45 protein-coding genes and 1 pseudogene (1 of these 46 only partly in view) are annotated in these 50,338 nt (G+C 70.6%); 13 read left to right on the top strand and 33 right to left on the bottom strand.

Annotation, left to right across the window (positions count from 1 at the left end; all coding sequences use genetic code 11):
• The 17 genes from ACTOWL_RS01725 to ACTOWL_RS01645 form a co-directional block, all read right to left on the bottom strand.
• The coding region (locus ACTOWL_RS01725; protein ID WP_441319457.1) for an energy-coupling factor ABC transporter ATP-binding protein at positions 1–645 on the bottom strand (645 nt) is incomplete at its 3' end.
• Positions 646–661: 16 nt separating this feature from the next.
• Positions 662–1,237: a hypothetical protein gene (locus tag ACTOWL_RS01720; RefSeq protein ID WP_380307885.1), complete on the bottom strand. Its 576-nt coding sequence runs from the start codon at positions 1,235–1,237 to the stop codon at positions 662–664.
• A 121-nt stretch (positions 1,238–1,358) separates the two neighbouring features.
• The gene (locus ACTOWL_RS01715; protein WP_441319456.1) at positions 1,359–2,384 is read right to left on the bottom strand and encodes an ABC transporter ATP-binding protein; all 1,026 of its coding nucleotides are present in this window, start codon (positions 2,382–2,384) and stop codon (positions 1,359–1,361) included.
• A complete protein-coding gene (locus ACTOWL_RS01710; RefSeq protein ID WP_441319455.1) occupies positions 2,381–3,397 on the bottom strand; it encodes an ABC transporter ATP-binding protein in 1,017 nt (338 codons plus the stop codon). Before ACTOWL_RS01710 ends, ACTOWL_RS01715 begins: the two co-directional genes overlap by 4 nt.
• Complete coding sequence (locus ACTOWL_RS01705; RefSeq protein ID WP_441319454.1) at positions 3,397–4,278, bottom strand: ABC transporter permease; 882 nt, start codon at positions 4,276–4,278, stop codon at positions 3,397–3,399. The genes ACTOWL_RS01710 and ACTOWL_RS01705 overlap by 1 nt, the downstream gene beginning before the upstream one ends.
• Before the next feature lie 7 nt (positions 4,279–4,285).
• Entirely contained in the window at positions 4,286–5,236 is a 951-nt protein-coding gene (locus tag ACTOWL_RS01700; protein ID WP_441319453.1) for an ABC transporter permease, read from the bottom strand.
• Between the two features lie 173 nt (positions 5,237–5,409).
• Entirely contained in the window at positions 5,410–7,083 is a 1,674-nt protein-coding gene (locus ACTOWL_RS01695; protein ID WP_441319452.1) for a peptide ABC transporter substrate-binding protein, read from the bottom strand.
• Positions 7,084–7,195: 112 nt separating this feature from the next.
• Complete coding sequence (locus ACTOWL_RS01690; protein ID WP_441319451.1) at positions 7,196–8,524, bottom strand: NAD(P)/FAD-dependent oxidoreductase; 1,329 nt, start codon at positions 8,522–8,524, stop codon at positions 7,196–7,198.
• Between the two features lie 37 nt (positions 8,525–8,561).
• On the bottom strand, positions 8,562–9,254 hold the full coding sequence (locus tag ACTOWL_RS01685; RefSeq protein WP_441319450.1) for an SDR family NAD(P)-dependent oxidoreductase: 693 nt from the start codon (positions 9,252–9,254) through the stop codon (positions 8,562–8,564).
• Between the two features lie 24 nt (positions 9,255–9,278).
• Positions 9,279–9,809, bottom strand: a complete 531-nt coding sequence (locus ACTOWL_RS01680) for a MarR family winged helix-turn-helix transcriptional regulator (protein ID WP_441319449.1) — start codon at positions 9,807–9,809, stop codon at positions 9,279–9,281.
• 48 nt (positions 9,810–9,857) lie between these two features.
• Positions 9,858–11,174, bottom strand: a complete 1,317-nt coding sequence (locus tag ACTOWL_RS01675; RefSeq protein ID WP_441319448.1) for an NAD(P)/FAD-dependent oxidoreductase — start codon at positions 11,172–11,174, stop codon at positions 9,858–9,860.
• A 169-nt stretch (positions 11,175–11,343) separates the two neighbouring features.
• Positions 11,344–12,399 (bottom strand): ABC transporter ATP-binding protein, encoded by a 1,056-nt coding sequence (locus ACTOWL_RS01670; RefSeq protein WP_441319447.1) that lies wholly within the window; start codon positions 12,397–12,399, stop codon positions 11,344–11,346.
• Positions 12,375–14,192, bottom strand: a complete 1,818-nt coding sequence (locus ACTOWL_RS01665; protein WP_441319446.1) for a dipeptide/oligopeptide/nickel ABC transporter permease/ATP-binding protein — start codon at positions 14,190–14,192, stop codon at positions 12,375–12,377. The genes ACTOWL_RS01670 and ACTOWL_RS01665 overlap by 25 nt, the downstream gene beginning before the upstream one ends.
• Positions 14,189–15,139: an ABC transporter permease gene (locus ACTOWL_RS01660; RefSeq protein ID WP_441319445.1), complete on the bottom strand. Its 951-nt coding sequence runs from the start codon at positions 15,137–15,139 to the stop codon at positions 14,189–14,191. Before ACTOWL_RS01660 ends, ACTOWL_RS01665 begins: the two co-directional genes overlap by 4 nt.
• Before the next feature lie 11 nt (positions 15,140–15,150).
• Complete coding sequence (locus ACTOWL_RS01655; protein WP_441319444.1) at positions 15,151–16,671, bottom strand: ABC transporter substrate-binding protein; 1,521 nt, start codon at positions 16,669–16,671, stop codon at positions 15,151–15,153.
• A gap of 28 nt (positions 16,672–16,699) precedes the next feature.
• Positions 16,700–18,355 (bottom strand): hydantoinase B/oxoprolinase family protein, encoded by a 1,656-nt coding sequence (locus tag ACTOWL_RS01650; protein WP_441319443.1) that lies wholly within the window; start codon positions 18,353–18,355, stop codon positions 16,700–16,702.
• Positions 18,352–20,403: a hydantoinase/oxoprolinase family protein gene (locus ACTOWL_RS01645; protein ID WP_441319442.1), complete on the bottom strand. Its 2,052-nt coding sequence runs from the start codon at positions 20,401–20,403 to the stop codon at positions 18,352–18,354. The genes ACTOWL_RS01650 and ACTOWL_RS01645 overlap by 4 nt, the downstream gene beginning before the upstream one ends.
• 220 nt (positions 20,404–20,623) lie before the next feature.
• Here ACTOWL_RS01645 and ACTOWL_RS01640 point away from each other — a divergent pair, with 220 nt between their 5' ends.
• On the top strand, positions 20,624–21,526 hold the full coding sequence (locus tag ACTOWL_RS01640) for a LysR family transcriptional regulator (protein WP_441319441.1): 903 nt from the start codon (positions 20,624–20,626) through the stop codon (positions 21,524–21,526).
• 14 nt (positions 21,527–21,540) lie between these two features.
• Here the strand turns inward: ACTOWL_RS01640 and ACTOWL_RS01635 are convergent, their stop codons facing one another.
• The 10 genes from ACTOWL_RS01635 to ACTOWL_RS01590 form a co-directional block, all read right to left on the bottom strand.
• Entirely contained in the window at positions 21,541–23,313 is a 1,773-nt protein-coding gene (locus ACTOWL_RS01635; protein ID WP_441319440.1) for an adenine deaminase, read from the bottom strand.
• Positions 23,310–24,245, bottom strand: a complete 936-nt coding sequence (locus ACTOWL_RS01630) for a nucleoside hydrolase (RefSeq protein WP_441319439.1) — start codon at positions 24,243–24,245, stop codon at positions 23,310–23,312. Before ACTOWL_RS01630 ends, ACTOWL_RS01635 begins: the two co-directional genes overlap by 4 nt.
• Entirely contained in the window at positions 24,242–25,264 is a 1,023-nt protein-coding gene (locus tag ACTOWL_RS01625) for an ABC transporter ATP-binding protein (RefSeq protein WP_441319438.1), read from the bottom strand. The genes ACTOWL_RS01630 and ACTOWL_RS01625 overlap by 4 nt, the downstream gene beginning before the upstream one ends.
• Positions 25,257–26,030, bottom strand: a complete 774-nt coding sequence (locus tag ACTOWL_RS01620) for an ABC transporter permease (protein WP_441319437.1) — start codon at positions 26,028–26,030, stop codon at positions 25,257–25,259. Before ACTOWL_RS01620 ends, ACTOWL_RS01625 begins: the two co-directional genes overlap by 8 nt.
• On the bottom strand, positions 26,030–26,860 hold the full coding sequence (locus ACTOWL_RS01615) for an ABC transporter permease (RefSeq protein ID WP_441319436.1): 831 nt from the start codon (positions 26,858–26,860) through the stop codon (positions 26,030–26,032). The genes ACTOWL_RS01620 and ACTOWL_RS01615 overlap by 1 nt, the downstream gene beginning before the upstream one ends.
• A gap of 7 nt (positions 26,861–26,867) precedes the next feature.
• A complete protein-coding gene (locus ACTOWL_RS01610) occupies positions 26,868–27,893 on the bottom strand; it encodes an ABC transporter substrate-binding protein (RefSeq protein WP_441319435.1) in 1,026 nt (341 codons plus the stop codon).
• Positions 27,890–28,867, bottom strand: coding sequence for a LacI family DNA-binding transcriptional regulator (locus ACTOWL_RS01605; RefSeq protein WP_441319434.1), 978 nt, complete (start codon positions 28,865–28,867; stop codon positions 27,890–27,892). Before ACTOWL_RS01605 ends, ACTOWL_RS01610 begins: the two co-directional genes overlap by 4 nt.
• A gap of 116 nt (positions 28,868–28,983) precedes the next feature.
• Positions 28,984–32,103, bottom strand: coding sequence for an efflux RND transporter permease subunit (locus tag ACTOWL_RS01600; RefSeq protein ID WP_441319433.1), 3,120 nt, complete (start codon positions 32,101–32,103; stop codon positions 28,984–28,986).
• A complete protein-coding gene (locus ACTOWL_RS01595; RefSeq protein ID WP_441319432.1) occupies positions 32,100–33,206 on the bottom strand; it encodes an efflux RND transporter periplasmic adaptor subunit in 1,107 nt (368 codons plus the stop codon). The genes ACTOWL_RS01600 and ACTOWL_RS01595 overlap by 4 nt, the downstream gene beginning before the upstream one ends.
• 113 nt (positions 33,207–33,319) lie before the next feature.
• Complete coding sequence (locus tag ACTOWL_RS01590; RefSeq protein WP_441319431.1) at positions 33,320–33,835, bottom strand: MarR family winged helix-turn-helix transcriptional regulator; 516 nt, start codon at positions 33,833–33,835, stop codon at positions 33,320–33,322.
• Positions 33,836–33,909: 74 nt separating this feature from the next.
• On the opposite strand from ACTOWL_RS01590, the gene ACTOWL_RS01585 reads away from it, so the two are divergent.
• The 3 genes and pseudogenes from ACTOWL_RS01585 (at position 33,910) to ACTOWL_RS01575 (ending at position 35,773) form a co-directional block, all read left to right on the top strand.
• On the top strand, positions 33,910–34,548 hold the full coding sequence (locus ACTOWL_RS01585) for an ArsR/SmtB family transcription factor (protein ID WP_441319430.1): 639 nt from the start codon (positions 33,910–33,912) through the stop codon (positions 34,546–34,548).
• A pseudogene (locus ACTOWL_RS01580) lies at positions 34,545–35,207 on the top strand (MFS transporter); the annotation flags it as partial. The gene ACTOWL_RS01585 and the pseudogene ACTOWL_RS01580, both read left to right, overlap by 4 nt.
• A 68-nt stretch (positions 35,208–35,275) precedes the next feature.
• Positions 35,276–35,773 (top strand): MFS transporter, encoded by a 498-nt coding sequence (locus ACTOWL_RS01575; protein ID WP_441319429.1) that lies wholly within the window; start codon positions 35,276–35,278, stop codon positions 35,771–35,773.
• Here the strand turns inward: ACTOWL_RS01575 and ACTOWL_RS01570 are convergent.
• Positions 35,765–36,670, bottom strand: coding sequence for a LysR substrate-binding domain-containing protein (locus ACTOWL_RS01570; protein WP_441319428.1), 906 nt, complete (start codon positions 36,668–36,670; stop codon positions 35,765–35,767). The genes ACTOWL_RS01575 and ACTOWL_RS01570 overlap by 9 nt on opposite strands.
• A gap of 162 nt (positions 36,671–36,832) precedes the next feature.
• Here ACTOWL_RS01570 and ACTOWL_RS01565 point away from each other — a divergent pair, with 162 nt between their 5' ends.
• The 8 genes from ACTOWL_RS01565 to ACTOWL_RS01530 are packed head-to-tail and all read left to right on the top strand — an operon-like array spanning position 36,833 to position 45,776.
• Positions 36,833–37,753: an ABC transporter permease gene (locus ACTOWL_RS01565; protein WP_441319427.1), complete on the top strand. Its 921-nt coding sequence runs from the start codon at positions 36,833–36,835 to the stop codon at positions 37,751–37,753.
• Between the two features lie 10 nt (positions 37,754–37,763).
• On the top strand, positions 37,764–38,600 hold the full coding sequence (locus tag ACTOWL_RS01560) for an ABC transporter permease (RefSeq protein WP_441319426.1): 837 nt from the start codon (positions 37,764–37,766) through the stop codon (positions 38,598–38,600).
• 32 nt (positions 38,601–38,632) lie between these two features.
• The gene (locus tag ACTOWL_RS01555) at positions 38,633–40,210 is read left to right on the top strand and encodes an ABC transporter substrate-binding protein (RefSeq protein ID WP_441319425.1); all 1,578 of its coding nucleotides are present in this window, start codon (positions 38,633–38,635) and stop codon (positions 40,208–40,210) included.
• A gap of 5 nt (positions 40,211–40,215) precedes the next feature.
• Positions 40,216–41,028: a creatininase family protein gene (locus ACTOWL_RS01550; protein ID WP_441319424.1), complete on the top strand. Its 813-nt coding sequence runs from the start codon at positions 40,216–40,218 to the stop codon at positions 41,026–41,028.
• Positions 41,025–42,665, top strand: a complete 1,641-nt coding sequence (locus ACTOWL_RS01545) for an ABC transporter ATP-binding protein (RefSeq protein WP_441319423.1) — start codon at positions 41,025–41,027, stop codon at positions 42,663–42,665. Before ACTOWL_RS01550 ends, ACTOWL_RS01545 begins: the two co-directional genes overlap by 4 nt.
• Positions 42,652–43,335 carry an RraA family protein gene (locus ACTOWL_RS01540; protein WP_441319422.1) on the top strand — a complete coding sequence of 228 codons (684 nt, stop codon included), beginning with the start codon at positions 42,652–42,654 and terminating at the stop codon, positions 43,333–43,335. Before ACTOWL_RS01545 ends, ACTOWL_RS01540 begins: the two co-directional genes overlap by 14 nt.
• Complete coding sequence (locus ACTOWL_RS01535) at positions 43,328–44,884, top strand: gamma-glutamyltransferase (protein ID WP_441319421.1); 1,557 nt, start codon at positions 43,328–43,330, stop codon at positions 44,882–44,884. The genes ACTOWL_RS01540 and ACTOWL_RS01535 overlap by 8 nt, the downstream gene beginning before the upstream one ends.
• A gap of 10 nt (positions 44,885–44,894) precedes the next feature.
• Positions 44,895–45,776: an N-formylglutamate amidohydrolase gene (locus ACTOWL_RS01530; RefSeq protein WP_441319420.1), complete on the top strand. Its 882-nt coding sequence runs from the start codon at positions 44,895–44,897 to the stop codon at positions 45,774–45,776.
• Positions 45,777–45,841: 65 nt separating this feature from the next.
• Here ACTOWL_RS01530 and ACTOWL_RS01525 read toward each other — a convergent pair whose 3' ends face one another.
• Positions 45,842–46,492, bottom strand: coding sequence for a M23 family metallopeptidase (locus ACTOWL_RS01525; RefSeq protein ID WP_441319419.1), 651 nt, complete (start codon positions 46,490–46,492; stop codon positions 45,842–45,844).
• A 191-nt stretch (positions 46,493–46,683) separates the two neighbouring features.
• The gene (locus ACTOWL_RS01520) at positions 46,684–47,310 is read right to left on the bottom strand and encodes a helix-turn-helix domain-containing protein (protein ID WP_441319418.1); all 627 of its coding nucleotides are present in this window, start codon (positions 47,308–47,310) and stop codon (positions 46,684–46,686) included.
• 120 nt (positions 47,311–47,430) lie between these two features.
• Here ACTOWL_RS01520 and ACTOWL_RS01515 point away from each other — a divergent pair, with 120 nt between their 5' ends.
• Entirely contained in the window at positions 47,431–48,009 is a 579-nt protein-coding gene (locus tag ACTOWL_RS01515; protein WP_441319417.1) for a PIN domain-containing protein, read from the top strand.
• Positions 48,010–48,253: 244 nt separating this feature from the next.
• Here ACTOWL_RS01515 and ACTOWL_RS01510 read toward each other — a convergent pair whose 3' ends face one another.
• The 3 genes in view from ACTOWL_RS01510 to ACTOWL_RS01500 are tightly spaced (at most 34 nt apart) and all read right to left on the bottom strand, a layout consistent with a single transcriptional unit that may run on beyond the window.
• Positions 48,254–49,282, bottom strand: coding sequence for a substrate-binding domain-containing protein (locus ACTOWL_RS01510; RefSeq protein WP_441319416.1), 1,029 nt, complete (start codon positions 49,280–49,282; stop codon positions 48,254–48,256).
• A gap of 34 nt (positions 49,283–49,316) precedes the next feature.
• A complete protein-coding gene (locus ACTOWL_RS01505; protein ID WP_441319415.1) occupies positions 49,317–50,330 on the bottom strand; it encodes a succinylglutamate desuccinylase/aspartoacylase family protein in 1,014 nt (337 codons plus the stop codon).
• A 1-nt stretch (position 50,331) separates the two neighbouring features.
• Positions 50,332–50,338, bottom strand: partial view of an alanine racemase gene (locus ACTOWL_RS01500; RefSeq protein WP_441319414.1) — the end only. It continues 1,307 nt past the right edge of the window; 7 of the gene's 1,314 nt are visible here — the last part of the coding sequence; its start codon lies off the right edge, out of view; its stop codon occupies positions 50,332–50,334.

The following is a 50,338-nucleotide window of genomic DNA, read 5'->3' as shown; positions in this document are numbered from 1 at the left end:
CTTCTGCAGCAGCACGGCGTCCGCGACCGCGGCCAGGGCGCCGGCATCCTGCTCCGCCGCCAGCAGCATGGGCAGATCCCCGCCCAGCCGGGCGAGAAGCCCGGCCAGGCGCTGCCGCGCCGCCGGGTCGAGGCCGGTGGTCGGCTCGTCCAGCACCAGCAGCTCCGGCCCCGTCGCCAGCGCGGCGGCCAGGGCCACCATGCGCCGCTCACCGCCGGACAGGGTCAGCACCCGGCGGCCGAGCAGCGCCTCGAGCGACAGGGCCGAGACCAGCTGCAGCACCCGGTCCCGCACCCGCAGGCGCGGCAGGGCGCGGCTTTCGAGCGGGAAGGCGATCAAATCCTCGACCCCGAGATCCCAGAGCTGGTCGTCGAGGTTCTGGAACACGATGCCGACGCGGCGGAACAGCTCGGTCCGCGGCAGGCCGCCCAGCTCGGCGCCGCCGAGGCGGACGGAGCCGGCCAGGTGCGGCGGCCGGGACAGCTTCGGGATCACCCCGGCGGCCGCGGCCAGCAGGGTCGACTTGCCGGAGCCGTTGGCGCCGCACAGCAGCAGGCGCCCGCCGGGTTCGATCCGGAACGAGGTGGGCAGGATGGCGGGCTTCGCCGGGGCGAAGCCCACGCTCAGCGCTTTGATCTCGAGCACGGTCCGGCGCCGGCCCTCAGAACCGGGTGATGCCGGCGGTCAGGCCCGACCCGGCCAGGATCTTCAGCGCCGGCTTCACCAGCAGCGGGGTGCCGATGATCATCGGCACGATGTCCGACAGGCCGAGATACAGCAGCCCCCACCAGAACGGGAAGATGCCGAGGAAGGCCAGGCTGGCGGCCACCGCGGCCACCATCGCCAGCCCGACGACCAGGCAGGTGGCGGCGATCTTCGCCAGGCCGGCGGTGTCGATCGGCTTGCGGGCCGGATCGAACAGCAGGCCGGGCACGGCGCCGGTCAGCCCGACCATGATGCCGTCGACGATCAGCGTGTGGGCCGGGATGAAGGTGCCGGCCAGCAGCGACCAGACCAGCGACCCGACATAGCCGCAGATGAAGCCGCTGCGAAAGCCGAACAGGATGCCGACCAGAGGCGGCAGGAAGGCGAAGATGCGCCACTGGATGACGCCGGGCACCAGCTGGATCGGGTTGGCGTAGCACCACAGCACCCCGGTGGCGACGCCGGCGACCAGCGCCAGCACGATGGGGAACAGAATGTTGCGTTCGGTCTTGACGGTGGTGATGTCGGTCATGGCGGGACCTCGCTTTCGTCTCAAATTCGAAGCAAGGCCTGTGCCAGCCGCGGCAGGGCCGGAAACGGCCGGATTCGCCCTCCCCGCCAGCGTGCGGCAGGGCAGTCTGCACAGAATGTGGTCAGCCCGCCCAGGCGACGGCCGGCGCCAGCGGCGAGGCCAGGGCCAGCTCCGGCCGGATGCAGGCGCTGAGATGGCCGTCGCCGACCGCCTGCAGCGGCGGGGCGGCCTCGGCGCAGGCCGGCAGGGCGTAGCGGCAGCGGGTGCGGAAGGCGCAGCCGGAGGGCGGCGACAGCGGGCTGGGCAGCTCGCCCTTCAGCAGAATGCGCTGGCGGCGCAGCGTCGGATCCGGGATCGGCGCGGCCGACAGCAGCGCCTCGGTGTAGGGGTGGCGCGGCGTCTCGAACAGCGCCCGGGCCGGCGCGATCTCGATGATCCGGCCGAGATACATCACCGCCACCCGGTCGCAGATCTGGCCGACCACCGCCAGGTCGTGGCTGATGAAGACGATGGTCAGGTCCAGCCGCCGCTTCACCTCCATCAGCAGGTTGATGATCTGGGCCTGGACCGAGACGTCGAGGGCGGAGACCGGCTCGTCCGCCACCAGCAGCCGCGGCTCGGTCACCAGCGCCCGGGCGATGCCGATGCGCTGGCGCTGGCCGCCGGAGAATTCATGCGGGAAGCGCTCGGCATGGCTGGCGGACAGGCCGACCGTCTCCAGCGCCGCTGCCACCCGGGCCGCGCGCTCCGCCGCCGGCGGCGCGTCTTTCTGCACCCGCAGCGGCATGGCGACGATGCGGCCGACGGTCATGCGCGGGTTCAGCGACGCTGCCGGGTCCTGGAACACGAATTGCAGCCGCGGCCGGATCGGCTTGAGCTGCCGGCGGCCGAGATCGGTGATGTCGGTGCCCTCGAACAGCACCCGCCCGCCGGTCGGCCGCATCAGCCGCAACAGGGTGCGGCCCAGCGTGCTCTTGCCCGAGCCGGATTCGCCGACCAGGCCTAGCACCTCGCCCTGGCGCACGGTGAAGGAGACGCGGTCGACCGCGCGCACCTGCAGCCGCTCGCGCCCGAACAGCGAGCCGCCGACCGCGAAGGACTTGCTGAGCTCCTGCAGCTCGAGGATCGGCGGCGGTGTCGTCGTCATGCGCCAGCCGCCTCGATCTCGCGCCAGCGCAGGCAGCGCACCACCCGGCCATCGGCCTCCTCCAGCGCCGGCACCGCGGCATCGCAGGCACCGGGCCGGGCGTGGTCGCAGCGCGGGTGGAAGGAGCAGCCGGGCGGCAGCCGGCCGGGGTCCGGGACGCTGCCGGGGATGGCCGGCAGCACGCCACCGCCGAAATCCAGCCGGTCGATCCGCGGCACCGAGCGCAGCAGCCCCTGGGTGTAAGGCATGCGCGGCCGCTGCAGCAGCCCGACGGCGTCGCCGCGCTCGACGATGCGGCCGGCATACATGACCATGACGCTGTCCGCGATCTCGGCCACCACGCCGAGATTGTGGGTGACGAAGATGATCGCCATGCCGGTTTTCGCCTGCAGCGATTTCAGGAGGTCGATGATCCCGGCCTGGACGGTGACGTCCAGCGCCGTGGTCGGCTCGTCGGCGATCAGCAGGCTGGGGTCGCAGGCCAGCGCCATGGCGATCATCACCCGCTGGCGCATGCCGCCCGACAGGTGGTGCGGATAGGCGGAAAGGCGCCGCCGCGGCTCCGGGATGCCGACCAGCTCCAGCAGCTCCTCCGCCCTTGCCAGCGCCTGCTTGCGGCCGAGGCCGCGGTGGTAGGTCACCGCCTCCGCGATCTGGTCGCCGATCCGGTGCACCGGGTTCAACGAGGTCATCGGCTCCTGGAAGATCATCGAGATCTCGTCGCCGCGCACCGCCCGCATCGCCTCGGGGGCCAGCTGCAGCAGGTCGCGGGCCTGGCCGTCGCGCCCGGCGAAGCGGACCGAGCCGGCGATGGTGCAGCGCGGCACCGGCGGCAGCAGCCGCAGCACCGCCAGGCTGGTAACGCTCTTGCCCGAACCGGATTCGCCGACCAGCGCCAGGGTCTCGCCGCGGCGGACGGAGAAGGACACGTCGTTGACCACCGTCAGCGCCCCGGCTTCGCCGCGGAAGGTCACGGCCAGGTCGCGAACCTCGAGGATCGGGGCGTCCGTCATCACGATTCCAGCCGGGCGTCGAGCGCGTCGCGCAGCCCGTCGCCGATGAAGTTGAAGCTGGTCACCGCCAGGGTGATGGCGATGCCCGGGACCAGGGCCAGCCAGGGCGCCGAGGTCAGGTATTGCTGGGCGTTGTTCAGCATGTTGCCCCAGCTCGCCGTCGGCGGCTGGATGCCGTAGCCGAGGAAGCTGATATAGGCCTCCATCAGGATGGCGCGGGCCACCGTCAGGGTGGCGGCGACCACGATCGGGCCGACGGCGTTGCGCAGCAGCTCGTCGACCATGATGCGGACGTCCGACGCGCCCATCATCTCCGCCGCCAAAGTGAAGTCGCGCTCGCGCAGGGTGCGGATCTGGCTTTCGACCACCCGCGCCACCTCCATCCAGCTGGTCGCGGCGATGATCAGGGTGATGGTGATCGGGTCCGGCTTCAGCAGCGCCGCCAGGGTCAGCAGCAGGAACACGGCGGGGAAGCACAGCATGGCGTCGACCAGCCGCATCAGCACGGCGCCGACCGCCCTTCCGTAATAGCCCGCCACCACCCCGACCGCCGACCCCACGATCGTGCTGATCACCATCGCGGCGAAGGCGACGGAGAGCGAGATCCGCCCGGCCATCAGCAGCCGGGCGCAGAGGTCGCGGCCGAGCGGGTCGGTGCCGAACAGGTGCCAGCCGGTCAAAGGCGGGGAAAAGCGGGCGCGCATGTCGATGCGCAGATCGTCGAAGGGCAGCAGCCACGGCCCGGCGACGCAGGCCAGCACCAGCAGCAGGATGCAGGCGACGCCGATCATCGCCAGCTTGTGCCGGCGGAAGCGGCGCCAGCCGCGGTTGCCGGTGCGGCGGGCGATGGCGGCGTTCGGGTCGGCAGCGGCCAGGGTCATGATCCCCTCAATCCAGCCGGATGCGCGGGTCGGCGACCGCGCAGAGGATGTCGGCCAGCAGGTTGCCGAGCAGCACCAGCAGGGCCGAGACCATCAGGATCCCCATCACCACCGGATAGTCGCGGTAGCCGAGGGAATCGAGGAACAGCCGGCCCATGCCCGGCCAGGTGAACACCGTCTCGGTCACCAGCGCGCCGCCCAGCAGCGTCGGCAGCTCCAGCCCCGCCAAAGTGATCATCGGCAGCAGGGCGTTGCGCAGCGCGTGGCGGATCAGCACCCGCTTCTCCGGCAGGCCCTTGGCCCGGGCGGTGCGGATGTAGTCCTGGTTGATCACGTCGATCATCGAGGCGCGCATGTAGCGGCTCCAGACCGCCACCTCGACCAGCGCCAGCACCAGGGCCGGCGCGATCAGATGGTGCAGGAAGTCGAGCAGGGATTCGTCGCCGACCGTGTACATGCTGCCGGCCGGCAGCCATTGCAGCCGGACCGAGAACACGTAGATCACGACCAGGCCGAACCAGAAGGTCGGGATCGACAGGGCGACCATGGCCCCGACCGTCGCCAGCATGTCGGCGAAGGAATAGCGCCGCACCGCCCCCATGACGCCGATCCAGACCCCGAGCAGCACCGCGATCAGGATCGCCGTCGCCATCAGCTCGAGCGTGGCGAAGAGATGCGAGCCGATGACGTCCAGCACCGGCGCCTGGTCGCGGTAGGACCGCCCCCAGTCGCCGGTCAGCAGCCGGCTGGCCCATTCCCAGTATTGCACCGGCAGCGAACGGTCGAGGCCCATGTCATGGGCGATCTCGGCCAGCCGCGCCTGGGTCATGCCCGGGACCAGGGCGAATTGCGACAGCGGGCCGCCCGGGGTCAGGTGCAGGATGGCGAAGCCGATCATCGACACGAGCCAGAGCAGCAGCAGGCTCTGCAGCGCGCGGCCGAACAGGAATTGCGCCATGGTATCCTCCGTCCCCGGGCGGCCGCCTCAGAGACCATTTGGAAATGCTACTGGTGCGGCCGTCTGACGGCGGCTTCTGCGCTTCCGGTGCTCACGGACTTTAACGTCCGCTGCGCGCCGGTTCTCGAACCCACCGCCAGCCGATTCACACCAGCGCATTTCCAAACGGTCTCTCAGCTGGCCCAGTACCAGGTGTGGGCGTTCCAGCAATTCTCCTGGACGTTGACGTTGGGGGTGAAGCCGGTCAGGCCCTTCTTCACGCCCTGGACCATGGCGTATTGGAAGATCGGCAGGTAGGGCAGGTCCTTGCGCGTGAACTCCTGCATCTTGAAATAGGCCGCCTTGCGCTTGGCCGGGTCGACCGTCGACGCGCCCTCGGCCAGCAGCTTGTCGACATCGGCGCTCTCGTATTGCGTCGTGTTCTGGCCGCCGCCGCCCTTGGCGCCGATCGAGCGGCTGGAGAAATAGTCGGTCGCATCCGGGTCGGGCCCGACCATGAAGTAGATCCCGACCATCGCCGTCTCGAACTTCGACTGCATCCAGTAGTCGCCCCACATCACCGCCGGAGGCAGGTTGTTGATGGTCATCTTGACGCCGATGTCGAGCCAGTTCTGCTGCAGCAGCTGCTGCGCCTGCTCGCGCACATGGTTGCCGGCGGTGGTCGAGTTGACGAATTCGAGGCGCACGCCGTTCTTCTCGCGGATGCCGTCGCCGCCGGGGACCCAGCCGGCCGCGTCCAGGATCTGCTTGGCCTTGTCGGGATCATAGGCCTGCTTCGGCAGGTCCGGGTTGAACGCCCAGGACTGCTTCGGCAGGAAGGATTCGGATGGCGACGGCAGGCCGTAATAGATGCTGTCGATGATGCTCTGCTTGTCCATCGCGGTGTACAGCGCCTCGCGCACCGCCGGGTCCTGGAAGATCGGCAGCCCGCGGTTCAGCGCGATGTTCTCGATGAAGGCCTGCGGCACCGGCGAGACCTCGCGGTCGGCCAGGCCCTTGGCCTCCTCGTAATGGTCGGCGGTGATGCCCTGCAGGCCGATATAGTCGATGTCGCCGGTGGTGAACTGGGTGAACAGGACGGTCAAATCGGGGATATACTTGATCACCAGCCGCTCGAGATACGGCCCGTCCAGGTGGTAGTCCTCATGCGCGGCGAGGGTGATGTGGTCGCCCGGCACCCGCTCGACCCATTTGAACGGGCCGGTGCCGACCGGCTTGGTGGCGAAGACGGACGCGTTCGGGTCGGCCTCTTTCTCCAGCAGATGCTTCGGCACGATGAAGGTCCAGGACAGGATCGACGGATAGGGCGCGTAGGGCTTCTCCAGCTTCCAGGTCAGCTCGGTCGGGCTGACCACCGTCAGGTCGCGCACCAGCTCGTGCCCGGCCCGGCGGGCGGCGCGGAACTTCGGGTTGTTGTTCAGCTCGATCGAGAACTTGACGTCCTCGGCCGTGAACGGCGTGCCGTCATGCCATTTGACGTTGTCGCGCAGCTTGATCCGCCAGGTCAGGCCGTCGGCCGAGACGCCGCCATTCTCCAGCGTCGGCACCTCGGCCGCCAGATCGGGGATGAAGTTGCCCTGCGGGTCGACCTGCCACAGCGGGCTGAACAGGTTGAAATAGACGCCCTCATCGACCTCGATGTGCAGCATCAGCGGGTTGAACACCGTCGGCTCCTGCGACAGGCCGATCACGGCCTGGCCGGTGGGCTTGGCCGGCGGCCCGGCGGCGCGGGCGGCCTTGACCCAGCCCTGGCCGGGGCCGAGCCAGACCGCCGTGCCGGCGGCGAGCCCCGCGGCCAGCAGGCGGCGACGCGAAGTCTGGGCGAACGGCAGATCCTTGTCGGTCATGGTGAAGCTCCCTTGTTTCGTGGCCTCCAAAACCCGGCGGGGGCGGGTCTGCGCCCGTCTCCCCGCCCGGCCGTCCTACACCCCGGCCGAGGGCCGGGGCTTCGATCCGTCCCTAGACCCCGGCCATCGGCCGGGGTCTCGATCCGTCAGTGAAGCGCGAGAAGCGAAAATCCTTGGGGTCGACGATCGGGCGGGCGCCGGTCGCCAGGTCGGCGGCCAGATGCCCGGCGCCGGGGCCGATGCCGAAGCCGTGGCCGGAGAAGCCGGTCGCCACCACCAGGCCCGGCACCTCGGCGACCGTCGAGATCACCGGCACGGCGTCGGGCGTGACATCGATCAGCCCGGCCCATTCCTGCACCACCTTGGCCCCGGCGAAGGCCGGGAACTGCCGGGCCAGGGCGTCCATGGCCTTGCGGTTGGCGGCGCGGTCGGGCTCCGGGTCCAGCACCCGGGTCTTCTCATAGGGCGAGACCTGGTCCAGCGGCACCGGCGCCGCCTCGCGCCACTCCTGCAGGAAGCGATTGTCCAGGCGGATCTTCAGCCCCGACCATTCCATCCGCAGCGCCGGCAGGAAGTCGTTGAAGAAGCGGACGCTGTCCGGCACCAGCCCGGCGATGTTGGAGTTGCCGTTGGCGATGGTGTAGCCGCCGTCCTGGCGCTTGCGCAGCGCGAACTCCTTCGACCACATCGCCGTCTCCGGCGTGCCCTCCAGCGGCGCGGTGCGCTGCACGCTGGCCCGGACCTTGAGCTGCGGCAGGGTCAGGCCGAGATCCTTGAGGAAGCGCCGCGACCAGGCACCGCCGGCCACGATCACGCTGTTGCAGGCGATGCGGCCGCGCTCCGTCACCACCCCTGTGATGCGGCCACCTTCCCGGTCGACGCCGCGGACGGCGCAGTCGGTCAGGATCGCGGCGCCGGCCCGGCGCGCGGCGCGGGCGATGGCGGGGGCGGCGCGCTGCGGCTCCGCCCGCCCGTCGGAGGCGGAGTACAGCGCCGCCTTCCAGCGGCCGCCGGCACCCGGCATCAGCCGGTCGAACTCGGCCGGGGTGATCAGCCGGGCGTCGAGCTGGTAGGGCCGGGCATGCTCCAGCCAGGCCTCGTATTCGGCGATCTCCTTGTCGGTCTCGATCGCGAACAGGATGCCGCTCTGGCGGAAGCCGGTCTCGGCCTCCACCGTCTGGTTCATGCCCTCCCACAGCCGCATGCTCTCGATCACCAGCGGGATCTCCCGCGGATCGCGCCGGGTCTTGCGGCACCAGCCCCAGTTGCGGCTGGACTGCTCGCCGGCGATGTGGCCCTTCTCGCACAACGCCACCGAGACGCCGCGCTGCGCCAGGGCCAGGGCGGCGCTGGTGCCGATGATGCCGCCGCCGACGATGACCACGTCGGCCTGCTGCGGCAGCACGGCATCCGGCTCGACGCTGTCGACCTGCAGCCCCATCAGCGGCCTCCCCGCGCGACGATGACACACATCGGGCTCACCAGCTGTCCTCCAGGGTCGAATTGATCGGGATCTCGGCGATGCTCGCCGTGTCGGGCAGGTCCAGCAGGAAGGCGACGATGCGCGCCACGTCCTGCGGCTGGGTCATCGCCTCGGGCGGCCGGTTGGCGAGGCCCGCGGCCATGTCGGTGGCGACGAAGCCGGGACAGATCGCGGTGGCGCGCACGCCCTCGTCCCAGCCGGCATGGCGGATGGCATGGGTCAGGGCCAGCGCCGCGAATTTGCTGACGGCGTAAAGGCCGGAGGTCGCCGACTTCACCCGCTTGCCCGACAGCGAGGCGATGGTAACGACGCGGCCATGGCCGGAGGCGACGAGATGCGGCCAGGCGGCCCGCACCAGCCGCAGCGGCGACTTGACGTTGACCTGGATCAGGTCGTCGAGGTCGGCGTCATCCGCCGCGATCACCGTCTTCGGGATCATGATGCCGGCATTGGCGATGATCGCGTCGATCCGGCCGAACCGCTCGGCCGTGGCCTCGGCCCACAGCCGCTCCGAGCCCGGGTCGCGGGCGTCGAAGCGGTGGACCAGGGCGCCGTCCGGCGGCGTCACCCGCGCCGGGTCGCGCACGCCGAGGCTGAGCCGCCAGCCGGCGCGGGCCAGGGCGATCGCGATCTCGGCGCCGATGCCGCGGCCGGCTCCGGAGATCATGGCGACGCGGGCGTCAGTCATGGTGGTGCCTCCTGCCCCGGCGGGTCACTCGCCCGTCGGTGCCTGCTCGACATAGCCAACATAGACCTTGCGCAGGAGGCGCAGCAGATCGGCCTGCTCCTCCCCGCTCAGGATCGAGAAGAAATCGGCGGATTGGCGGCGGGCGACGGCGCGCACCTCGTCCGCCAGGCGGCGGCCCCTGCCGGTCAGGTACAGCTCGCGCGCCCGCCGCTCCTCCGGCGCGATCTTCTGCTCGACCAGCCCGGCCTGCTGCATCTGGTCGAGCAGCCGGCCCATGGCCGAACGGTCCTTGAGGATGAAATGCGCCAGCACCGAGGGCCGGATGCCCGGGTTGCGGCCGACCAGCAGCAGCGTCGAGATCTTGCCCGTGCCGCCGGCCACCTCCAGCGCTTCCATCTGCCCGTCCAGGTCGCGGCTGACCAGCAGGTTGACCGTGCGGACATAGAAGCTGAGCAGGTCGGTGAAGATGTCGAAGTCGATCTCCGAGAAGTCGATCGTCTTCGGCACCTGCGGGTTGCGCCGCGGCCGGGATCGGCCATCGCTGGTGGCGGGCATAGCCGTCCTTGGTTTCGCTGAGATGGGTCAAATCCAGGATCCGCATGGTCAGAAGGGCGGCGGGTCGAGGCCGTCGCGCCGCGCGGCGCGCTGGTCGCGGATGCGCGACCAGGCCAGCATGGCACGCGGCATGAAGCGCATATAGGCGGGCGCGCGTTGCAGCCTCTCGACCGGCAGGGCGAGGTCCTGCGGCGGCGTTCCGGTCGCCCAGTCCGCCAGCACCGTGCCCATCATCGTGCCGGTCGGCACGCCGCGGCCGGAATAGCCGAGCGAGGCGACAACGCCGGGCGCCAGGCCGTACAGCCGCGGGAAGGTGCGAGGCTGCATGTCGAGCGCGCCGGTCCAGCGGTACTGGAAGTCGATGTCGCCGAGCTGCGGCAGCAGCCATTGCAGCTTCCGCCGCATCAGCGCCGTGGTGTAGGCGGGATCGGTGCCGCGCCGCCCCTCGACGAACAGCGAGGTCACCAGCCGCCCGTCCTTGTCGTATTTCCAGATCGAGATGTCGCGCCGGCTGTCGACCACGGTGTTGTTCTCCGGCGCGATGGTGCGGCGGACGTTGTCGCCCAGCGGCTGGGTCGCCAGCACGGCGACGCCGAGCCGGGCGAAGCTCTGCTCCAGCCCCGGCCAGTAGCCGTCGGTGTAGGCGCCGGTGCCGCACACCACCTTGTCAGCCAGGACGGCGCCGGTCGGCGTCTCGACCCGCCAGCGCCCGCCCTGCGGCCGGATCGCGGTGACCGGCGAGCGGGTGAAGACCTGGGCGCCGCGGGACATGGCCGCCCGCGCCAGCCCACGGGCATAGCCGAGCGGGTTGAGATGCCCGCCCTCCGGATGGAACCAGCCGCCGCAGAAACGCGGCGACCCGGTCAGGCGCCGGGCCTCGTCGCGGTCCAGCATCCGGGTGGCCTTGCCGATTTCGGCATAGAGGCGCTGCCGCCGCTCCAGCTTCGCCAGGGCGGAACTGGCATGGGCCGCGTGGATATAGCCGGTCTGCACCGCCTCGCAGTCGATGCCGTGGCGGCGGATGATGTCGAACACCAGGTTGGCGGCGTTGGTCTGCCGCTCGATCAGCCGCGCGGCGAACGGCTCGCCCAGGATCCGCCGCACCGCCGGGAATTCGTGGACATGGAAGGTCGGGGTGCAGTGGCCGGCGTTGCGGCCCGACCCGCCATGGCCGATCTGCTCCGCCTCCAGCACCACCGCGCCGATGCCGCGCTCGCCGAGATGCAGCGCGGTCGACAGGCCGGTGTAGCCGGCGCCGATCACGCAGACCGGGGCGTCGATGGTGCCGTCCAGCGCCGTCGTCTCCGGCGCCGGGGCGGCCGTCGCGTACCACAGCGACGGCTCAAGCGGTGTCTTGTGTATCATGTCCTCCTCATCCCGGAAGAACTGACACAATTCCGATCAAAGAACACAGAATGCCTATCGCAGGCACATCATGCCTTCTTTTTCATCAGACCTTGGCCCGACAGTATGCGACCAAGCAAGTCCGGCTCTGAGACCGGTCTCAGGATCGATCGCTTCTTGGCAACTGAGGTTATGATTGTGATCGTCCACTATGGACGGAGTCAAGTGACATGTGACGAATCTGCGCGACCGCCGGCGGCTGCGTGACGTCATCGCGGATGCAGGCGAAGCGGTGGCCGGGCGCGGCGTCGCGCAGCCGTGGCACCGCCTCGGCGCAGGCCGGCAAGACATGCGGGCAGCGGGTGCGGAAGACGCAGCCGGAGGGCGGGTCGTGCGGGCTCGGCGGCTCGCCGGCCAGGCGGATGCGCTGCGGCCGCCCCTCGGCCGCGAGGCGCGGCGCCGCCGACAGCAGGGCCCGGGTGTAGGGGTGGCGGGGGGCGGTGAAGATCGTCGCCACCGGCCCCTCCTCCATCACCCGGCCGAGATACAGCACCACCACCCGGTCGCACAGGTGCCGCACCACCGGCAGGTCATGGCTGATGAACAGCATGGTCAGGCCGAGCTCGGCCCGCAGCGACGCGAGCAGCGCCATGACCTGGGCCTGGACCGAGACGTCGAGGGCCGAGACCGGCTCGTCCGCCACCAGGAAGTCCGGCTCGGTGGAAAGCGCCCGGGCGATGGCGATGCGCTGGCGCTGGCCGCCGCTGAAGGCGTGCGGATAGCGCTCGGCATGCTCCGGCTGCAGCCCGACCTGGACCAGCAGGTCGCGCACCCGCCGCCGGCGCTGCGCCCCATCGGCCAGTCGGTGGATGCGCAGCCCGTCGGCGATCTGCGGGCCGACCCGGCGCCGCGGGTCGAGGCTGGAGAACGGGTCCTGGAACACCAGCTGCATGCGCCGCCGCAACCGCCGCAGCGACTCCCGGCCGAGGCCGGAGAGATCGGTGCCGTCGAACAGCACGCGCCCGGCGCTGAGCGGCTGCAGCCCGAGCAGCAGCCGGCCGATCGTGCTCTTGCCCGAGCCGCTTTCGCCGACCAGCCCGACCGTCTCGCCGCGCGCCAGCGCCAGGCTGACCTCGGTCACCGCCTGGACCGGCCGGCCCAGGCCGAACACGCCGCGCCCGCCGAAGCGGCGGCCGATGCCCTCGGCGACGACCAACGGCGTCACAGCTCCCTCCAGCGCAGGCATCGCGTCCTCCGGTCCGCCGCGGCTTCGACGAGAAGCGGCCGCGCCGCCTCGCAGGCGCTGGCGCGCATCGGGCAGCGCTGGGCGAAGGCGCAGCCGGGCGGCAGCGCGTCCGGTGCCGGCACCACGCCGGGGATGCCGCGCGGCGGCGGCCCGTCCTCGCGCGGCGCGCTGGCCAGCAGGGCCGCGGTGTAGGGGTGCAGCGGGGCGCCGAAGACGTCGCCGGTGCGCCCCTCCTCCACCACCTCGCCGGCATACATCACCACCACCCGGTCGGCGATCTCGGACACCACCGGCAGGCTGTGGGTGACGAACAGCAGCGCCATGCCGCTCTGCTGCCGCAGCTCGGCCAGCAGGTCGAGGATCTGCGCCTGGATGGTGACGTCGAGCGCCGTGGTCGGCTCGTCGGCGATCAGCAAAGCGGGGTCGTTGGCGATGGCGATCGCGATCATCACCCGCTGCCGCATGCCGCCCGACAGCTCGTGCGGGAAGGACCGCGCCCGCCGCTCCGGGGCCGGAATGCCGACCCGGCGCAGCAGCACCACCGCCTCGCGCCGGGCAGCGGCGCCGGAGATCGCGCGGTGGGCGCGGACCGCCTCGGCGATCTGGTCGCCGACCCGGTGCACCGGGTTCAGGCTCGACGCCGGGTCCTGGAACACCATCGCCATGCTGCGGCCGCGGCGCTGCCGCATGGCCTCGGGGTCGAGCCGCAGCAGGTCCGCCCCCTGCAGCCGCACCGCCCCGCCGCCGACCTGCGCCACCGGCGGCAGCAGCCCCATCACCGCCAGGCTGGTCAGCGACTTGCCCGAGCCGCTCTCGCCCACCACCGCCACGGTCTCGCCCGCGAAGATCCGCAGCGACACGTCGCGCACCGCCGCGATCGGCTGCGGCGCGTCGATCTCGATCGACAGGCCGCGCAGGTCGAGCACCGCATCGTCTGTCGCCACAGCCTCGGCCGGGCCGGCGGCGGCGCGCTGGCGTCGGAAGGGCCGCCGCACCAGCGTCTTCGGGTCGAGGAAGTCGCGCAGCCCGTCGCACAGGGCGTTGAGCACCAGGATGGTCAGGACCAGCGCGATGCAGGGCCACAGCAGCAGCAGCGGCGCCTGGGCCATGGTGGCACGGGCGCCGCCGATCATCACCCCCAGCGACGGCGCCGGCGGCACCACGCCGAGGCCGAGGAAGGACAGGCCGGATTCCAGCACCACGGCCGAGGCGGTGGCGAGGCTGAACTGCACCAGGATCGGCCCGGCGACATTCGGCAGGATGGTGCGGGTCATGATCTCGATCCCGCCCGCGCCCTGGGCCTGCATCGCCTCGACATAGTCCTGCGACCGGGCGGACAGCACCCCGGCATAGGTCACTCGGGTGAAGGCCGGCAGATAGACCAGCGCCAGCACCGGGATCAGGGTCAGCACCCCGGGGCCGAGCAGCGTCACCACCAGCAGGGCCAGGAGTAGCGGCGGGAAGCACAGCACCACGTCCATCGAGCGGATCGCCAGGAACTCCATCACGCCGCGGAGATAGCCGCCGAGGATGCCGAGCGCGGTGCCGAGCACCCCGGCCACGGCGGCGGCGGCGAGGCCGACGAACAGCGAGGTCCTGAGCCCCCAGACCAGGCGGGAGAGGACGTCACGGCCATATTCGTCCTGGCCCAGCAGATGCGCCGCCGACGGCCCGGCGAAGCGGCGCGCCATTTCCATCCCCAGCGGGTTGGCGAGGCCGAGCAGCGGCGCCGCCGCGGCGATCAGGAGGAGGCCGGCGGTCGCCCCGGCCGCGATCCAGGGAATCCGCCTCATGCCCGGCGCACGCGCGGATCGAGGACGGCGTAGAGGATGTCGACCGCGAGATTCAGCCCGACGAACAGGATCGAGATCACCAGCACCACGCCGACGACGATCGGATAGTCGCGGGCGTTGACCGCGCCGACCAGCAGCCCGGACAGGCCCGGCCAGTTGAAGACGTATTCGACCAGCACGGTGCCGCCCAGCAGGCTGCCGAGATGCAGCGCCACCACCGTCACCACCGGCATCAGCGCGTTGCGGATGACGTGATCGGTCAGCACCTGCCGGCGAGTCACGCCCTTGGCCGTGGCGGTGCGGACGAAGTCCTGCGGCATCACCTCCAGCGCCGCGGCGCGGGTGACGCGGAAGACGATCGCCGCCAGCCCGAGCGCGATGGTGCCCGCCGGCATCAGCAGCAGGATCAGATGCTGCGTCGGGTTCTGGGCGAAGGCGACGTAGCCGCCCGCCGGCACCAGGCGCAGCTGCTGGGCGAACACCATGACCAGCAGCGTGCCGATGACGAAGACCGGCACGGCCTGGGCGAGGCCGGACAGGCCGGAGGCGATGCGGTCGAACCAGCCGCCCGCCCGCAGCGCCGCCAGCGTGCCGGCCGGGATGCCGATCACCAGGCTGATCAGCGCGGCGACGCCGATCAGCTCCAGCGTGCGCGGCAGCCGGCGCCCGATCTCGCGCGCCACCGGGCTGCCGTCGAGCATCGACACGCCGAGGTCGCCTCGCAGCAGGCCCCACAGGCTGTGGGCGTATTGCGCCAGCACCGGCCGGTCGAGGCCGAGCTGCCGGCGCAGGTCCTCGACGATGGCCGGGTCGGGCGCGACCCCGCCCTGGGACAGCAGGGTCTCGGCCGGGTCGCCCGGCACCAGGTGGATCGCCAGGAAGACGATGCTGGCGACCAGCCAGACCAGCAGGGCGGAGACGGCGAGGCGCTTGAGGAACCAGAGCATGCTCGCCTCCCTCAGGTGAAGGAGGACTGGTCCAGCGTGGTCGCGGAATAGAAGCTGAGGCCGCCCGGCAGGTTGCGGAAGCCCTGCAGCGCCTTGCGCATGGCGAAACCCTGGGCCCGGTAGGCCAGGGTCACCATCGGCGCTTGGTCCAGCACCAGCTGGCCGGCCTGGGCGTAGATGTCCTTCCGCTTGGCGGTGTCGAACTCGCCGCGCCCCGCCGCCAGCAGCTCGTTCAGCCCGGGCACGGTAATGCCGGTGCTGCGGATGTAGGACGGCGCCAGGGTGGAATCGACGAAGGAGGACAGGCTTTCCGGATCCGGGCTCTCCATCGCCGTGCCCATCACCGCGAACTCGTACTGGCCGCGGTTGCCCAGGCTGACCCGGGTCGGCCAGTCCGGCATGTTGAGCTCCACCTGGATGCCGAGCTCGGCCAGGTTCTGCTGGATCACCTCGGCCGTGCTCTTGTGCATGCCGTATTGCGCGGTGGACAGGAGCTTGCAGGAGAAGCCGTCGGCCACGCCGGCCTCGGCCAAGAGGGCCTTGGCCTTGTCGAGATCGTAGCGCCAGCCATGCGCCGCGGCCTCGTCGTAGAAGGGCGTCTCCGGCGGGAACGGCAGGCCCTCCAGCGCCGCGCCGCGGCCGAAGAAGGCGGCCTGCACGATCTCGTCGCGCTTGATGCCGAGCGCCACCGCCTTGCGGATGCGCGGATCGGCGAAGGGCCCGGTCCGGCCGTTGAAGGTCAGGTACATGAACGGCCCGAGCTGGTTGTCCAGCTTCAGGTTCTGGTCGGCCTCGATCGACTGCATCGACTGCCAGGGGACGTAGTCGATCAGGTCGACATCGCCGGCCTGCAGCGCCGCCACCCGCAGGTTCTCGTCGGGATAGGCGACGATCTTGACCGCCTTCAGCTTCGGCAGGCCGGGCTTGTAGTATTTGTCGAAGGCGACGAGGTCGAGCGAGACGCCGCGGTCCTGCGCCTGCAGCACGAAGGGCCCGGCGCCGCTGCCGAGCGGGTCGTCGGCGGTCGACCCCTTGGCCACCATCGGCATGTAGTAGTTGGCGAACCAGTGCGGCACGCAGACGGTCGGCTGCTTCATCACCAGGCGCACGGTGCGCTCATCCGGCGTCTCGACCCGCTCCACCCCCTGCAGCTGGGTGCGCAGATAGGCGGTCGATTTCTCGGCGGCGACCTGCTCGATGTTCCACTGGATGTCGGCGGCGGTGACCGGGGCGCCGTTGTGGAAGAAGGCCTGGCGCAGGCGGAACACCCAGGCCTTGTCGCCCTCCGGCTGCCAGCTTTCGGCCAGCTCGCCCTGCAGGCTGCCGTCGGCGGCGTAGGACAGCAGGCCACGATGCAGCAGCGCCGCGACCGACCCCGCGGCGCCGCCGGAATTCACCCAGGGCTGCAGGTTCGGCGGATAGCTGGAGAGGCCGAAGCGCAGCGTGTCCGGCGACGCCTGGCCCCAGGCCGGCAGGCGCAGCGCCGGCAGCACGGCGCCGGTGGCGAGCAATGTGCGACGGGACAACAGCATGATGACCTCTCCCTGTTTGTTGTTATGGTCAGAGCACGGCGCCGTAGACCCTCTGCGCCGTTTCCCGGTCGATCCGTCCCTCGGCGACATCGCGGCGGACCGCCTCGATCGCACGCCCGGACGGCGGGCCGTAGCCGCCGGCCCCCGGCGTCACGATCTCGATCACGTCGCCGCGCTTCAGGTCGCCGTTGCCATGGTCGAACGGAACGACACCGGGGCCGAAGACAAAACTGCCGCGGCCGCCCTCCTGCCCGCCCTCCAGCCCCCAGGGGGAAGAGCGCAGGCGCGAGCCGTCGATATGCACCCGGCAATCGGCCTCGGCCCGGTAGACCCGGCGCAGCCCCATGCCGCCGCGCTGCGTGCCCGGCCCGCCGGAGCCGTCGACCAGCTCGTAGCGCAGCAGGGTCAGCGGGTATTCCAGCTCCAGCGCCTCGGCCGGCAGGTTGGAGGTGTTGGTCATGTGGACATGGACGCCGTCGAGCCCGTCCTTGCCCGCCCGCGCGCCGCTGCCGCCGCCGATGGTCTCGAGATAGACCCATAGGTCGCCGGTCTTCGGGTCGCGCCCCATGAAGGTGGCGGAGGCGCAGGAGCCATTGCTGGCCGCGGTCAGCCGCTCCGGCACCGCCTGGGCCAGGGCGCCGTGGATCAGGTCGGCGATGCGCTGGCAGGTCGCCACCCGGCCGTTCACCGCCGCCGGATGGACGCAGTTCAGCACCGTGCCCTCGTGCGCCGTCACCGTCAGCGGCCGCGCCAGCCCGGCATTGGGCAGGATGGTCGGGTCGACCACCGTCTTCACCGCGTAATAGACCGTCGACAGCAGCGCCGTGTAGACGACGTTGAGGCCGCCGCGGACCTGCGGCGGGCTGTCGAAATGCAGCCGCATCTCGTCGCCGGCCACGGTGATCTCGACCGCGAAGTCGAGCTCGCCATCCAGCTCCGGATTGTCGAAGCGGTCGGCGAAGCGGTAGGTGCCGTCCGGGATCGCGGCGATGCCGGCGCGCATCTTGCGCTCGGCGTAATCCTGGAGCGCGGCGCCGGCCGCGAGCACCACGTCGACGCCGTATTTGCCGCACAGCGCGGTCATCCGCTGCACGCCCAGCCGGTTGGCCGCCATCTGCGCCCGCAGGTCGGACAGGCGCTCGCGCGGGACCTGGCAGTTCAGCAGCACCAGCTCCTGTACGTCGCCCTGCAGCTCGCCGGCGCGGTATAGCCGGATCGGCGGGATCCGGATCCCCTCCTGGTAGATATGGGCGTGGCCGCGGTCGGCGAAGTCGGCGTGATGGGCGGTGTTGACCGCCCAGGCCACCATCCGGCCGTCGACGAAGATCGGCTCGGCCAGCACGATATCGGGCAGATGGGTGCCGCCGCCCTCATAGGCGTCGTTGCCGATGAACACGTCGCCCGGCCGCATCCGGTCGAGCGGGTGGCGCTTCATGATGTGCGGGATGATGCCGATGAAGCTGCCGAGATGCATCGGGATATGCTCGGCCTGGCACAGCGTGTTGCCGGCCAGGTCGAACAGCGCGGTGGAGCAGTCGCGCCGCTCCTTGATGTTGGTCGAGTAGCTGGCCCGGACCAGCGCCTCCCCCATCTCCTCCGCGATCGAGGCGAAGGCGCTGCCGATGACCTCGACCGTGATCGGGTCGAGGGCAGCCTCGCTGCGCTGCGGGACGGCGACGCTCATCGGACCTCCAGGACCAGGTTGAGATACGGTTCGACATGGGCCGTCATGCCCGGAAGGATGATTGTGGTGCTGTCCATCTGCTCGACCACGGCCGGGCCGGCGATGCGGTTGCCAGGCTCGAGCCGGGCGCGGTCATAGACCGGGCAGGAGACCCAGCCCCCCGCCTCCGGCAGCCAGACCTCGCGTGCGCCGGTGACGGCGTGGCCCGCCTCCGGCCCGGCATCGGGCTGCGGCTGGAAGCTCGCCTTGGTGACGACGCCCGCGGCCTCGACCCGGAAGGTGACCAGCTGCACCGGCTCGCCGGCGGCGACGAAGCCGTATTGCCGCTCATGCGCCTTGGCGAAGCCCGCCGCCAGGGCCTCCAGCGTCGCCGGGCCGACCGGCCCCTCCGGCAGCGCCACCGGCAGCTCGTAGTTCTGGCCGGCATAGCGCATGTCGACGGTGCGGGTGACCCGCCGCGCGCCCTGCGGCACCTCCTCCTGCGCGAACCATTCCTCGGCCCGGACCAGCAGCCCGTCGAAGGCCGCCTCGACCGCGGGCAGCGCCGCCGGGGCCAGCGTGGTCAGCCGGGTGGCGGCGAAATCGGCGCGCAGGTCGGTCAGCAGCAGCCCCATGGCGCAGAGGATGCCCGGAGTCTGCGGCACCAGGATGCGGCCGATGTCGAGCTCCTTGGCCAGGCGGGCGGCGTGCAGCGGGCCGGCGCCGCCGAAGGCCATCAGCGTGTAGTCGCGCGGGTCGTGGCCGCGCTGCACGCTGATGACGCGGATCGCCTTGGCCATGTTGGCGGTGACCACGGTCAGGATGCCCTGCGCCGTCTCCATCGGCCCGAGGCCCAGCCGCTGCGCCAGCCGGCCGATCGCGGCCTCGGCCAGGTCGCGCCGCACCGCCATGCGGCCGCCCAGCAGCGACACCGGGTTCAGCGTCTGCAGCACGACATTGGCGTCGGTCACCGTCGGCTCGTCATTGCCATGGCCGTAGCAGACCGGCCCGGGATAGGCCCCGGCGCTGCGCGGCCCGACCTTCAACAGCCCGCCGCTGTCGACATAAGCGATCGAGCCGCCGCCCGCCCCGACCGTGTGGATGTCGAGCATCGGCGCCTTGATCGGATAGCCATGCACCACCGCCTCGCCGGCCAGGCGGCACTGGCCGCCGGCCAGCAGCGCGACGTCGGTGCTGGTGCCGCCCATGTCGAAGGTGATCAGGTCCGGGAAGCCGGCGACCGCCCCGATCGCCTGGGCCGCGACCACGCCGGTGCTGGGGCCGGACAGGACGGTGCGCACCGGCAGCCGCGCCGCCGTCTCGAAGCTGATGACGCCGCCGTTCGACTGGGTCAGCCGCGGCGCGGCCTTGACCCCGATCTCCGCCAAGCGCTTGCCCAGCCGCTCGATATAGCCGCGCATCACCGGGCCGAGATAGGCGTTCACCACGGTGGTCGAGACCCGCTCATATTCGCGGAACTCCGGCGCCACGCCGTGCGAGGCGCAGGCGAAGGCCTCCGGGAACTCCTCGGCCAGGATGCGCAGCGCCGTCTCCTCGTGCTCGCTGCGGACGAAGCCGTACAGGAAGCTGACCGCCACCGCCTCGACCCGGGCGGCGCGCAGCTCGCGCACCGCCCGGCGCAGCGCCGCCTCGTCCAGCGGGGTCTCGACCGTCCCGTCGTGCCGGATGCGTTCCGGGATGTCGATGCGCAGGTCGCGGCTGACCAGGGTCTCCGGCTTGTCGGCCTGCAGGTCGTACAGGTCCGGGCGCTTCTGGCGGCCGATCTCCAGCAGGTCGCGGAAGCCGTCGGTGGTCAGCAGGCCGGTGCGGACGCCGCGATGCTGAATCAGCGCGTTGGTGCCGACCGTGGTGCCATGGCCGAAATAGCCGATCTCGCCCGGCGCGGCACCGACCCTGGCCGCCCCCTCCTCCACCCCCTGGACGATGCCGCGGGACGGATCGTCCGGGGTCGAGGAGACCTTCCAGACGTCGAGCCGCCCGCTCGAATCGTCGAACAGGCAGACGTCGGTGAACGTCCCGCCGGAATCCACGCCAATGCGCCAAGCCATGCGAGGTGACCTCACGAAACCGAAAAACCAGAAACCATCGCGCGCCTCCTAGGCCGCTTCCCGCAGCGGGGCCTTGGCGAAGCGCGCGTAGCGGAACGGCGGTGTCTCGCCCGTCCGGTGATCGTGAAACGATGCTAGGCAGCTTCACGCGGTCATGGAAAATTCATTTATTCGAGCTTTCCATTCCGAATTGGAATGAGCTTCGGCAAAGGGGCATCGCATGCACAGGATCAAGATCCGGCACCTCGAGACCCTGATGGTGTTCATGAAGACCGGCTCGGTCACCGAGGCGGCGGAGATCCTGGGCACGACCCAGCCGAACGCCAGCAAATCGCTGAAGCAGCTGGAGGATTCGATCGGCATCTCGCTGTTCCAGCGCAGCGGCGGCCGGCTGCAGCCGACGCCGGAGGCCGAGATCCTGTTCACCCATGCGGCCCGGCTGATGGAGGAGCTGACCTTCTTCGAGAGCCTGTCGGTCGACCTGGCGCGGCTGAAGAGCGGCTTCGTCCAGGTCGCCACGCTGGCGACCTTCGGCGTGGCCCTGCTGCCGCTGGTGGCCGAGGCCTTCAACGCCCGCTATCCGGACGTGTTCGTCCAGATCGACATCCTCGATTCCGACAAGATCCATTCCTTCGTCAGCCGCGGCAACTACGATCTCGGCCTGGTGCACCATCCGAGCCAGGAGGTGGACCTGATGGCGCAGACGCTGCGCACCGGATCGATGGTCTGCATCATGCCGCCGGCGCATCCGCTGGCGCGGCGCCGCGCGATCAAGGCGGCCGACCTGGCCGGCCTGCCGCTGATCACCTATCCGAAGACCCTGCCCTTCGGCGCCGCGATCGCCAAGACGCTGGCGGATGAGGGCGTGCAGATCCGCAACCCGCTCTCGGCCAATCACAGCCATGTGGTGCGCAAGCTGGTCGAGCGCGGCCGCGGCCTGGCCCTGGTCGACGAGTACGCGGTCTGGGACGCCGCGGCGGCGCCGGGCATCGCGGTGCGGCCCTTCACGCCGCGCATCCCGGTGTCGATCGGCTTGATCGTGCCGAAGCGGCGGCCGCTGTCGCTCGCCGCCCAGGCCTTCCTCGCGGCGCTGCAGGACGCCCTGGCCGCACCGCCGTTGTAGCGCTGGCCTCGCCCTCAGCCCGCGGCGACGAGCGGGCGGATCTCGCCGGTGGTGCCGTCGGTCAGGCCCAGATCGGTGACATGCGGGCCGGGGTTGCAGGCCAGGCTGGCGCCGACCACCGCCTTGAAGCTGCGGTAGGGCGGCTGCCAGTCGACGATCCGGTCCGCCGCCGCCTTCACCGCGGCGAAATCCGCCGCCACCTCGGCCGCCGGCGCGTCGGACAGCAGGCCGCAGACCGGCAGCGCCACCAGCGCCGTCACGGCGCCGCCCTCGGCCACCGCCATGCCGCCGCCGGCCGCGATCACCGCATTGGCCGCCGCCGCCATGTCGGCCGGGTCGCGGCCGAACACGGTCAGGTTGTGGCTGTCATGCGAGATCGTGGTGGCGAGCGCGCCGCGCCAATGACCCCAATCGTCCAGGATGCCGATCTGCGGCACCGCGGGGCGCCGGCCGTGGCGGTGGATCACCGCCATCAGGATCCTGTCGTCCGGCAGCACCGCCGCGCCGTCCTTCACCTCGACCGCCAGGTCGCGCCATTCGGTGAAGCGCGGCCGGAAGATCGAGCTGACCACGGCGGTGCCGCGGCCCGGCATGCGGAGGACGAAGTCGTCCGCCGTCAGCGGCTCCACCTTCACACTGTCATGGAAGGCATCGGCCGGGCGGCCGAGCGGCCCCGCGGTCAGGCGCCCCTCCGCCGCGACCTCGCGGCCCGAGGCGAAGACCCGCTCGACCCCCAGCGTCTCCAGCCCGTCGAGCACGATCAGATCGGCGCGGCGGCCGGGCGCGACCAGGCCGAGGTCGCGGCGCCCCAGCCGCATCGCCGCGTTCAGCGTCGCCGCCCGGATCGCGTCGACCGGCTTCAAGCCGTAGCGGATCAGCCGCCGCAGCACGTCGGCGACGCCGCCGGCCGCGACCAGGTCGTCCGGGAAGATGTCGTCGGTGCAGATCGTCAGGGTCTGCGGCAGGTGCGGCAGCGTCGCCAGCGCCTGCACCGCGCCGGGCAGGACGTAATCGTGCGACCCGCGCAGCTCGACCGTGAAGCCGGCGCGCAGCTTGGCCAGCAGGTCGTCGCCCGAGGTGATCTCGTGGTCGGACTGGATGCCGGCGGCAGCGAAGCCCTGCAGCGACGCCCCCTCCAGCCCGCGGGCATGGCCGCAGACCAGCTTGCCGCTGGCAAGGCCGGCGGCGACCACGCCCTGCATCGGCTCGCTGCGGTCCAGCACGCCGCGCATGTTCATCACCTCGGCGACGCCGGCGATCTCGGGCCAGCGCAGCATCTCCGCCATCTCGCCGCCGCCGAATTCGGCGCCCGCCACCTCCAGCCCCGGCGCCGAGGGGACGCAGGACGGGGCGAGGGTGAGGATGCGCAGCGGCAGGCCCTGCCCGGCCTCGACCGCCCAGCGCACCCCCGCCAGGCCGGCGACATTGCCGACCTCATGCGGGTCCCAGCAGATCGTGGTGGTGCCCTGCGGCACCACCACCTCGGCATAGCGCCGCGGCGTCACCATCGAGCTTTCGACATGCATATGCGTGTCGATCAGCCCGGGCGCGACGAAGCGGCCGGCGGCGTCGACCACCCGGCCCGCATCGCCGCGGCTGCCGGGGGCGTGCACGCTGGCGACCAGCGGCCCGACCAGCCCGATATCGGCGGCGCGGATCTCCGAGGTCGCGACATCGACCAGCCGGGCGCCGGTGATCAGCACGTCGAAGGGGATCAGGCCCTGGGTGGCGCGCACGGCGCGGTCGCGCAGGCCGGGATCATCCAGGTCGTGGGGCTCGCGGGTCATGGCTGGACCTTCGGTTGGGCGGCGCGCTCCAGCGCGCCGAGCGCCATCGCCCGGATGCGCTCGGCGTCCGGGACGGTGGCGATGTCGGCATTGGCGGCGGCCTTGCGCGGCACCCGCCATTCGATGACGGTCATGCCGCGGGTCAGCCGGCCGGACAGCTCGGCATCCAGCCGGGCCGGGCGGAAGCCGACCGTCGCCGACTCGATCCAGGCGGCGGCCGCCACCGGGTCGTAGAGCGGGTGCGGCACCCCGGCCTGGCCGATGCGGGCATAGCCCTCCAGCAGGTCGGCCAGCACCGCGGCGCGGTCGCCGCCGATCGCCCGCAGCCGGCCGGCATCGGCGACCGAGACCGTCACCGGCCGGCAGGCATCGAGCCCGACCATGCTGATCCGCACCCCGGCATCGATCACCCCCTGGATCGCCTCCGGGTCGACCGCGGCGTTGAACTCGGCGACCGCGCTGTGGTTGCCCGGGCCGGCGCTGCCGCCCATCCAGACCAGCCGGATCCGCGCCGCCAGGTCCGGCCGGGCGATCACCAGGGCGGCGATGTTGGTCAGCGGGCCCAGCGCCAGGATCTCGGACCCGCCCTCCTCCAGGTACCGGGCCAGCGCCGAAAGCGCCGGCTCCCCGGACAGCGGCGTGTCCGCCTCGGGCAAGGTCCCGCCGACCGTGGGCATGGCGCCGTCGCCGAGGGCATAGGCGGCGGTGACAAGGTCGCCGAGCAGCGGGCGGTCACGGCCGGGATGCATCGGCACGTCCCAGCCGAAGAAGGCGGCGGCGTCGCGGGCGTTCTGCGCCACCCGGTCGAGCGGCGCGTTGCCGGCGACCAGCGACAGCCCGGCGATGGCGACGTCGGGCACGTCCGCCACCATGACGATGGCGACGACATCGTCGAAGCCCATATCGGTGTCGATCCAGACCCGGCGCATCATGCCCGCTCCATCACCGCCGCCGTCGCCAGCGGTAGGTCGAAGGCGATCTCCGCCCCCGTCTCGTGCCGGGGCGCGGCCGCCGGCACCTCGGCCTTGACCGGGCCGGCCGGCGTCTCCAGCAGGTATTCGACGGTCTGGCCGAGATAGGACACGCCGCGCACCCGGCCGCGATGCGGCCCGGCGCCCAGCGCCACCGCCTGCGGCCGCCAGCCCAGCGCCTTGGCCGCCGCCGGCAGGGCAAAACCCGGGGCCAGGCTGCCGCCGGCCGTGGCAAGCCTGCCCTCCTCCACGGCGAAGGTGTTCTCGAAGCCCATGAAGCGGGCGACGAAGGGCGAGCGCGGCGCCTCGTAGATCTCGTCCGGCCGGCCCATCTGCTCGATCTGGCCGGCGCGCATGACGATGATCCGGTCGGCCAGGGCCAGCGCCTCGGCCTGGTCGTGGGTGACATAGATCATGGTGATGCCGAGCTCGCGCTGCAGGCGGCTCAGCTCGCTGCGCATCTCCAGCCGCAGCCTTGCGTCGAGGTTGGACAGCGGCTCGTCCAGGAGCAGCAGTTGCGGCTCGACCACGATCGACCGGGCCAGGGCAACGCGCTGCTGCTGGCCGCCGGACAGGGCCTTGGGCAGGCGCTGGGCGAAGTCGGAGAGGCCGACATTGGCCAGCGCCGCGCCGACCCGGCTGGTGATCTCCGCCTCCGGCAGCCGCTTCAGCCGCAGCCCGAAGGCGACGTTCTCGGCCACCGTCAGATGCGGGAACAAGGCGTAGGACTGGAACACCAGCCCGACGCCGCGCTTGTTGGCCGGCACCCGGGTGATGTCGCGCCCGGCCAGGGTGATCCGCCCGCCGGCCGGCGCCATCAGCCCGGCGATGGCGCGCATCGTCGTGGTCTTGCCGCAGCCGGAGGGGCCGAGCAGCGCCACCAGCTCGCCGCGCCGGATCGACACGGTCAGCCGGTCGACCGCGACCTGGCCGTGATAGGCGAGCGTCAGCCCGTTGATATCGAGGAAGGCGTCAGACATAGCGGGACAGCCCCAGCAGGCGTTCGGCGACCAGCACGATGGCGAGCGACATCAGGGCCAGCAGGCCCGACAGGGCGGCCACCGACGGGTCGTAGTTGAATTCCATGTAGAACATCATGTCGATCGGCAGAGTCGAGACCCCGGGGCCGGACAGGAACAGCGACACCGGCACCTGGTTGAAGGAGGTGACGAAGCCGATGACGAAGGCGGCCATGATGCCGTTGCGGATGTTCGGCAGCACCACCCGGAAGAAGGCCCCGGCCCGGCTGGCGCCGAGCAGCACCGCCGCCTCCTCCAGGTCGACCCGCAGGTTCTTCAGGCTGGCCGAGGTGATGCGCACGGCATAGGGCACCAGGAGCGCCGTGTGGGCGACGAACAGCGCGGCCATCACCGGGATGCCGGCCGGGATCACCAGGTGCCGCAGCAGCGCCAGGCCGACGATGATGCCGGGCACGATGATCGGCGCCGTGACCACGCCGCGCACCGCCTCGCGCCCCGGCAGCTCGTAGCGTTCCAGCGCATAAGCGGCGGGGATGCCGAGCAGTAGCGCAGCACCAGTGGCGCCGAGGCCGAGCGCCAGCGACAGGGCGAAGCTGGCGCGGAAGCTATCGACCTCGAACACCTTGGCCACCCAGCGCAGCGACAGGGCCTGCGGCGGGAAGGCCAGGGTCTCGCCGGCGGACAGGCCGGCGATGCAGATCAGCAGGAACGGGCCGATCAGGAACACCATCACGGCGGCGAGCAGGGTGTGGCCGGCGATCCGCATCAGCCGGCCCTCCGCCGCGCCGTGGCCAGCCGCTTCAGCCCGCTATGAGTCACGATGCTCATGCCGATCAAGATCACGGCGATGACCCCGGCGGCGGCATAGTCGTTGGCGACCGAGACGCGCTGGTACATCAGCGTCTCCAGCATCAGCACCTTGGAGCCGCCGAGGATCGCCGGCGTGACATAGGCGGTGAGCGAGCCGACGAAGACCAGCGTGCCGCCGACCACCAGCCCCTCGCGGGTCAGCGGCAGCAGGATGCGCCGGAACACCGTCCACCAGGAGGCGCCGAGCACCCGGGCCGCCGGCGCCACATCCGCCGGCAGGTTCTCCAGCGCGCTGACCAGCGGCAGCACCATCAGCGGGAAGAACAGCTGGATCAGGCCGATGAAGATCGCGGTCTCGCTGAACAGGAAGCGGATCGGCTCGTCCGACAGGCCGAGCCTGGTCAGCGCCACATTGACGATGCCGGTGCGGCCGAGGATCACCAGCCAGGCATAGGTCCGCGCCACCGGCGAGATCATCAGCGGCAGCACCAGCAGGCCGACCAGCTTGCCCTTCACCCCGGGCGAGGCATCGACGATCACCAGCGCCACGGCATAGCCGACCACCGCCGCCACCGCCGTGACCGTGAGGGCCAGGCGGAAGGTGCGGAAGAACACGTCGCGATTCAGCGGCTTGGCGAAGAACTCGGTGAAGTTCTCCAGCCCCCAGCCGGCGGCGGAATGGAAGCTGCCGGCCAGCAGGATCGCGACCGGCAGCAGGAAGCCGACCGCGACGAACAGCACCGCGGGCGCCATCAGGGCCAGGCCGATGCCTCGCTTCTCGAACATCGGACGCCTACTGTGCGACCTTGGCGTTCCAGCCGGCGACCCAGGCCTCGCGGTTCTCCAGCATCGCCGCGGGCGTGATGAAGCTCAGGCTGGCCGCGGTCTCGGCGCCGTAGGTCAGCGCCTCCGCCGTCTCGGCCGGCACCTCGACCGACTTGTTGGCCGGGCTGTCGACCAGGTCCATGGCCAGCCTGGTCTGCACCTCCTGGGACAGCCAGTAGTCGATGAACTTCAGCGCCAGCACCTCGTTCCTGGTGCCCTTGACCAGGGTCAGCACGTTCATGCCGCCGGTCTGGCCCTCGCTCGGCGTCGCCCATTTGATCGGCAGGTCGAGCTTCCGGATGTTGGCCCAGCCGAAGCGGCCGACCACCGCCGCCAGGATCTCCTCCTGCTCGAACAGCTGCGGGATCTGCGAGCCGCGCTCGTAGAAGGTGACGACGTCCTCGCGATGCGCGGCGATGGCGTCGATACCGGCCTTGAGGTCGGGCGTGGTGCCGCCCTCGGCCTTGTCGATCATATAGATCGCCAGCGGGCCCTGGGTGGTGGTGATGTTCGGCAGGGCGATGCGGCCGGCCAGCTCGGGCTTGAACAGGTCCTTCCAGCTGGCGATCGAGACCTTGTCCGAGCGGTAGACGATGCTGGTCGAGTAGAAGGTGTAGCCGATCGCCAGATGGCCGCCGAGCGGGTCCTGGGCGAGGTCGTAGAGCGATCCGTAATTCGACAGCTTCGACACGTCGATCGGCTGGATCAGGTCCTTCTTCGCCGCCTCCAGCGCGTTGAAATCGGCGATCGCGGCGACGTCGATCACCGGCGACGCCTTGTTGGCCTCGAGCTTCGCCAGCCGCTCGCTGCTGTTGCCGGTCTCGACCACCAGCTTGCAGCCGCAGCTCGCCTCGAACGGGTCGTACAGGTCCTTCTTATAGGCGTCCTGCGCGATGCCGTAGACCGAGATGGTCAGAATCGGCGTCTCGGCGAAGGCGGGCGAGAGGCCGAGAACAGCCAGCGCGGCGCCGGCGGCCATCCGTGTCGAGATCATGAAGCACCCCCTCTTCGGTTGTCGTTGACGTGTCGCGGGCGGGCGGTCGAGGCCCGGAGCACGAGCTCGACCGGGAACAGCCGCGCCCCCTGGCGCTCGCCGGTGGCGACGGCCAGCGCATGGTCGGCGATGGCGGCGAGGTCCTGCCGCACGGTGGTCAATGGCGGCGAGACGATGCGCGCCCACATCAGGTCGTCGAAGCCGGTGACCGAGACGTCCTGCGGCACCCGCACCCCGCGCGCGGCCAGCGCGGTGACGAAGCCGACGGCCAGCGCGTCATAGGCCGCGGCGCAGGCGGTGACGCCGGCGAGGTCGGCCGCGGCGCCGATCTCCGCCCCCACCTCGAAGCTGGTGACGGAATGCCGGATGTGCGGGGTGATGCCGGCCCGGGCGAAGACCTCGCGCATGCCGTCGGTGCGCTCGCGCGCCACCTTGGAATCCTTGGGCCCGGCCAGCAGCAGGATGTCGCGGTGGCCGAGCCCGATCAGGTGGCCGGCGACCTGGCGGCCGCCGTCGCGATGGTTGCTCGACGCCGTGTTGCCGCGGGTGGCGGCGCTGTCGATCATCGCCACCGGCACCGGGATCGCGGCGGCGTCGACCGTGGTGCCGCGGGTCGGGATGATCACCAGCGCGTCGATGCCGCGGCCGAGCAGGTTGGCGATCTCCGCCGCCTGCCCCGCCGCCGTGCCCAGGCTGTCGCCGACCAGCACGGCGACGCCGCGGCTCTTGGCGGCGCGCTCGATCGCCTGGGCGAAGATCGGAAACAGCGGCTGGCCGAAATCCGGCACGATCAGGCCGATGGTGGCGCTGCGGCCGGTGCGCAAAGCGCGGCCGGCATGGGCCGGGATGTAGCGCAACTCCGCCGCCAGGGCCCGGATCCGCCCCGCCAGCTCCGGCGACAGCCGCCCCTTGCCGCGCAGCGCGTTCGACACGGTCGCCCGCGACACGCCGAGAGCGCGCGCGAGATCGAGCATGGAGGGCGGCTTGCCGGGCATCGGCCCCTGGTATCACGATTAAGCAGGTTGCACGATTAACCATGCAGAGCGGCCGCGGCGCAAGCCGAAACCGCGCGGCTGCGCCTACGCGTCCGTCACTCGGCGCCGGCCGGAACTGGGATTGCATCTCCGTGTCCGTGACCTAAGCCGGCTTCGGCTTCCGGCGAGACGGCCGGCTTCACGCGGAACCAGGTGGCGTAGAGCGCCGGCAGGAAGAGCAGGATGAGCACGGTGCCGATGGCCGTCCCGCCGATCAGCGTGTAGGCCATGGAGCCCCAGAACACCGAATGGGTGAGCGGGACGAACGCCAGCACGGCGGCGAGCGCCGTCAGGATGACGGGTCGGGCGCGCTGCACGGTCGCCTCGACCACGGCGTGGTAATCGTCGAGCCCGGCATCCTTGTTCTCCTTGATCTGCCCGATCAGGATCAGGGTGTTGCGCATCAGGATGCCGGCGAGCCCGATCAGTCCCAGAATGGCGTTGAAGCCGAAGGGCTGGTTGAAGGCGAGCAGGATCGGCACGGCGCCGACGAGGCCGAGCGGGGCGGTGAGCATCACCATGGCGGTCGCCGAGAAGGAGCGGACCTGCAGCATGATGAAGACCAGCATCAGGGCGATCATGATCGGGAACACGGCGGCGAGCGCGGCGTTCGCCTTGCCCGCTTCCTCGATCGAGCCGCCCATTTCGATGCGGTAGCCGTCGGGCAGCGAGGCGATCAGCGGCTGCAGGGCCTGCATGACATGCTTCGACACTTCAGGCGGCTGGGTGGCCTCGCCGATATCGGAGCGGACGGCGATCGTCGGGATCCGGTCGCGCCGCTTCATGACCGGATCTTCCATGCGCACCTCGGCATGGCCGATCTGGTCGAGCGGGATCAGGCGCCCATCGCGGCTGGTGAGCGAGAAGTCGGTGAGGCGGGCGGGATCGAGCCGCTCTCCACCGGCGCTGCGGGCCACCACGTCGACGGTGCGGATGTTCTCGCGAACCTGCGTGACGGTGACGCCGGTGAGGAGGAACTGCAGCTGCTGCGCCGCTTCCGCCGGCGACAGGCCGATGAGGCGCAGCCGGTCCTGGTCGAGGACATAGCGCAAGGTCGGCACGCGATTGCCCCAGTCGCGATTGGCCTGCTGCACCTCGGGCACGCCCCGCATGATGGCGAGGGCCTGCTCGGAAATCCGGCGCAGCTCGCCGGCGTCCGGCCCCATGATCCGGAACTCGACCGGGAACGGCGTGTAGGGGCCGAACACCAGCTGGGTGATGCGCAGATAGGCCTCGGGCGCGAGCCCTTCGGCCACGGCCGTGCGCAGCCGGTGCTTCAGGGCTTCGCGGGCCTCCGCGTCCGGTGTCAGGATGACGATCTTGGCGAAGGCGGGGTCTGGCAGTTCCGGGGACATCGCCAGGAAGAAGCGCGGCGCGCCCTGGCCGACATAGCTGGTGACGATCTGCGCCTCCGGCTGGTCCGCCAGCCAGCGCTCGACCGTCTCGACCGTCCGCTCCGTCGCCTCGATGCTCGTGCCCTCCGGCATGCGCACCTCGACCAGCACCTCGGGACGATCGGAGGTCGGAAAGAATTGCTGCTTCACCGCGCCCATGCCGATGACGGAGAGCACGAAGACGATCCCCACCGCGCCGCAGGTCAGGAATTTGTGGCGCACGGCAAAGCCGATGACCCGGCGCAGGCGCCGGTAGTTCGGCGTGTCGTAGATGGCGTGGTGCCCGCCTTCGACCGGCTTGATCTCGGGCAGCAGCTTCACGCCGAGATAGGGCGTGACGGCGACCGCCACGACCCAGGAGGCGATCAGGGCGAAGCCCACGATCCAGAAGATGTTGCCGGCATATTCGCCGGCCGTCGAGCGCGCGAAGCCGACCGGCATCAGCCCGACCACCGTCACCAGCGTGCCCGACAGCATCGGCGCCGCCGTATGGCTCCAGGCATAGGCCGCGGCCGCGATCCGGTCCATGCCCTCTTCCATCTTCACCACCATCACCTCGATGGCGATGATGGCGTCGTCGACCAGCAGCCCGAGCGCGAGGATCAGGGCGCCGAGCGTGATGCGGTCGAAGAAGCGGCCGGTCTCCAGCATGACCAGGAAGACGACCGCGAGGGTGAGGGGAACCGCGGCCGCGACGACGATGCCGACCCGCCAGCCGAGGCTGAGCAGGCTGACCAGCAGCACGACCCCGAGCGCCATGAAGAACTTCAGCATGAATTCGTCGACGGACTCCGTGATGTTCACGGCCTGGTCGGTCACCTTGGTCAGGCTGAGCCCGAGCGGCAGGGCACCGGCAACCTTCGCCGTCTCCGCCTCCAGCGCGCGGCCGAGGTCGAGGCCGTTCCAGCCGCCCTGCATCACCACGGACAGCATCAAGGCTGGCTCGCCCTGATGGCGGATGATGAAGGTCGCCGGGTCCTCGTATCCGCGCCGGACATCGGCGATGTCGGAGAGCTTGAGCGTGCGGCCGCCGGCGGCGATCGGCGTGTCGGCGATCTTCCGAAGGTCGTCATAGGCGCCGTCGAGGCGGATGAAGACCTGCGGTCCCTCGGTGTCGATCGAACCCGCCGGCGTCACCGCGTTCTGCCGCTGCAGGGCGACGAAGATGTCCTGCGCCGAGACGCCGAGCGTGACCAGCTTCGCATAGGAGAACTCGACGAAGATGCGTTCCGGCCGTTCGCCGAGAATGTCGATCTTCTTGACGCCGGGCACCTGGAGCAGCTGCTGGCGGATCGCCTCGCCCTGCCGGACCAGCGCGCGCATCGGCATGCCGTCGGCCTTCAGCGCGTACAGCGCGAAGCTGACGTCCGAGTATTCGTCGTTGACGAACGGGCCCATGGCCCCGGCGGGCAGCTTCCGGGCCTCGTCGCCCAGCTTCTTGCGGGCCTGGTAGAACTGCTCCTGCACCGCCGACGGCGGGGTGCTGTCCTTCAATGTGAGCGTCATGAAGGCCAACCCGGGCCGCACCATGGTGTCGACCCGGTCGTACCAGGCCAACTCCTGGAGGCGCTTCTCCAGCGGCTCGGCGACGAGGTCCTGCATCTCCTGCGCCGTCGCGCCCGGCCAGGCGGTGGTGACGGTCAGTGTCTTCACGGTGAAGGCGGGATCCTCGGCACGGCCGAGCTCGAGGAAGGCGAAGGCGCCGGCGACCGCGATCGCGATGATGAAGAACAGCGTCACCGAGCGCTCGCGGACGGCAAGCGCCGAAAGATTGAAGCTCATGGTGAATCCGCCTTTGCCACCAGAATGCGGACGGTCTCGCCGTCATGGAGGAGGTGGGCGCCCAGCGCCGCGATCCGCTCACCGGGTTCGACGCCCGACACGATCGCGGTCTCCTCGCCGAGCCGGCGTATCGTCACCGGCCTGAAGCCGACCGTGGATTTGGCCTGATCGATCACCCAGACGCCGGTTCTGCCGCCGTCGTCCAGAACGGCGCCGATCGGAACTTCGACGGCGTCGGCGGCATCGGCATCCGCGATCCACAGCGTCACCGTCGCGCCCAGCGGCGCCGAGGCCGCATCGCCCTCCAGCACGTAGCGCGCCTCGTAGGTCCGGGTCTGCGTGTCGGCTGAATCCGACAATTGCCGCAGGCGGGCGGGCCAGCGCCGCTTGTCGAAGCCGTAGACGGTCGCCTCGGCCTGCGAGCTCATGACCGGCCTGACCGCCTCGGGAAGGGCGACGATGGCCTCGCGCGGCCCGGCATGGGCGAGCCGCACCACCACCTGTCCGGCCGTGACGACCTGGCCGGGCTCGCCGAGCGTTTCGACGACGACGCCGTCCGCGTCGGCCTCGATGGTGGAGTATCCGGCCTCGTTCGCCGCGACCCGGGAGTCGGCTTCGGCGGCGGCGAGCTGCGCCTCGGCGGAATCCAGCGCCGCCTTGGCCTGCTCGTGGCGCTGCTTCGTCGCCCATCCCTTGGCGACGAGATCGGCGTATCTGCTGTCGTCCGCGCGAGCCTGCACCGCGATTGCGCGGGCGGCGGCCACCGCATTCTGCCTGGCCGTCAAAGCGAGGCGCAGGTCGCTTTCGTCGATGCGCATGAGCGGCTGCCCGGCGGCGACCCGCTCGCCGATATCGACCATGCGTTCGACGATCTTGCCGGGCACGCGGAAGCCGAGATTGCTCTGCACCCGCGCCGATATCGAGCCGGTGAACGCGCGCTCGACATGCCCGACCCGCTTGGCTTCGGCAATCGCGACAACCGGTGGAGCGCTGCGCGGATCGACCCTCCGCTCTTCGGCCGCTCCGGAGACCACGACGAAGCTCACCGCGCCCGCGGTCAACAGCGGGAGAGCCACGAGGAGCAGAAGGTGCGTCTTTTTCATGAACGGATTTCCGACAGTTGGGGCCGGCGCTCCGGAAGGCGGGATCGGACGCATGTCCGGAAAACAGTGGATATGCACATATATGGCCGGCCTTCGAGACTCGTGCCCATCGTTCAGCCCCTGCCCGTACCCTGGAAGCGCTCCAGCGAGGCGGTCAGCTGCGCGAATTCTTCCGGCGGGATACCCGCAGTGACCGCCCGCTGAGCCTGATGCCAACCTTCCTTGGCGCCGGCGAGGATCTCCTCGCCGGCCTCCGTCAGGGCGACGCGCCGCGCCCGCGCATCGTGCTCGTCGGTGGATACACTCAGAAGCTCGCGCCGGGACAGCGGCTTCAGATTCTTGGTCAGGGTCGTGCGGTCCATCCCGAGCGTCTCCGCCAATTCGCTGATGGTCGGGGAGCGAAGTTGCCTGAGCGCGACGAGAACGGAGAACTGCCAGTTGTTGATCCCGAGCGACCGGAACGCTTCGTCGAAACGACGGCCGATGATCCGCCCCGCCCGCTGGATGCGCTGGCACAGGCAGGTGCGGACGATAAGATCGGCAGTTTCGTCGTCGAGAGTTTGCAATGGCGACATGCGAGATAAATAGGTGCATATGAACGTATCATCAAGGAAAAGTACCAGAGGCATCCTTCATCTATCTGCAAATGCATCTACGCAAAGAAACGTTTGCAAATTTATCTTTGCAAAATTAAGTTTGCAGAATGAAGCCACCTCGTCCGACTGCCGCCGTGACCGCGCCCCGCAACCTCCGTCGGGTCGTTCCGGATGCAACAGCCCTCAAGGCATTGGCGCATCCGGTCCGATTGCGGATGCTGGGCATGCTCAGGGTCGATGGCCCCGCCACCGCCACGCAGCTGGCGGTGCGGCTGGGCCTCAACAGCGGCGCGACGAGCTACCACCTCCGCCAGCTGGCCCAGTACGGCTTCATCGAGGACAAGCCGGGGCCATCGCGCCGCGACCGCTGGTGGCGCGCCAGCCACGAATTGACATCCGTGCTCGAGACGGACGCCGAGGGCGCGGAATTGGATGCCGGCGTCGCCTTCAGCCAGGCGTCGCTGTCCTTGCAGGTCGGCCAGATGCAGCAGGCCGTCGAGGAGTACGCCGAACTGCCGGCCCGATGGCGAAAGGCCAGCACGGCCAGCGACATCACCGTCCCGCTGACGGCAGAGCAGGCCGAGGCCCTGACCAAACGGCTGACCGACATCATGCTGGAGGCGATGCGGGACGCCCCGCCCCTGGGGGAACCGATGCCCCCGGACACGGCGCCCTTCACGATCATGCTGCGCGCCTTTCCCTATCCGGGCCGCATCCCGCACCGCGACGAGGAGGGCGAGCCGTGAGCGCACGCGCGCCCTTTCTCGTCCTGGCCGTCGCCGAGACCTTCTCGATTTCCGGCACGAGGCTGTCGACGATCGCCATTCCCTGGCTGGTGCTGAGCACGACGAACAGCCCGGTGTCGACCGGGCTGGTGGCGATGGCGGAGATGCTGCCCTATGTCGTCGCCAAGGCCCTGGGCGGCCCGCTAATCGACCGCGTCGGCCCGAAACGGATCGCCATCGTCTGCGATGCCGCCTCGGTGGTCTTGGTCGGGCTGGTGCCCCTGCTGCATCTCCTGGGCCTGCTCACCATCCCGGTCCTGCTTCCCATCGTCTTTGTCCTAGGCGCGCTGCGCGGTCCGTCCGATGCCGCCAAGCAATCGATGGTTCCGGACATTGCGGAGTTGGCGGCGGTGCCGCTGGAACGGGTGACCGGCGTCGTCGGCACCATCGAGCGGCTGGCATCGACGGTCGGGGCGGCCGGCGCCGGCGCGCTGATCGCCGTGACCGGTCCGGCCCAGGCCCTTGTCTTCAATGCCGTCACCTTCGCCGTTGCCGCCCTGATCGTCGCGGTGGGCATTCCCGCGCTTCGCCACACCCCGGCCGCACGGACGGCGTCCTATGGCCGGGACCTGCTGGAGGGCTGGACCTTTCTGCGCCGGGATGCGGTGCTGATGGGCATCGTCATCATGGTGGCGGCACCAATCTCCTGGATCAGGCCTTTCACGCCGTCCTGCTGCCGGTCTGGACATTGGAAGCAGGTCACGGCCCCGGATTGCTGGGGGCGATGCTGGCGGTGTTCTCCGGCAGCTCCATGGTGGGTGCGGCCACTGCCGCCTCGATCGGCGAGCGGATGCCGCGTCTCGTCGTCTATACCGCCGCGTTCCTCCTGACCGGATTTCCGCGCTTCCTCGTCCTCGCGGTGGACGTGCCGCTCGCCCTGGTCTTCGCCACCCTGGCGACCGGCGGGTTTGCCTCGGGTTTCCTCAACCCGATCCTGTCGGCCGTGATGTTCGAGCGGATCCCCAAGCCCCTGATCGGCCGGGTCACGTCGATGAGTGCCGCACTGTGCTGGACCCTGATCCCGTTCGGCGGGCTCTTCGGCGGCGCCTTGATCAGCGGCATCGGCCTGCCCGCTGCGCTGCTGCTGACCGGGACGGCCTATCTGGCGGCGACGCTGCTGCCGCTGGCGCGCAGGAGCTTCCGCGGCTTCGAAAAGCGACGGATCGCCGATGCCAACTCATCGTGATCGCTGGGCCGCGACGAGGCGGGAGATGCGGACGAAGTCGAGCACGGCCGGCGAGGTCTCGCCGGCCGGCCAGGCGACGGCGAGCTCGACCGCCTGCGGCAGCTCGTCGAGCGGTCGGTAGGCCAGCTCCGGCAGCGGCATGTGCGACACCCAGGACGGCACGATGCCGAGGCCCACGCCGGCTGCGGCCAGGGTGACGATCGACAGGGTGTGCGAGGCGTCCTGCACCACCATCGGCCGCACCCCGGCCTGGCGGAACGCCTCCAGCACCAGGTTGCTGTAGCTGGCGCCGAGGATCGGCGCATAGCCGATGAAGGGCTGGCCGGAGAAGTCGCGCAGCGACAGGTCAGGCTTGGCGGCCAGCGGATGGTCCCGGGGCAGCACCGCGACGAAGCCCTCGCTCGACAGCCGCTCCATCTGCATGAAGCCGGCCGCGGTGGTCGGCCGGATGAAGGCGACGTTGATGCCGCCGGTGTCCAGGGTCTTCAGCTGCTCGGCCGTGGTCAGGGGCACGACGTCGACGGAGACCGCAGGATAATCCTGGTGGAACGCGCGGATGATGGCGGGCAGGAACTGCGACAGCGCCAGATGCACGCCGCCGACGACGAGATGGCCGACATGCTCGCCCGAGATCGCCCTGGTGTGGGAGATGGCGCGGTCCAGGCCGCTCAGCACGTCGCGCGCGTGGCGCAGCAGGATCTCGCCGGCCGCGGTCAGCTTGACCCGCCGCGTGGTGCGGTCGAACAGGCGCACACCCAGCCGCTCCTCCAGTTGCCGGATCTGCTGGCTGAGCGGCGCCTGCGCCATGCCGAGGCGGTCGGCGGCGCGGCCGAAATGCAGCTCCTCCGCCAGGCAGGCGAAGTAGCTCAGATGCCGCAGCTCGATGCCCCTATTCATATCTGCGAGATATAAATGCCTTTGTATTTTTGTGATAGATCCCATGGGATCGCTGTGGTTCGCTAGCGCCTTCGATGCCCCGGATCAGCCGCTTCCTTGCCGATCGCGGGCCCCCTCCCGAGACCGGCCCTGCCCGCCCCCGAAAACGGAGAAGGCTGCTGCATGGTGCGCTTCTGGTCGGTGAAAGCCGCACGGACCCTCCTGACGCTCTGGTTCGTCGTGACCTTCGCCTTCATCGTCCTGCGCGTCTCGGGCGACCCGGTGCAGTCGCTGCTGGGCCCGGACGCCACGCTCGAGGAGATCGCCCAGTTCCGAGAGGCCTGGGGCCTCGACCGGCCGCTGCCCGAGCAGTATCTGCGCTATGTCGTGCAGATGGCGTCGGGCGAGTTCGGCACCTCCTACCGCGACGGAAGGTCGGTGACCGAGATCATCGCCGAGCGCGTGCCCTGGACCGTGCTGCTCGGGCTGTCCGCATATGCCGTCGCCATCCTGGTCGGGGTGCCCGCCGGCATCGTCGCGGCGCTGCGCCGCGGCTCCGCTGTCGACCGGCTGGTGATGGGCTTCGCCGTGTTCGGCTTTGCGTTGCCGAACTTCTTCCTCGGCATCCTCTTGATCCTCTTGTTCTCCCTGACCCTGCAATGGCTGCCGAGCTCGGGCACCGGCTCGATCCTGCACCTGCTGATGCCGGCGGCGACGCTCGGCGTCTACACCGCCGGCACGCTGGCCCGCTTCACCCGCTCGGCCATGCTGGAGGTCTTGAGCAAGCCCTATATGCGCGCCGCCGCGGCCAAGGGCGCGCCGCCCGTGTACCGGGTGCTGCGCCACGCCTTGCCCAATGCCGCCATCCCGATCGTCACCGTCATCGGCCTCAATCTCGGCGCGCTGGTCGGCGGCGCGGTGGTGGTGGAGACGGTGTTCGCCTGGCCCGGCATCGGCCGGCTGCTGGTCACCGCCGTGACCTCGCGCGACCTCGCCGTGGTGCAGGCGCTGGTGCTGCTGGTCGCCGTCACCATGGTCGCGGCCAATCTCGCGGTCGACCTGCTGTACGGGCTGCTCGACCCGCGCATCCGCGCGGCGCGCTGAGGGCCGGGCGATGCGGCGCTTCCCCTGGTTCCTCGCAGCGGCGTTCCTGATCCTGGCGGCGGCGCTGCTGGCGGCCCTGTTCGGCGGCTGGCTGACGGCCTACGGCGTGACCCAGCAGAACCTGCTCGCCCGGCTGAAGCCGCCGGCGTTCCTGGGCGGCGACCCGCGCTACCTGCTCGGCACCGACCGGCTCGGCCGCGACATGGTGGCCCGGCTGGTCGGCGGGCTGCAGATGTCGCTGTCGGTCGCCGTCGCCGGCACGGTGATCGGGGCGGTGGTCGGCTGCGCCGTCGGCTTCATCGCCGCGCATTTCCGCGGCTGGGTCGAGGAGACGCTGATGATGCTGGTCGACTTCCAGGCGTCCCTGCCCTTCATCCTGATCGCGCTGACCCTGCTGGCCTTCTTCGGCAACAGCCTGACGCTGTTCGTCATCCTGATGGGGCTGCATGGCTGGGAATCCTATGCCCGGCTGGCGCGTGGCGTGGTCCTGTCCGCCGCCAGCCAGCCCTATGCCAAGGCGGTGGTGGCGCTGGGCGCCTCGCCGATGCGCCTGTACCTGCGGCACATCCTGCCGAATGTGGCGAGCGCGCTGATCGTGCAGGTCACGCTCAACTTCCCACAGATCATCCTGCTGGAGACCGCGCTGAGCTTCCTCGGCCTCGGCATCCAGCCGCCGATGACCAGCCTGGGCCAGATCCTCGGCGACGGCCGCGAATACCTGTCCAGCGCCTGGTGGATCGCGGTCTGGCCCGGGCTGGTGATCTTCGCCGTCACCCTGTCGATGAGCATCGTCGGCGACTGGCTGCGCGACCGGCTGGACCCGATGCTGCGCGTCCGCACCGCCTGAGAATCCGAACCAAACAAACAAAGGAGGCTTCGATGTTCACAAGACGCGGTTTCGGCAAGCTGGCGCTCGGCGCCGGCGCGGTCTCGTTGGCGACGCCGCTGCGATACGGGCGGGCGGCGGACCGGCCGGTGCTGACCATCGCGGTGGACAATTTGTGGCAGACGATGTCGCCGATCAACGGCCTCAGCACCACCTCGAACCGGATCTTCCCCAACTTCTACGAGGCGCTGATCGAGCGCGACTACCTCTCCGACCCGAACGGCCTGGCGCTGCAGCCGAAGCTGGCGACGAAGTGGGAGCGGAACGGCACGGTCTGGACCATCGAGCTGCGCCAGGGCGTCAAGTTCCACGACGGCACGGACATGACGGCCGAGGACGTCGCCTTCACCCTCGGCGCCGACCGGCTGTGGGGCCCGAAGCCGTTCGAGCCGCGCGGCAAGACCTTCACCGCCGGCTTCAAGCGGGTGGAGGCCACCGGCCCCCACACCATCGAGATCGAGACCGCCACGCCCGACCCGAACGTCCCGGGCAAGCTGACCGGCAATATCGGCCTGGTGGTGCCGAAGAAGTACTATCTCGAGGTCGGCGTCGACCGCTTCGGCCAGGCGCCGATCGGCACCGGGCCCTACAAGGTCACCACCTTCCGCTCCGGCGAGGTGATGGTGCTCGACGCCTTCGCCGGCTATTGGGGCGACCCGCCGCCGGCGCGGCAACTGGTGTGGAAGATCGTGCCGGAATTCGCGGCGCGCCTGGCCGGGCTGGTGTCGAAGGAGTTCGACTTCATCGTCAACATCCCGACCGACCAGGAGCCGACGCTGGCGGGCTATCCCGAGGTCAAGCTGGTCCGGCGCCAGGTCGAGAACTACCCGGCCTTCGCCTTCAACACCCTGCCCGACCCGCCGGACAATCCGCTGGTCGACCCGAAGCTGCGCTATGCCATGGTCCAGGGCGTCAACATGGACGAGATCGTCACGGCCCTGTTCGGCGAGTCCACCTACCACCCGGCGGTGCCGTTCAACTTCACGGAATACGGCAAGTTCTACGACCCGGAGCTGAAGCCGAAGCTGCCCTACGACCCGGAGCGGGCCAAGGCCCTGGTCAAGGAGACCAGCTATGACGGCCAGAAGCTGCTGTGGCACATCACCCGCCAGTTCTATCCGAACTACGAGGCCGCGGCCGAGGTGATGGTCGAGCAGTGGCGCGAGATCGGCGTCAATGTCGAGGCCCAGGTGCTGGACAATTTCGAGCTGGTCTATCGCCGCCCCTATCACCTGATGAACATGTCGATGAGCTCGGACTTCATCCCGGGCGACCCGTACCAGCCGCTGTGGCTGGACTGGGGCCCGACCGCGACCCGCTCGACCGCGAGCTGGAAGTCGTGGACGCCGACCGAGAAATTCGTCGAGCTCGGCCGCGCCTTCGAAAAGGAGATCGAGTTCGAGAAGCGCAAGGCGGCCTATCTCGCCCTGTCGGAGGAATGGCAGCGGGTCACGCCGGGCTTCTATCTGTGGAAGAGCGTCTACAACTGGGCGCATCGCGGCGACATCCAGTGGACGCCGATCGGCGACAGCGACATGCGCCTGTATGGCGGCTACCTGAAGCTGGGTTGAGACCGATGCCGCTGCGCAAGCACGCCCTGAAGGACATGACCTTCGTGGAGTTCCGCGAACGTCTGGCCGAGCGCCCGGTCATCCTGCTGCCCTTCGGCAGCCAGGAGGAGCAGGGCCCGCACGCCCCGATGGGCGACTACATGCTGACCGAGCGGCTGTCGGTGCTGGCGGCGGAGGCGGCGGACGCGATCGCCGCCCCCACCGTCCCCTTCGGCTATGCCGATTTCTTCCGCACCGTGCCGGGCGGCATCCAGCTGCGCGCCGAGACCTTCTCGGCCGTGCTGGAGGACACGGTGACCGCCTTCCTCGACCATGGCGTCGAGCATCTGGTCGTGTTCAACGGCCACAGCTCGAACGCGCCCTTGATCGACCAGACGCTGCGCCGCCTGCGGCGCGAGCGCGGCGTGGCGGTGGCGGCGCTGAACATCTGGCGGCTGATCCCGCCGGAGCTGTGGCGCGAGTTGCACGGCGAGAACGCCGGCCGGGCCCGCGGCCATGGCGGCGATCCGCTGACCTCGGTCTATCTGCACCTGTTCCCCGAGCTGATGCGGCCCGACCTGGTGCGCCCGGCGACGCCGTCCCAGGCCTTCGGCCTGCCGACCGACGGCGTCGCCGCAGTCAGCTTCGAGGGGCTGCCGGTGCAAATGCCGCTCGACGTCACCGAGGTCAACCCGGACGGCATGCTGGGCGGCGACCCGACCCTGGCCGATGCGGCCATCGGCGCCCGGGTGGTCGAGCATATCGTCGGATTCACCGCCCGCTTCGTCGCCCATTTCCGCCGTTGCGACCCGCGCCGGGTCGAGACGGCGCCGACATGACGCCGCTGCTCGCCATCGAGGATCTGCGCGTGCCGCTGCCGCCGGCGGCGGAGCGGCCGGATGCCGTCGCCAACCTGTCGCTGACGCTCGGCCGCGGCGAGATCCTCTGCGTCGTCGGTGAATCCGGCTCCGGCAAGTCGATGACGGCGCTGGCGGTGATGGGGCTGCTGCCGGCCAACCTGCCGGCACCGAGCGGCCGCGTGATCTTCGAGGGCCGCGACCTGCTGGCCCTGGCCGAGCGCGAGCGGCGCGACCTGGCCGGCCGCCGCATCGCCATGATCTTCCAGGAGCCGAGCGCCGCGCTGAACCCGATCTACCGGGTCGGCGACCAGGTGGCCGAGACCTTCCGGCTGCACACCAAGCTGTCGGCCGCCGAGATCCGGGAGCGCGTGCTGGCGCTGTTCCGCGAGGTCCGCCTGCCCGACCCGGAGCAGCTGTATCACAGCTATCCGCACCAGCTGTCCGGCGGGCAGTGCCAGCGCGTGATGATCGCGACGGCGCTGGCGCTGGACCCCGCCATCCTGATCGCCGACGAGCCGACCACCGCGCTCGACGTCACCACCCAGGCGCAGATCCTGCGGCTGATGCTGGACCTGCGGCAGCGGCACGGCACCGGCATCCTGTTCATCACCCATGATTTCGGCGTGGTCGCCGAGATCGCCGACCGGGTCGCGGTGATGCAGAACGGCAGGCTGGTCGAGGAAGGCCCGCGCGACCGCGTGCTGCGCCGGCCGGAGGCGGCCTACACCCGCGACCTGCTGGCCGCGGTGCCGAAGCTGGAGCCGCGCCGCGCCCGGCCGGGGCTGGGCCCGGTCGTCGTCTCGGCCAAAGGCATCGCCAAGACCTTCCGCAAATCCGGGCTGTTCGGCGGCGGCCGCAGCGTCAAGGCGGTGGACGGGGTCGATGTCGAGATCCGCCGCGGTGAGACGCTGGGGCTGGTCGGCGAATCCGGCTCCGGCAAATCCACTTTGGCGCAATGCATCATCCGGCTGATCGAGCCCGAACACGGCGACATCGTGCTGCCGGGCGGCTCCTTCTCCGCCCTCAGGGGCAAGGCGCTGCGGGCGGCGCGGCGGCGGGTGCAGATCGTGTTCCAGGATCCCTACAGCGCGCTCGACCCGCGGCAAAGCGTCGGCGCCGCCCTCGCCGAGGGGCCGGTGATCCACGGCCTCGACCGGGACGGCGCGCGGGACCGGGCGCTGAAGCTGTTGCAGGCCGTCGGCCTCGACGCCGAGGCGGCCGGCCGGTTCCCGCATGAATTCTCCGGCGGCCAGCGCCAGCGCATCTGCATCGCCCGGGCACTGGCGATCGAGCCGGACCTGCTGATCGCCGACGAATCCGTCTCGGCGCTCGACGTCTCGGTCCAGGCCCAGATCCTGGATCTGCTGGCCGAAATGCAGCAGCGGCTCGGCTTCGCCATGCTGTTCATCACCCACGACCTGCGCGTGGCCAGCCGGATCTGCGACCGCATCGCCGTGATGCGCCAGGGCCGCATCGTCGAGGAGGGCGAGCCCGCCGCCCTCTTCGGCGCGCCGCGCGAGGCCTACACCCGCGAGCTGCTGTCGGCCGTGCCCGGCCGCGACTGGGGCCGGGAGGATTCCGGGCCGGAAGGAGCGAAGCTGCATGAGAAAGTATGAGATCGGCGCCGTGCCGCCGCAGATCGCCCCGGCCCTGGCCGAGAAGCTGGCCCGGGTCGAGATCGCCACGATCGGCCATTTCCGCCATCGCGGCTTCGTGCACCGCAGCATCGCGCCACTGCAGCCGGTGCGCGGGACGCTGGTCGGCACCGCCGTCACGGTCGCGATCCCGGGCACGGATTCGACCCTGCTGCACCACGCGATCGGCCTGCTGCGGCCGGGCGACGTGCTGGTGATCGACCGGCTGGGCGACGACCGCCACGCCTGCCTCGGCGGCGGCGTCGCCCGGGCGGCGCTGCGGGCCGGCGCCGTGGCCGTGGTGCTGGACGGCCCCTGCACCGACCCGGAGGAGATCCGCGAGGCCGGGCTGCCGGTCTGGTGCCGCGGCGCCTCCGCCATCACCACCCGGCTGAACGATCTGGGCGGGGGGCTGAACCTGCCGGTTTCCTGCGGCAACGTCCCGGTGCTGCCGGGCGACGCCGTCCTGGCCGACGCCACCGGTGTGCTGATCCTGCCGCCCGGCGAGGCCGAGGCGGCGGCCGACGAGGCGATCATCCGCGAGGCCCGCATCGCCGAGCGGCAGGCCCGCGCCCAGGCCGGGCAGACGCTGGGCGACCTCTCCGGCGCCAGCCGCCTGGTCGCCGCCGACCAGGGGGCCAACCATGGCTGATCCCCGCTTCGCCGCCGCCCGGGTCGAGCGCTGGCAGTTGAGCAAGCCGGCGGCCGCGGGGCCGCACGGCGTCGTCACGTCCCAGCACTACGCCGCGGCCGAGGCCGGCGCCGCGGTGCTGGAGGCCGGCGGCAACGCCGTCGACGCCGCGGTCACCGGCGCCCTGGTGCTGCAGACGGTCGAGCCCTGGATGAGCGGCCTCGGCGCCTGCGGCTATCTGATGGTCGCCGAGCCCGACGGAAGGGTGGAGGTGGTGGAGTTCACCGGCCGCGCGCCGCTGCGCTTCGACCCCGAGGCCTACCGGCCGGACCCGGAAGGGTCGACCACCTTCCTCGGCATGCCGGCCTCGGCGAACCAGGCGAATGTGCGCGGCTACAGCGCGGCGGTGGTGCCCGGCTGCGTCCGCGGCCTGGCCGAGGCGCTGCGGCGCTTCGGCACCATCGGCTTCGACCGGGCCCTGGCCCCGGCGATCGAACGCGCCCGCCAGGGCATGACGGTCGACTGGCACGCCACCCTGGCCATCGCCATGGCCGAATCCGACCTGCGGCGCGACGATGGCGCCCGCGCCGTGCTGATGCCCGGCGACACGGTGCCGGAGCCGGACACCGTGCTGCCGCTGCCGGTGCTGGCTGCGACGCTGGAGCGGCTGGCCGAGGCCGGGCCGGAGGATTTCTACACCGGCCGGACCGCCGAGCGCCTGGCCGACGACCTGCGCCGCGGCGGCAGCTTCATCACCGCCGAGGACCTCGCCGCCTACCAACCGAGCGTCTACACGGCCTCCGCGGCCGGGATCGCCGGCCGGCAGGTCCATGTCGCCGGCGACAGCAGCGGCGGCCGCCGGCTGCACGACGCGCTCCGCCGGTTCGACGCCCAGCGCGGCGCCGGCCCGCTCGACCCCGGCTTCTACACCGCGATGACGGCGGCGCTGCGCGACGCCTTCGCCGCCCACCGCGCCCGGCTGATCCCGGCCGAGCTGAGCACCACCTCCAGCACCACCCAGCTCAACGCCGCCGACCGCGACGGCCGCATGGTGGCGCTGACCTTCACCCTGCTGAACCGCTTCGGCGCCCGGGTGCTGTCGCCGGCGACCGGCGTGCTGCTGAACAACGGCATGTCCTGGTTCGACCCGCGGCCCGGCCGGGCGAACAGCCTGCGGCCGGGCGCCTTCGGCCCGAACAACATGTGCCCGGTGGCGATCACCGACGCCGACGGCCCGCTCGCCGTGCTCGGCGCCTCCGGCGGCAACCAGATCGTGCCGGCGCTGGCGCAGATCACGGCGATGCTGCTGCATGCCGGGATGGGCGTCGAGGAGGCGCTGAACACGCCGCGCATCAATGCCGGGCCGGCCGCCGGGATCACCGTCGACATCGACCTGCCGGCGGAGTGCGTCGCCGCGCTGGAGCCGCTGGGCACGATCCGCCCGGCCCAGCGCGCGGTCTATCCCCGCCCCTTCGCCTCGCCCTCGGCCATCGCCCGCGAGGGCGGCGGCTTCACCGGCATGGCCGACACCACCTACCCCACCTCCCAGGCCTCCGCCGCCGCCCGCTGACCGAGCCACGATGACCCAGCCCGCCCTCCGCATCGAGGCCGTCGCGATCGACGGCGTCCTCTCCATCGTCCCGCCCCGAGGGCTCCCGAGCCCGATGGTGTTCGACAGCCCGCACAGCGGCCTGGCGCTGCCCGCCGATTTCCGGCCGGCGGTGTCGCCCGAGCTGGTGCGCCTCGCCTCCGACACCCATGTCGACGCGCTGTTCGACTTCATCCCGGACCTCGGCGCGCCCTTCCTCCTCGCCCATTTCCCGCGCAGCTTCCTCGACGTGAACCGGTCGCTGCTCGACGTCGATCCCGAACTGGTCGAGGGCGACTGGCCGCATCCGGTGCGCGACAGCGGCTCGACCCGGCGCGGCATGGGGCTGATCTGGCGCTATGCCTGGGGCGACGCGGCGATGTATGACCGGCGCCTGGCGGTGGCCGAGGTCGAGGCCCGGATCGAGCGCTACTGGCGGCCCTATCACGACCGGCTGCGCGGCCTGCTCGACGCGGTGCACGGCGCCTTCGGCCGGGTCTACCACATCAACTGCCACTCGATGCCGGCCGTCGGCCATGCGCTGTCGCCCGACCCGGCCGGCACGGTGCGGCCGGACTTCGTGCTCGGCGACTATGACGGCGCCAGCTGCGAGCCCGGCTTCGTGCAGCTGGCCGCCGAGACCTTGCGCGGCCTCAGCTATTCGGTCGCGCTCAACGTGCCGTTCCGCGGCGCCGAGCTGGTCTCGGCCTATTCCGCCCCGGAGCGCGGCCGCCACAGCCTGCAGATCGAGATCAACCGCCGGCTGTACATGGACGAGGAGAGCCGGGAGCGGACCGCGGGGTTCGAGGCGCTGCGCGGGGATCTGGAGGGGCTGGGGCGGGTGCTGCGCGACTACGCGGCAAGCCGGCCTTGAGCCCCAGACCCCGAAGGCCGGCCAGGCGTCCAGGCTGTTGATCCTGGCGGAATGACAGCCCCTCCTTACGAGCCCCTGGCGGCCAGATCGATCAGATACTGGGTGGGGTTCAGCAGGCTCGGCGGGCGCGGCTTGTCCGCCCTCCAGCTCGAATTCAGGATGGTTCCGGAGGTGTAGGTCTCGAAATGACACATGTGACTGCCGCTGGTCATGAGACCCACGCGGCCGATCTTGTCGCCGGCTTTCACCTTGGAACCGACATTCAGGCCGAACTGGATCAGGGAGTCCTGTGCGACCTCACCGTAGTTGATCACGATCCCACTGTCGCACGCGACCAGCAGTGCATATGTCCCTTTGTAGAAATGATAGAAATTGACGATCTTTCCGCCTTCGCAGGCGAGGATGATGTCGCTGGCATTGCCCCACAAGTCTACGCCAGCATGATGCCGTGCTCCGTTTTGGCGCGACGCCATGAACCGCCTGGATGCATTGCTCGTGACGACGTCGCCGTCGGGCTCTTCGTAGTTGACCTCCCGGCCACGCGGGTCTTTCGTGCGGATCGGCCAATACACCGTTCCTGACGTGGTCGGAGCAAATGGGACGCCACCGACCTGAGCCGGCGCGCTGGGCGCGGTCCATACCGGTGGGTTCGGGATCGTAGGGGCCTTAGCCATCAATGCCTCCATGAAACAGGACAATGAAACGACTTCGATCAATCGCGCGCATATCCGGCCGAGCCTGGCTGGGACGGTAATGTCCCGGCGACGGAAACGCCGCCCATCTCGGCCTTGGCAGAAAAGGACTGTACGATAGTGCCGCCGCAGCGATCCCGTCATCCCTCAAACGGAGGATGTCGGTTGGGAAGTTGTCAGCGGCTTTCGGCTTTCAGCGGCATCTCGGCTCGGGTTCACTGGGATTTGTCATCAAGTTCATAGCCGCCCACGTCTTCGCTGAGCGCCGCCAGGCGATCCAACGCTGATGCGCGCTTGGCATCGCGTCGTGCTTTGAAGGTCAGGACGTCGACCAACCGCAGCCGCCTATGGCTCCCGACTTTTCGCGCTGGCAGTTCGCCGGCGTCGACCAGCCGGACAAGATATTGACGGGACATATTCAGAAGGTCGGCGGCCTCCTGGGTCGATAGAATCTCCTCGTCGGACATGACCGCGACGGGATGACCTTCGGCGATAAGCTCGGCGGCGCGATACATGATCTCGGCCAGTGCTGTGGGGACCTCGACCCGCTGCCCTTCGGCGCCAACGACTTCGACCAGGCCGCGACCTTTTGCCGGCGCTGACGAAAGCAGCGAGACGATTCGCGCAGCCGCCGTCCGCTCGGGCGTCGAAATGGTCGTCGAGGAGCGAGGCGGCTCTTTGCCGGATGAAGAGCGAACTGAAGCTGTCATGTCGGCAATATGGCGCTCAAACGCTATAAACGCAACTGCTGCAACCACCCCCTCACCCTCCAGGACGCAACCGTCAGCGCCTTCCTCGAACGGGCGATGGACGTCGGCGCAAACGACGTGCTCGATGAGCACAAGGCTCTGGTCGCCGCCCTGAAAGGCGAGGATGCCGAAGAAACGAAGCCCTCGAAGGGGAAGTCGCCCGCAAGGGGAAAGGCACCTGGAGCGCGCCGAAGGAAGAAAGAAGAGCCCTAGATGCTGATCGCCATCCTCGACGCGGATGTGCTCTTTCCGATGGTGTTGCGCGACACGCTGCTGCGCGCGGCTGCCGCTGGCTGCTTCCGCGTCCACTGGTCGGATCGCATTCTGGACGAGGTGACCCGCAACCTGGTCGAGGACTATGGAATGGTGCCGAGCAAAGCCGGTGCGCTCCGCGAGGCAATGGAAGAGGCCTTTCCGGACGCCAGCGTCGCCGGGTGGGAGGACATCGAGTCCGAGATGCCGAACCACCCGAAGGACCGGCATGTGGTTGCGGCGGCAAGCGCGATAGGCGCCAAGCTTGTGGTGACGTCGAACATCCGAGATTTTGCGGTCCTTCCGTCCGGGGTCGTCGCAATGCGGCCAGATCAATTCCTCTGCGAGCTGCTGAGGGCCAAGCCGGACGAACTGCTTGGCGCACTCAGCGTACAGGTCTCGGCCTATCGTCGGCCGTCGTTGACGATCAGGGAGTTGCTCGAGCGACTGGCCCGGATCGTACCCGAGTTCGCGGCTCAGGCTCTGCAGGCAGTTGGGACGGACAGCGGCATGACCGCGCCAGGGCAAGAAGACAAGTGACGTCCGAAAAGCGGGGAACACGGGCGCCGACGATACGAAAACTTGAAATCAGCGGCTTCCGCGGTGTTCGGCCCCGACATGATCGCCGCCCCACGCCTGAATGTCATTCCGGGCGCTGCCGACGGTGACAAGTCGACGATCTTGCAGGCGCTCGCCCTGATGGTTTCGACGGCGCCGAGCGGGAGAAACCGCCCTCAGACCGCCGCGCCAGCACCGTTTCCGGACGCTCCCTCCCCGCCGCCCCCTACCCGCTCGCCCGCACCACCAGGCTGAGCTCCACCAGCTCGATCCCACGCTCCGGCCTCTCCCCGCCGAGGCGGGTCAGCAGCAGGCGGCCGGCGCGGCGGCCGATGTCGTCGCTGTCGATGCGCACCGTGGTCAGCCCCGGCTCCAGCGCCTCCGCCAGCTCGATGTCGCCGAAGCCGGCCACCGCCAGGTCGCCCGGCACGGCGAGGCCGCGGCGCCGCGCCTCGAACAGGGCGCCGACCGCCAGCAGGTCGTTGCCGAAGAACGCCGCGTCGAGCGGCTCGCCCTGCGCCAGCAGCGCGGCCATCGCCTGGCGCCCCTCGGCCAGGCCGGCCGGGCCCTCGACCGAGAGCTCCGCCGCCGGGCGCAGGCCGTGCTTGGCCAGGCCTTCCTTGAAGCCCTGCAGCCGCAGCACGCCGCGGCCGCCGCCGCGGCCGACATAGGCGACGCGGCGATAGCCGCGCTCGCCGAAATGCTCGCCGACCAGCCGCCCGCCGTCGAAGTTGGAGAAGCCGACCAGCATGTCGATCGGGTCCTGCGGATAGGCCCAGGTCTCCATCACCGGCACGCCGAGCGAGCGCAGCGCCTCGCGGTTCTCCTCCAGCTCGATCACGCCGGTGAACAGCACCGCGGCCGGCCGCAGGTCGCGCAGCGACCGGATCATCGCCGTCTCCCGCGCATAGGAATAGGCGGTCTCGCCCATCATCAGCCGGTAGCCCGCCGGCTCCAGCACCTCGGCGCAGGCCCGCACGGCGCGGGAGAATTGCGGGTTGGCGATGTTGGAGACGAAGGCGGCGACCAGCGTCGACGGAGATGATACCGCCGCCGGCCGGCCGCCGGAGCGCAGGCGGATGGCGTCCTGGTTCGGCGCGTAGCCGGTCTGCTCGATCGCCGCCTGGATCCGGCGGCGCTTGTCCTCCGCCACCTTCTCCGGCTGGCGCAGCGCGCGGGACACGGTGATCGGCGACACCCCGGCGATGCGCGCGACCTCGTCGATGCGGGGCGGCCGCTTCTCCGATTCCGTCATCCGTTCCCCTCCGTCGGCCCGCGCCGCGCGCCGGTCACCGGCCGGCGTCCAGCATCTCGGCCACCTGGATCAGACAGTCGCCCGGTTCGCACCGGCTGTGCAACCGGTGCGAGATCACCACGCCGGCCTCGGCGAAGCGCAGCGGCGCCTCCGCCACCTCCAGCCGGTCGAGATCATGGACCCAGCCGGCCAGGTCGCCGACCGCGACCTCGGCGCCGACCTCGACCGCCGGCTCGAACCAGCCGGGTGCCGTGGCGTAGATCGCCTGGCTGTGCCGGGCCAGCGACAGCAGCCGCATCGCCCCCGCCGCCGGCGCCGGGCCGAGCAGCGGCGCGTCGATCACGCCGAGCGCCAGCAGCAGCGCGTCGATCGCGGCCGAGGCGCCGCGCATCGTCGCCGGCGTCACCGTGCCGCCGCCGCCGAACTCGCCGGACAAACCGATGATTCCGGCCCGCGCCGCGGCGCCCATCGAGGTCGGCGCCGCCGGCCCGTTGTCGGCGATGAAACCATAGGGCAGGCCGAGCGCACGCATCAGCGCCACCGCCCGCTCCTGCCGCGCCGGCTCGGCATGGCGCTCGATCAGGGCGCAGGGCAGATGCGCCATCGAGGTGCCGCCGGAATGCAGGTCGAACACCAAATCGTGGCGCGGGAACAGCTCGTGCTCGAGGAAATCGGCGATGCGCTGGGTCGGGGTGCCGTCCGGGTCGCCCGGGAAGGCGCGGTTGAGGTTGCCGCCGTCGAGCGGCGAGCAGCGCTTCGACGCCCGCACCGCCGGCGCGTTGGCCATCGGCAGGATGGTCACCGCGCCGCGCATCCGCGCCGGGTCCAGCCGGCGGATCAGCCGGGCCAAAGCGAACTCGCCCTCGTATTCGTCGCCATGGTTGCCGGCCAGCAGCAGCACGCTCGGGCCGTCGCCGTTCCTGATCCGCGCGACCGGGACCTTGACGTGGAAATAGGGCGACCGGTCGACCGAGAAGGGTATTCCCAGATGGTCCAGGACCTTGCCGTCGGCGGCGAAATCGATGGTGTGGAACAGGCCGGTGTGCATCTCAGCCG

This window comes from Inquilinus sp. CA228, from assembly GCF_052078665.1.
Lineage (GTDB): Bacteria > Pseudomonadota > Alphaproteobacteria > DSM-16000 > Inquilinaceae > Inquilinus.
The sequence above is the reverse complement of the archived record's forward strand: the minus strand, read 5'-3'. Positions and strand labels throughout refer to the sequence as shown.

What these genes read in the sequence shown, in the direction of transcription:
- ACTOWL_RS01720 (WP_380307885.1), bottom strand. Translation starts at nt 1,237, where the DNA reads ATGACCGACATCACCACCGTCAAGACCGAACGCAACATTCTGTTCCCC.
- ACTOWL_RS01715 (WP_441319456.1), bottom strand. Translation starts at nt 2,384, where the DNA reads ATGACGACGACACCGCCGCCGATCCTCGAGCTGCAGGAGCTCAGCAAG.
- ACTOWL_RS01710 (WP_441319455.1), bottom strand. Translation starts at nt 3,397, where the DNA reads ATGACGGACGCCCCGATCCTCGAGGTTCGCGACCTGGCCGTGACCTTC.
- ACTOWL_RS01705 (WP_441319454.1), bottom strand. Translation starts at nt 4,278, where the DNA reads ATGACCCTGGCCGCTGCCGACCCGAACGCCGCCATCGCCCGCCGCACC.
- ACTOWL_RS01700 (WP_441319453.1), bottom strand. Translation starts at nt 5,236, where the DNA reads ATGGCGCAATTCCTGTTCGGCCGCGCGCTGCAGAGCCTGCTGCTGCTC.
- ACTOWL_RS01695 (WP_441319452.1), bottom strand. Translation starts at nt 7,083, where the DNA reads ATGACCGACAAGGATCTGCCGTTCGCCCAGACTTCGCGTCGCCGCCTG.
- ACTOWL_RS01690 (WP_441319451.1), bottom strand. Translation starts at nt 8,524, where the DNA reads ATGGGGCTGCAGGTCGACAGCGTCGAGCCGGATGCCGTGCTGCCGCAG.
- ACTOWL_RS01685 (WP_441319450.1), bottom strand. Translation starts at nt 9,254, where the DNA reads ATGACTGACGCCCGCGTCGCCATGATCTCCGGAGCCGGCCGCGGCATC.
- ACTOWL_RS01680 (WP_441319449.1), bottom strand. Translation starts at nt 9,809, where the DNA reads ATGCCCGCCACCAGCGATGGCCGATCCCGGCCGCGGCGCAACCCGCAG.
- ACTOWL_RS01675 (WP_441319448.1), bottom strand. Translation starts at nt 11,174, where the DNA reads ATGATACACAAGACACCGCTTGAGCCGTCGCTGTGGTACGCGACGGCC.
- ACTOWL_RS01670 (WP_441319447.1), bottom strand. Translation starts at nt 12,399, where the DNA reads ATGCCTGCGCTGGAGGGAGCTGTGACGCCGTTGGTCGTCGCCGAGGGC.
- ACTOWL_RS01665 (WP_441319446.1), bottom strand. Translation starts at nt 14,192, where the DNA reads ATGAGGCGGATTCCCTGGATCGCGGCCGGGGCGACCGCCGGCCTCCTC.
- ACTOWL_RS01660 (WP_441319445.1), bottom strand. Translation starts at nt 15,139, where the DNA reads ATGCTCTGGTTCCTCAAGCGCCTCGCCGTCTCCGCCCTGCTGGTCTGG.
- ACTOWL_RS01655 (WP_441319444.1), bottom strand. Translation starts at nt 16,671, where the DNA reads ATGCTGTTGTCCCGTCGCACATTGCTCGCCACCGGCGCCGTGCTGCCG.
- ACTOWL_RS01650 (WP_441319443.1), bottom strand. Translation starts at nt 18,355, where the DNA reads ATGAGCGTCGCCGTCCCGCAGCGCAGCGAGGCTGCCCTCGACCCGATC.
- ACTOWL_RS01645 (WP_441319442.1), bottom strand. Translation starts at nt 20,403, where the DNA reads ATGGCTTGGCGCATTGGCGTGGATTCCGGCGGGACGTTCACCGACGTC.
- ACTOWL_RS01640 (WP_441319441.1), top strand. Translation starts at nt 20,624, where the DNA reads ATGCACAGGATCAAGATCCGGCACCTCGAGACCCTGATGGTGTTCATG.
- ACTOWL_RS01635 (WP_441319440.1), bottom strand. Translation starts at nt 23,313, where the DNA reads ATGACCCGCGAGCCCCACGACCTGGATGATCCCGGCCTGCGCGACCGC.
- ACTOWL_RS01630 (WP_441319439.1), bottom strand. Translation starts at nt 24,245, where the DNA reads ATGATGCGCCGGGTCTGGATCGACACCGATATGGGCTTCGACGATGTC.
- ACTOWL_RS01625 (WP_441319438.1), bottom strand. Translation starts at nt 25,264, where the DNA reads ATGTCTGACGCCTTCCTCGATATCAACGGGCTGACGCTCGCCTATCAC.
- ACTOWL_RS01620 (WP_441319437.1), bottom strand. Translation starts at nt 26,030, where the DNA reads ATGCGGATCGCCGGCCACACCCTGCTCGCCGCCGTGATGGTGTTCCTG.
- ACTOWL_RS01615 (WP_441319436.1), bottom strand. Translation starts at nt 26,860, where the DNA reads ATGTTCGAGAAGCGAGGCATCGGCCTGGCCCTGATGGCGCCCGCGGTG.
- ACTOWL_RS01610 (WP_441319435.1), bottom strand. Translation starts at nt 27,893, where the DNA reads ATGATCTCGACACGGATGGCCGCCGGCGCCGCGCTGGCTGTTCTCGGC.
- ACTOWL_RS01605 (WP_441319434.1), bottom strand. Translation starts at nt 28,867, where the DNA reads ATGCTCGATCTCGCGCGCGCTCTCGGCGTGTCGCGGGCGACCGTGTCG.
- ACTOWL_RS01600 (WP_441319433.1), bottom strand. Translation starts at nt 32,103, where the DNA reads ATGAGCTTCAATCTTTCGGCGCTTGCCGTCCGCGAGCGCTCGGTGACG.
- ACTOWL_RS01595 (WP_441319432.1), bottom strand. Translation starts at nt 33,206, where the DNA reads ATGAAAAAGACGCACCTTCTGCTCCTCGTGGCTCTCCCGCTGTTGACC.
- ACTOWL_RS01590 (WP_441319431.1), bottom strand. Translation starts at nt 33,835, where the DNA reads ATGCCTCTGGTACTTTTCCTTGATGATACGTTCATATGCACCTATTTA.
- ACTOWL_RS01585 (WP_441319430.1), top strand. Translation starts at nt 33,910, where the DNA reads ATGAAGCCACCTCGTCCGACTGCCGCCGTGACCGCGCCCCGCAACCTC.
- ACTOWL_RS01570 (WP_441319428.1), bottom strand. Translation starts at nt 36,670, where the DNA reads ATGAATAGGGGCATCGAGCTGCGGCATCTGAGCTACTTCGCCTGCCTG.
- ACTOWL_RS01565 (WP_441319427.1), top strand. Translation starts at nt 36,833, where the DNA reads ATGGTGCGCTTCTGGTCGGTGAAAGCCGCACGGACCCTCCTGACGCTC.
- ACTOWL_RS01560 (WP_441319426.1), top strand. Translation starts at nt 37,764, where the DNA reads ATGCGGCGCTTCCCCTGGTTCCTCGCAGCGGCGTTCCTGATCCTGGCG.
- ACTOWL_RS01555 (WP_441319425.1), top strand. Translation starts at nt 38,633, where the DNA reads ATGTTCACAAGACGCGGTTTCGGCAAGCTGGCGCTCGGCGCCGGCGCG.
- ACTOWL_RS01550 (WP_441319424.1), top strand. Translation starts at nt 40,216, where the DNA reads ATGCCGCTGCGCAAGCACGCCCTGAAGGACATGACCTTCGTGGAGTTC.
- ACTOWL_RS01545 (WP_441319423.1), top strand. Translation starts at nt 41,025, where the DNA reads ATGACGCCGCTGCTCGCCATCGAGGATCTGCGCGTGCCGCTGCCGCCG.
- ACTOWL_RS01540 (WP_441319422.1), top strand. Translation starts at nt 42,652, where the DNA reads ATGAGAAAGTATGAGATCGGCGCCGTGCCGCCGCAGATCGCCCCGGCC.
- ACTOWL_RS01535 (WP_441319421.1), top strand. Translation starts at nt 43,328, where the DNA reads ATGGCTGATCCCCGCTTCGCCGCCGCCCGGGTCGAGCGCTGGCAGTTG.
- ACTOWL_RS01530 (WP_441319420.1), top strand. Translation starts at nt 44,895, where the DNA reads ATGACCCAGCCCGCCCTCCGCATCGAGGCCGTCGCGATCGACGGCGTC.
- ACTOWL_RS01515 (WP_441319417.1), top strand. Translation starts at nt 47,431, where the DNA reads ATGCTGATCGCCATCCTCGACGCGGATGTGCTCTTTCCGATGGTGTTG.
- ACTOWL_RS01510 (WP_441319416.1), bottom strand. Translation starts at nt 49,282, where the DNA reads ATGACGGAATCGGAGAAGCGGCCGCCCCGCATCGACGAGGTCGCGCGC.
- ACTOWL_RS01505 (WP_441319415.1), bottom strand. Translation starts at nt 50,330, where the DNA reads ATGCACACCGGCCTGTTCCACACCATCGATTTCGCCGCCGACGGCAAG.